The sequence below is a fragment of the Allobosea sp. TBD101 genome, assembly GCF_059817965.1.
This window is the reverse complement of record NZ_CM187543.1, coordinates 5,434,782-5,491,303: the sequence shown is the minus strand read 5'-3', so window position 1 is coordinate 5,491,303 and position 56,522 is coordinate 5,434,782. Positions and strand designations below refer to the sequence as shown.

The 56,522-nt window shown below is 67.6% G+C and carries 51 protein-coding genes and 1 tRNA gene (2 of these 52 cut by a window edge); 25 read left to right on the top strand and 27 right to left on the bottom strand.

Annotated features, from left to right (window positions below; translation table 11 throughout):
• From AC6RIC_RS26540 to AC6RIC_RS26510, 7 genes are all read right to left on the bottom strand, one after another.
• Positions 1–134: the start of a TadA family conjugal transfer-associated ATPase gene (locus tag AC6RIC_RS26540; RefSeq protein WP_454658836.1), read on the bottom strand. 1,315 nt of this gene lie to the left of the window's left edge; only the first 134 of its 1,449 coding nucleotides appear in the window; its start codon is at positions 132–134; the stop codon falls past the left edge of the window.
• A gap of 80 nt (positions 135–214) precedes the next feature.
• Positions 215–1,480 carry a CpaE/TadZ family protein gene (locus tag AC6RIC_RS26535; RefSeq protein WP_499734611.1) on the bottom strand — a complete coding sequence of 422 codons (1,266 nt, stop codon included), beginning with the start codon at positions 1,478–1,480 and terminating at the stop codon, positions 215–217.
• Complete coding sequence (locus AC6RIC_RS26530) at positions 1,480–2,223, bottom strand: CpaD family pilus assembly protein (protein ID WP_499734610.1); 744 nt, start codon at positions 2,221–2,223, stop codon at positions 1,480–1,482. The genes AC6RIC_RS26535 and AC6RIC_RS26530 overlap by 1 nt, the downstream gene beginning before the upstream one ends.
• Before the next feature lie 36 nt (positions 2,224–2,259).
• On the bottom strand, positions 2,260–3,699 hold the full coding sequence (locus AC6RIC_RS26525) for a type II and III secretion system protein family protein (protein WP_454658833.1): 1,440 nt from the start codon (positions 3,697–3,699) through the stop codon (positions 2,260–2,262).
• Positions 3,696–4,457: a Flp pilus assembly protein CpaB gene (gene cpaB, locus AC6RIC_RS26520; protein ID WP_454658832.1), complete on the bottom strand. Its 762-nt coding sequence runs from the start codon at positions 4,455–4,457 to the stop codon at positions 3,696–3,698. Before cpaB ends, AC6RIC_RS26525 begins: the two co-directional genes overlap by 4 nt.
• A gap of 124 nt (positions 4,458–4,581) precedes the next feature.
• Positions 4,582–5,094 carry an A24 family peptidase gene (locus tag AC6RIC_RS26515; protein ID WP_454658831.1) on the bottom strand — a complete coding sequence of 171 codons (513 nt, stop codon included), beginning with the start codon at positions 5,092–5,094 and terminating at the stop codon, positions 4,582–4,584.
• 142 nt (positions 5,095–5,236) lie between these two features.
• Positions 5,237–5,419, bottom strand: coding sequence for a Flp family type IVb pilin (locus AC6RIC_RS26510; protein WP_454658830.1), 183 nt, complete (start codon positions 5,417–5,419; stop codon positions 5,237–5,239).
• 415 nt (positions 5,420–5,834) lie between these two features.
• Between AC6RIC_RS26510 and AC6RIC_RS26505 the strand changes: the two genes are divergently transcribed.
• From AC6RIC_RS26505 to AC6RIC_RS26495, 3 genes are all read left to right on the top strand, one after another.
• Positions 5,835–6,335 (top strand): pilus assembly protein N-terminal domain-containing protein, encoded by a 501-nt coding sequence (locus AC6RIC_RS26505; protein ID WP_454658829.1) that lies wholly within the window; start codon positions 5,835–5,837, stop codon positions 6,333–6,335.
• A 191-nt stretch (positions 6,336–6,526) separates the two neighbouring features.
• Positions 6,527–7,177, top strand: coding sequence for a TadE/TadG family type IV pilus assembly protein (locus AC6RIC_RS26500; RefSeq protein ID WP_454658828.1), 651 nt, complete (start codon positions 6,527–6,529; stop codon positions 7,175–7,177).
• Positions 7,178–7,191: 14 nt separating this feature from the next.
• Positions 7,192–7,788 carry a TadE/TadG family type IV pilus assembly protein gene (locus AC6RIC_RS26495; RefSeq protein WP_499734609.1) on the top strand — a complete coding sequence of 199 codons (597 nt, stop codon included), beginning with the start codon at positions 7,192–7,194 and terminating at the stop codon, positions 7,786–7,788.
• A 236-nt stretch (positions 7,789–8,024) separates the two neighbouring features.
• Here the strand turns inward: AC6RIC_RS26495 and AC6RIC_RS26490 are convergent, their stop codons facing one another.
• The 3 genes from AC6RIC_RS26490 to AC6RIC_RS26480 form a co-directional block, all read right to left on the bottom strand.
• Entirely contained in the window at positions 8,025–8,552 is a 528-nt protein-coding gene (locus tag AC6RIC_RS26490) for a retropepsin-like aspartic protease family protein (protein WP_499734608.1), read from the bottom strand.
• 132 nt (positions 8,553–8,684) lie between these two features.
• A complete protein-coding gene (locus AC6RIC_RS26485) occupies positions 8,685–9,605 on the bottom strand; it encodes a ribokinase (RefSeq protein WP_499734607.1) in 921 nt (306 codons plus the stop codon).
• A complete protein-coding gene (locus tag AC6RIC_RS26480) occupies positions 9,602–10,498 on the bottom strand; it encodes a 2-dehydro-3-deoxygalactonokinase (RefSeq protein ID WP_499734606.1) in 897 nt (298 codons plus the stop codon). Before AC6RIC_RS26480 ends, AC6RIC_RS26485 begins: the two co-directional genes overlap by 4 nt.
• Positions 10,499–10,740: 242 nt before the next feature.
• Here AC6RIC_RS26480 and AC6RIC_RS26475 point away from each other — a divergent pair, with 242 nt between their 5' ends.
• A complete protein-coding gene (locus AC6RIC_RS26475; protein ID WP_499734605.1) occupies positions 10,741–11,625 on the top strand; it encodes an aldose epimerase family protein in 885 nt (294 codons plus the stop codon).
• 158 nt (positions 11,626–11,783) lie between these two features.
• On the opposite strand, the gene AC6RIC_RS26470 is transcribed toward AC6RIC_RS26475, so the two are convergent.
• The 6 genes from AC6RIC_RS26470 to trpA form a co-directional block, all read right to left on the bottom strand.
• Positions 11,784–12,449 (bottom strand): L,D-transpeptidase, encoded by a 666-nt coding sequence (locus tag AC6RIC_RS26470; protein WP_499734604.1) that lies wholly within the window; start codon positions 12,447–12,449, stop codon positions 11,784–11,786.
• A 132-nt stretch (positions 12,450–12,581) separates the two neighbouring features.
• The gene (locus AC6RIC_RS26465; RefSeq protein WP_499734603.1) at positions 12,582–13,424 is read right to left on the bottom strand and encodes an aldo/keto reductase; all 843 of its coding nucleotides are present in this window, start codon (positions 13,422–13,424) and stop codon (positions 12,582–12,584) included.
• Between the two features lie 24 nt (positions 13,425–13,448).
• The gene (locus AC6RIC_RS26460) at positions 13,449–13,871 is read right to left on the bottom strand and encodes a hypothetical protein (RefSeq protein ID WP_454658820.1); all 423 of its coding nucleotides are present in this window, start codon (positions 13,869–13,871) and stop codon (positions 13,449–13,451) included.
• Positions 13,872–14,076: 205 nt separating this feature from the next.
• Positions 14,077–15,399 carry a bifunctional folylpolyglutamate synthase/dihydrofolate synthase gene (locus AC6RIC_RS26455; RefSeq protein WP_499734602.1) on the bottom strand — a complete coding sequence of 441 codons (1,323 nt, stop codon included), beginning with the start codon at positions 15,397–15,399 and terminating at the stop codon, positions 14,077–14,079.
• 29 nt (positions 15,400–15,428) lie between these two features.
• Positions 15,429–16,328 (bottom strand): acetyl-CoA carboxylase, carboxyltransferase subunit beta, encoded by a 900-nt coding sequence (accD, locus tag AC6RIC_RS26450; protein WP_454658818.1) that lies wholly within the window; start codon positions 16,326–16,328, stop codon positions 15,429–15,431.
• A gap of 106 nt (positions 16,329–16,434) precedes the next feature.
• Positions 16,435–17,280: a tryptophan synthase subunit alpha gene (trpA, locus tag AC6RIC_RS26445; RefSeq protein WP_499734601.1), complete on the bottom strand. Its 846-nt coding sequence runs from the start codon at positions 17,278–17,280 to the stop codon at positions 16,435–16,437.
• Positions 17,281–17,358: 78 nt separating this feature from the next.
• On the opposite strand from trpA, the gene hrpB reads away from it, so the two are divergent.
• Positions 17,359–19,863 carry an ATP-dependent helicase HrpB gene (hrpB, locus tag AC6RIC_RS26440; RefSeq protein WP_499734600.1) on the top strand — a complete coding sequence of 835 codons (2,505 nt, stop codon included), beginning with the start codon at positions 17,359–17,361 and terminating at the stop codon, positions 19,861–19,863.
• A 269-nt stretch (positions 19,864–20,132) separates the two neighbouring features.
• Here the strand turns inward: hrpB and AC6RIC_RS26435 are convergent, their stop codons facing one another.
• From AC6RIC_RS26435 to aroA, 3 genes are all read right to left on the bottom strand, one after another.
• The gene (locus AC6RIC_RS26435; protein WP_499734599.1) at positions 20,133–20,939 is read right to left on the bottom strand and encodes a DUF1194 domain-containing protein; all 807 of its coding nucleotides are present in this window, start codon (positions 20,937–20,939) and stop codon (positions 20,133–20,135) included.
• Positions 20,940–21,055: 116 nt separating this feature from the next.
• A complete protein-coding gene (gene cmk / locus AC6RIC_RS26430; RefSeq protein WP_499734598.1) occupies positions 21,056–21,706 on the bottom strand; it encodes a (d)CMP kinase in 651 nt (216 codons plus the stop codon).
• Complete coding sequence (aroA, locus tag AC6RIC_RS26425) at positions 21,703–23,046, bottom strand: 3-phosphoshikimate 1-carboxyvinyltransferase (RefSeq protein WP_454658814.1); 1,344 nt, start codon at positions 23,044–23,046, stop codon at positions 21,703–21,705. Before aroA ends, cmk begins: the two co-directional genes overlap by 4 nt.
• A 215-nt stretch (positions 23,047–23,261) precedes the next feature.
• Between aroA and AC6RIC_RS26420 the strand changes: the two genes are divergently transcribed.
• From AC6RIC_RS26420 to AC6RIC_RS26405, 4 genes are all read left to right on the top strand, one after another.
• Positions 23,262–23,666: a TIGR02300 family protein gene (locus tag AC6RIC_RS26420; RefSeq protein ID WP_454658813.1), complete on the top strand. Its 405-nt coding sequence runs from the start codon at positions 23,262–23,264 to the stop codon at positions 23,664–23,666.
• A gap of 166 nt (positions 23,667–23,832) precedes the next feature.
• Positions 23,833–23,908: transfer RNA gene (locus tag AC6RIC_RS26415), tRNA-Ala, on the top strand.
• Between the two features lie 330 nt (positions 23,909–24,238).
• A complete protein-coding gene (locus AC6RIC_RS26410; RefSeq protein WP_454658812.1) occupies positions 24,239–24,520 on the top strand; it encodes a hypothetical protein in 282 nt (93 codons plus the stop codon).
• Positions 24,521–24,618: 98 nt separating this feature from the next.
• Positions 24,619–25,620: a pyridoxal-phosphate dependent enzyme gene (locus tag AC6RIC_RS26405; RefSeq protein ID WP_499734597.1), complete on the top strand. Its 1,002-nt coding sequence runs from the start codon at positions 24,619–24,621 to the stop codon at positions 25,618–25,620.
• A gap of 21 nt (positions 25,621–25,641) precedes the next feature.
• On the opposite strand, the gene AC6RIC_RS26400 is transcribed toward AC6RIC_RS26405, so the two are convergent.
• The 5 genes from AC6RIC_RS26400 to AC6RIC_RS26380 form a co-directional block, all read right to left on the bottom strand.
• Entirely contained in the window at positions 25,642–26,787 is a 1,146-nt protein-coding gene (locus tag AC6RIC_RS26400; protein ID WP_499734596.1) for a Gfo/Idh/MocA family protein, read from the bottom strand.
• An 85-nt stretch (positions 26,788–26,872) separates the two neighbouring features.
• Positions 26,873–27,853 carry an arginase gene (gene rocF, locus AC6RIC_RS26395; RefSeq protein WP_499734595.1) on the bottom strand — a complete coding sequence of 327 codons (981 nt, stop codon included), beginning with the start codon at positions 27,851–27,853 and terminating at the stop codon, positions 26,873–26,875.
• 89 nt (positions 27,854–27,942) lie between these two features.
• The gene (locus AC6RIC_RS26390) at positions 27,943–29,325 is read right to left on the bottom strand and encodes an aldehyde dehydrogenase family protein (protein WP_499734594.1); all 1,383 of its coding nucleotides are present in this window, start codon (positions 29,323–29,325) and stop codon (positions 27,943–27,945) included.
• Between the two features lie 154 nt (positions 29,326–29,479).
• The gene (locus AC6RIC_RS26385) at positions 29,480–31,135 is read right to left on the bottom strand and encodes an acetolactate synthase large subunit (protein ID WP_499734593.1); all 1,656 of its coding nucleotides are present in this window, start codon (positions 31,133–31,135) and stop codon (positions 29,480–29,482) included.
• Positions 31,136–31,278: 143 nt separating this feature from the next.
• On the bottom strand, positions 31,279–32,067 hold the full coding sequence (locus AC6RIC_RS26380) for a class II glutamine amidotransferase (RefSeq protein WP_499734592.1): 789 nt from the start codon (positions 32,065–32,067) through the stop codon (positions 31,279–31,281).
• Between the two features lie 284 nt (positions 32,068–32,351).
• Here AC6RIC_RS26380 and AC6RIC_RS26375 point away from each other — a divergent pair, with 284 nt between their 5' ends.
• The 3 genes from AC6RIC_RS26375 (at position 32,352) to AC6RIC_RS26365 (ending at position 36,221) form a co-directional block, all read left to right on the top strand.
• Positions 32,352–32,951 carry a TRAP transporter small permease subunit gene (locus AC6RIC_RS26375; RefSeq protein WP_454658805.1) on the top strand — a complete coding sequence of 200 codons (600 nt, stop codon included), beginning with the start codon at positions 32,352–32,354 and terminating at the stop codon, positions 32,949–32,951.
• A gap of 158 nt (positions 32,952–33,109) precedes the next feature.
• On the top strand, positions 33,110–34,783 hold the full coding sequence (locus AC6RIC_RS26370) for a TRAP transporter large permease (RefSeq protein WP_499736664.1): 1,674 nt from the start codon (positions 33,110–33,112) through the stop codon (positions 34,781–34,783).
• Positions 34,784–34,826: 43 nt separating this feature from the next.
• Positions 34,827–36,221, top strand: coding sequence for a sodium:proton antiporter (locus tag AC6RIC_RS26365; protein WP_499734591.1), 1,395 nt, complete (start codon positions 34,827–34,829; stop codon positions 36,219–36,221).
• A gap of 176 nt (positions 36,222–36,397) precedes the next feature.
• On the opposite strand, the gene AC6RIC_RS26360 is transcribed toward AC6RIC_RS26365, so the two are convergent.
• From AC6RIC_RS26360 to AC6RIC_RS26350, 3 genes are all read right to left on the bottom strand, one after another.
• A complete protein-coding gene (locus AC6RIC_RS26360) occupies positions 36,398–37,408 on the bottom strand; it encodes an Lnb N-terminal periplasmic domain-containing protein (protein ID WP_499734590.1) in 1,011 nt (336 codons plus the stop codon).
• Between the two features lie 36 nt (positions 37,409–37,444).
• Positions 37,445–39,055 carry a phosphoenolpyruvate carboxykinase gene (locus tag AC6RIC_RS26355; RefSeq protein WP_454658802.1) on the bottom strand — a complete coding sequence of 537 codons (1,611 nt, stop codon included), beginning with the start codon at positions 39,053–39,055 and terminating at the stop codon, positions 37,445–37,447.
• Between the two features lie 256 nt (positions 39,056–39,311).
• Positions 39,312–40,073: a HugZ family pyridoxamine 5'-phosphate oxidase gene (locus tag AC6RIC_RS26350; protein WP_499734589.1), complete on the bottom strand. Its 762-nt coding sequence runs from the start codon at positions 40,071–40,073 to the stop codon at positions 39,312–39,314.
• A 141-nt stretch (positions 40,074–40,214) separates the two neighbouring features.
• On the opposite strand from AC6RIC_RS26350, the gene AC6RIC_RS26345 reads away from it, so the two are divergent.
• From AC6RIC_RS26345 to addA, 13 genes are all read left to right on the top strand, one after another.
• Complete coding sequence (locus AC6RIC_RS26345) at positions 40,215–40,916, top strand: response regulator (protein WP_499734588.1); 702 nt, start codon at positions 40,215–40,217, stop codon at positions 40,914–40,916.
• 152 nt (positions 40,917–41,068) lie between these two features.
• Positions 41,069–42,868 (top strand): sensor histidine kinase, encoded by a 1,800-nt coding sequence (locus AC6RIC_RS26340; protein ID WP_499734587.1) that lies wholly within the window; start codon positions 41,069–41,071, stop codon positions 42,866–42,868.
• Positions 42,869–42,884: 16 nt separating this feature from the next.
• Positions 42,885–43,343, top strand: coding sequence for an HPr kinase/phosphorylase (locus AC6RIC_RS26335; RefSeq protein ID WP_454658798.1), 459 nt, complete (start codon positions 42,885–42,887; stop codon positions 43,341–43,343).
• A 108-nt stretch (positions 43,344–43,451) separates the two neighbouring features.
• Positions 43,452–43,853: a PTS sugar transporter subunit IIA gene (locus AC6RIC_RS26330; RefSeq protein WP_454658797.1), complete on the top strand. Its 402-nt coding sequence runs from the start codon at positions 43,452–43,454 to the stop codon at positions 43,851–43,853.
• An 18-nt stretch (positions 43,854–43,871) separates the two neighbouring features.
• Positions 43,872–44,186 (top strand): HPr family phosphocarrier protein, encoded by a 315-nt coding sequence (locus AC6RIC_RS26325; protein WP_454658796.1) that lies wholly within the window; start codon positions 43,872–43,874, stop codon positions 44,184–44,186.
• A 100-nt stretch (positions 44,187–44,286) separates the two neighbouring features.
• Entirely contained in the window at positions 44,287–44,547 is a 261-nt protein-coding gene (locus AC6RIC_RS26320; protein WP_499734586.1) for a DUF4258 domain-containing protein, read from the top strand.
• Positions 44,544–44,741, top strand: coding sequence for a DUF2283 domain-containing protein (locus tag AC6RIC_RS26315; RefSeq protein ID WP_499734585.1), 198 nt, complete (start codon positions 44,544–44,546; stop codon positions 44,739–44,741). Before AC6RIC_RS26320 ends, AC6RIC_RS26315 begins: the two co-directional genes overlap by 4 nt.
• A gap of 105 nt (positions 44,742–44,846) precedes the next feature.
• The gene (gene ahcY, locus AC6RIC_RS26310; protein ID WP_499734584.1) at positions 44,847–46,253 is read left to right on the top strand and encodes an adenosylhomocysteinase; all 1,407 of its coding nucleotides are present in this window, start codon (positions 44,847–44,849) and stop codon (positions 46,251–46,253) included.
• 401 nt (positions 46,254–46,654) lie between these two features.
• The gene (locus AC6RIC_RS26305) at positions 46,655–49,135 is read left to right on the top strand and encodes a sensor histidine kinase (protein ID WP_454658793.1); all 2,481 of its coding nucleotides are present in this window, start codon (positions 46,655–46,657) and stop codon (positions 49,133–49,135) included.
• Positions 49,132–50,688 (top strand): tRNA (adenosine(37)-N6)-threonylcarbamoyltransferase complex ATPase subunit type 1 TsaE, encoded by a 1,557-nt coding sequence (gene tsaE / locus AC6RIC_RS26300; protein ID WP_499734583.1) that lies wholly within the window; start codon positions 49,132–49,134, stop codon positions 50,686–50,688. Before AC6RIC_RS26305 ends, tsaE begins: the two co-directional genes overlap by 4 nt.
• 28 nt (positions 50,689–50,716) lie before the next feature.
• Positions 50,717–51,457: a nucleotidyltransferase family protein gene (locus AC6RIC_RS26295; RefSeq protein ID WP_499734582.1), complete on the top strand. Its 741-nt coding sequence runs from the start codon at positions 50,717–50,719 to the stop codon at positions 51,455–51,457.
• A complete protein-coding gene (gene addB, locus AC6RIC_RS26290) occupies positions 51,450–54,557 on the top strand; it encodes a double-strand break repair protein AddB (RefSeq protein ID WP_499734581.1) in 3,108 nt (1,035 codons plus the stop codon). The genes AC6RIC_RS26295 and addB overlap by 8 nt, the downstream gene beginning before the upstream one ends.
• Positions 54,554–56,522, top strand: the 5' portion of a protein-coding gene (addA, locus tag AC6RIC_RS26285) for a double-strand break repair helicase AddA (protein WP_499734580.1). Its footprint extends 1,520 nt past the window's final position; the window shows 1,969 of its 3,489 coding nt (coding positions 1–1,969); it begins with the start codon at positions 54,554–54,556; the stop codon falls past the right edge of the window. The genes addB and addA overlap by 4 nt, the downstream gene beginning before the upstream one ends.

The following is a 56,522-nucleotide window of genomic DNA, read 5'->3' as shown; positions in this document are numbered from 1 at the left end:
ACCGGCGCGACCCTGCGTTCCTCCATGGCGGCCGGAGCGAGCTCGGGTTTGCGCGACGCGGCCTGGGCGGCCACGGGCGCTCTTGCGTTCAGGTTGGGCGCGGTACCGGCGCCTGCGGATCGCTTGCCGAACATCTCAACACTCTCCCGCCCGATCCGGGCCGGTCTCTTGCCTGGCGTGCGGGCGTCTCCCCGTCATCGTCAGTCCCTGTCCCTCACGAAGCCTTGCGGCGCTTCAGCTTCGCGACGAATGGCTCGAGCAGGCTGCGCCGGCCCCGCTTGGCTTCGCCGCGTCCGGTCAGCGCGCTGGCGATCTGGGTGAAGGCCTCGGTCGCCTTGCTGCCCGCCTGCACCTCGGCGATCATCTGGCCGTTATTGGCGGCCGTGCCGAACAATTGCGCGTCGAATGGAACCGTGCTGAGCACGTCGATGCCGAGTGCCTTGGAGAACTCTCCGGCGTTGATCTCCGGCCGCTTGGGGACGCCGACGCGGTTGAGGACGAGCCGGGCGACGGCATCGTTGGGTCGCGTCGCCCGCGACAGGTCGACCAGGTTCTTGGCGTTGCGCAGGGAGGCGAGCTCGGGTTCGGCGACGATGAGGATTTCGTCGGCGCCGAGCACCGTCCGCTTCACCCAGGCGTTCCACTGATGCGGCACGTCGAGGATGATGCAGGGCACGCTGGCGCGCAGCAGGTCGAGGAGCTGTTCGAGCGCGTCCTCGTCGAGATCGACCGTCCGGTCCAGGATCGCCGGAGCGGCCAGCAGCGCGAGATTGTCGCTGCAGCGCGACAGGAGCCTGTCCAGCATGTTGGAATCGAGGCGCTCGGGCGCGAATACCGCTTCCGCGATACCTTGCGGCGGGTCCTGGTTGAAGTTGAGCCCGGCCGTGCCGAAGGCGATGTCGAGGTCGACCACGACGGTCGAGGCATCGAGATTGCGCGCGATCGCCCAGGAGATGTTGTGCGCGACGGTCGAGGCGCCGACGCCGCCCTTGGCCCCCATAACCGCGATGACGCGGCCGAGATTGCGGGCCTCCGGGGAGATGTAGAGCTCCGACAGCGTGCGCAGGATGTCGAGGGGCTCCAGCGGCGCGATCAGATATTCGCTGACGCCGCGGCGGATCAGGTCGCGATAGAGCTGGACGTCGTTGACATGGCCGATCACGACGACCTTGGTGCCGGGGTCACAGCTTTCGGACAGGGATTCGAGATGCGAGACCAGCGTTGCGGGGTCGGCCACGGCTTCGAGCACGATGACGTTGGGCGTGGGCGCGGCGCGGAAGGCCTCGACGGCGGCCGCCGGCCCGCCCATCTGGACGCGGGCATGGGCCTTGTCCATGCGCCGGTCGGCGACCGCGGCCTGCATGGTCGCGGCGACGGCCGGCGTTTCGCAGAAAGCCTGCAGCGTGATGCGCGGCAGCGGCGCGATGATCTCGTCGTTCGGCAGGTCGAGCGCGGGGACGTCGCGGGTTTCGGCGTGCATCAGTTGCCTCCGACCGCCGAGTTGATCTGCGGCGTCTGCTGGCGGTACTGGGTCGAGGGATCCCGGCCCTCGCGAAGCTTGGTGATGGCGCCCATGCGCTTGACGATGTCGGGGCGGCCCTCGTCGCGGGAGCGGACGAGATCGATCGGATCGGCAATCTGCGCCGCCAGCGTCGCCTGCGATGTGCAGCCGAAATTCCAATAGGGTGCGTTCGAGGCCGAGAACCTGAAATCGGAGGCGCCCAGGTCTGTCGGCCATTGTCCGCAAGAATGCGCCACGCTTGCCTGCAGCGAAGCGAAGGTCAGGCGGATCGGCGAGGTCAGGCCGGGATCCCGGACGGAATAGCTGCGGACGCTGAGGACGGCGGGTGAGACGCCTCCGCGCGACAGCGCTGCCCGGATGCCGTTCAGCGTGTCATGGGCCGCTCGGTCGCGGCGATCGCCGGTCGGGACCTCGGCCACCAGGCCGCCTTTGCCGGAGCGGCGAAATTCGCGGGCGAAGCTGGCGACATCCTCGGCCTGCCGGGCATCGAGCGTGCTGCCGCTGCGCCCGACGAAGACGTCGAGCGAGCGTGGAGCGTCGCGCAGCACGATCGGGTGCCGCTCGCGCACGTCTTCCGGTCCGTAGGCGAGCGTGTCGCCCTCGGGCGCGCGCTTGGCGCAGCCGCCGAGGAGGGCACTGAGCGCCAGCACGGCGACGATCAGGCGTGGTCCTGTCGAGTCGATCCGGGAGGAAACCGTCATGGTCGGGCCATCCATCATCGTTGTCGCGGGGGGCGCTCAGTCGGCGATGAAGCCGACGCGGCCCTTGTAAGCCTGCGGAACCGGGCCGCCGCCGCTGCCGTAGATCTTGTTCAGGCGGCCGAGCAGAATCGCCTGGGCGTCGTGGGTCTCGACGAAGCCGTCATCGGGCCGCTGGACCTCGCTCGGCTGCATCGGCTTGGCGATGTAGGGCGTGACGGCGATCATCAGCTCGGTCTCCTCGCGCTGGTAGTCGCGCGACCGGAACAGCACGCCGATGACCGGCAGGTTCATCAGGCCGGGCAGGCCGTTGATCGAGGTCTTGGAGACGCGCTGGATCAGGCCGGCGGTGGCCAGCGTGCCGCCGGACGGCAGCTCGACCGTCGTGTCCGACTTGCGTACGCGGAAGGCGGGGACGGTGACGGTGGGCTGGCCGGATCCGCCCTGGAGCACGATCTGGTTCTCGAAGTCGAGTTCGGTGACCTCGGTCGCGATGCGCATGCTGATCTTGTTCGCCGAGAGCACGATCGGGGTGAAGTTCAGGGCGACGCCGATCGGCTTGTAGGTGACGCCGAGCGTGCAGACGGCCTTGGCTGGGTCGCAGGTGTAGCCGGTCGGGATCGGAACCTCGCCGCCGGCGGTGAATTTCGCGCTCTCGCCCGAGATCGCGGTCACCGTCGGCTCGGCCAGGACGCGCGCCATGCCGGCCCGTTCCAGCGCCCGCAGCGTGAAGTTCTTGGAATTGCCGATGCCGGCACTGATCGCCGAGGCGGACAGGGCCTGCGGCGAAAGCGAGAGGGGGTTGTCGATCGTGGGTGTGATCGAGAAGTTGCCGAGCTTCCATTCGCCGCTGGAATTGATGCCGAGCTGCTTGATCGCCTTGCGCGCGACCTCGGACACCGTGACCTTCACCATCACCTGGTCGCGGTCGCGGATGGTCAGCGAGTTGATCACCGCGCCGGCCCTGAAGGAGGAGGCGCCGCCGACGAAGGCCTTGGCGATGTCGACCGCCTGGGTCGCGTCCGAGGCGTTCGGCACCGTGCCGATGAGCAGGATCGAATCGCCCGCCGGCTTGATCTCGATCTGTGAATTCGGGAGCGCCGTGCGCAGCGTCTGTCTGAGCACGTTGAGATCGCGCCCGACATTGATGTCGAGCGCGGTGATCTGCTGGCCGTCGCCATCCATTACGAACATCGAGGTGTTGCCGTCGGCGATGCCGATGACGAAGAGCTTGCGCGCCGTCCGGACCACCGCGTTGGCGACCTTCGGATTGGCGACGAAGACCTCCTTGGCGTCGCGCGGCAACTCGACGATCAGCGAGCGCCCGATCGAGAGGTCGAGCTTGCGGGAGATCGCGTTCTCGCTCGAGCCGACGTTCAGGACGGGAGCGGGTCCGCTTCCTGTGGACTGGGCGGCGGCGCTGCCTGCGGCCAGAGCGAGCGCGAGGGCCGTCGCGAGGCGGAGAGAAGATCTGATCATGGCTTCACGCTCTTCGAGGTGACACCGTAGCGCACGAGCGTCATGGAGTTGTCGGCTTGGGCGGGCGGGTTCTTTTCGCCGGCATCCTTGAGGCTGCGCAGGGCCAGCGAGAGCGAGCCCGACTTCTGGGCCTGGACCAGCCCTTCGACCTGTCCCGGCTCGATCTCGAGCGTCGCGGTCTCGCCGACCACGACCTTTTCGCCGTTGCGTTCCTGCACGTTCTGGCCGATCGCCAGGACGCGGATATTGCGCAGGATGACTTCGCTGACGTGGCCATCCGATTCGCCGCGCGAGGTTGAGATCACGTCGACACGGTCGTTGGGAAGGATGAAGCCGCCGGCGGTGTTGGCGCCGCGGCTGTCGGTCGAGATCGCGACGGCGCGCATGCCCGCGGGCAGGACCGCCGAGAGGAAGCCGGTTCCGTCGGTCTTGATCAGCTTCTCGCGGCGGATCGGCTCGGCGCCGAGGGTGGCATAGCGCGCCACCTGCCCGATGATCTCTGTTTCGGCTTCGGGCGTTTCGTCCTTGCGGATGATGCCGGCCGGCACGCTGGCCAGCGGCCAGTCGAGCCAGCGCAGGTCGGTGGCCGTCACGGTGTTGCCGACCGGGATGTCGGTCGCCGCGACCAGGACCGGCACGGTCGGCGCCTGTTCGATCTTTGCGACGGGCGCGGGGGCTTTCGGGCTCTGGACGAGCACTGCCGCGCCCAGCCCTGCTACGAGCGCGACCGCGAGAATGATGATGCGTGCGGGACTCATGGACGAACGACCCTCGGCCAAGTGTGATTGGCTCTCGTCCCGGATCGTCGTCGGGAAACGTCAACTTATGGTTAATCGGTCGTATATTTTTTGAGCGCTGCTGACGTTACGGCCGCGCGGCGGGTCAGAGGCCGATCGCGGCGTGCCAGATCCTCGTTTCCGGCAGGACGAGCAGCGCGGCGAAAGCCAGCGCGATGCCGTAAGGTACGCCCTCGTTGGCGGCGTGCAGCCTGCGCAGCCATGGCCATGTCTCCATCAGCGCCGGCAAGGGGCGGGCGCGCAGCATGAGAAGGGCGAAGGTCAGGAGGCCGCCGAATAGGCCGGCGATCGACAGATAGGGCATGAGCTGATCGAAACCGAACCACAGGGCGGTCGCGGCGGCGAGCTTGGCGTCGCCCCCGCCGATCCAGCCGGCAGCGAACAACCCGAAGGAGATGGCGAGAACGAGCGCCCCGGCAGCCAGGTGAGAGCCGAGTTTGCTGAGATCGAAGCCCAGCACGGCCGCGCAGACCGCGAAGCCCGCAATCAGGATCAGGCAGAGCCGGTTCGAGATCGTCATCGAAACAAGATCGCTCGCGGCCGCATAGGCCATGGCGAGCGGAAAAAGACCAAGGACGAGGACAAGGGACAGCGACATGGAAGCGGGCTCCGGATGCGTGTCATCCTGACGTTGGTTTGTCACTGAAAGCTTTACGCGGATGCGGAAAGCTCACCTGAAGAAAGAAAGGCGCTCCGGTTGCCCGGAGCGCCCTGGCGTCACCCTTGCGGGCAACTATGGCTTAGCCGCCGGTGCCGGCGTTCTTCAGCGTGTCCGAGATGGTCGTGAACTTGGCGATCAGCTCGGTGCCGACGGTGGTCATCGCGGTGATGGCGGCGACGGCGATCAGGGCGGCGATCAGGCCGTATTCGATGGCGGTGGCGCCGGACTCGTCCTTGACGAAGCGAGCGAAAAGATTGGTCATGCTGAAACTCCTTTACACCACGGTTTGACGGCTGCCTGTGCTCTGAGGTGGCTTCGGTCAGCGACAGGAACGACACTAGCCCGCTCGTCTTGCCGATCGGTTAAGAGGATCGAAGAATTGGCTTGTTTTCGGTCGTGTTTTTTCTGTGGTTAACGCTCGATTTAGCAGGCATAAATCAAATGGCAGCTTATGAGTAAAGCCAGATTGACGAGTTTTGATCGGTAAACAAGGCGTTTAATCGATCGAATAGCGTCAATTTATTTCGAGTTTGCCTCGATATAAGCGCTCGATCTCTCCGTTATTTCGCTGCGGCACGATCGGTTCAGCCGTATGAGATCGCTGTCCGCGGCGTGCTTAGGGTTTGATTCATCATTTTGGGCTTCATTGAGGAGGTCGCAAAGCTTGAGGCGCCGCCATGTTGATCATTCGTGCTCCTGAAGGGCGCCGTCGGCTGACGCGCTGGGTGGCCGCGACAGCCCTCGCGATCACCATCTGCGGGACCGCTGCCGCCGCGCCGCAGCGTGAAAAATCCGAAAGCGTGGTCGTTCTCGTCGATCACGCCAAGGTCGTGCGCTTGCCCGAGAAGGCTCAGACGGTTGTCGTCGGCAATCCGGCCATCGCTGATGTGGCGGTGCAGCGCAACGGCGTCATGATCGTCACCGGCAAGAGCTTCGGCGTCACCAACCTGATCGCGCTGGACGCCAACGGAACGCTGCTGGCCGAATCGATGGTGCGGGTCGGTGCGGCGTCCGACGAGGTTCTGACGGTTCAGCGGGGCATGGACCGTGAAAGCTATGCCTGCAATCCGAACTGCGAGCCTTCGATCCAGATGGGCGATGCGCAGAGCTTCTTCGGCCGCACCGCAGGGCAGGCGAGCGCGCGCAACGCGCTCGCGGCGGGCGGCGCGCGGAACTAGGGCAGGCCCTGGCAGTCGAAACCCCTTGAAGCCTGTTGCAGGAACGCGCGCGCGGCACGCGCTCGTGCGTGCGGCGATGGTTAGCGAAAGCTTCATGCCGTTTCGCGCTGGCCGGCGGCGCTCCTAACCGATCGGAAATTCTTTTGTCGTAGAGATTTTTGGCCTGGGCCGAAGCTCGATGAGGCAAATGGATGTTCGACCGAACGAAAAATGGGCCGTTGCCGAGTAGAGTGCCGCAGCGCCGCGGCGTTCGCTTCCCGCTGCTTCGGCGCTTCCGTCGCTCCCAGGATGGCGTGGCCGCCGTAGAGTTCGGCTTCGTCGCGGTACCGTTCTTCGCGCTTCTCTTCGCGATCTTCGAGACGGCCCTGATGTTCTGGTCCAACCAGATTCTCGAAGAGTCGCTGTCGCAGGTTTCGCGCTCGTTGGTCACGGGGCAATCGCGGACGCTCTACAATGCGCCCACCGGCGCGGCGAACGCTGTGAAGTTCCGCGACGCCATCTGCGCCCGTGCGCCGATAGGGCTCATCGATTGCTCGAAACTGTATGTCGACGTCCGCGTCTACAACAGTTTCTCCGCCGCGTCGTCCGGGACGGCGGGGAGCAATCCGATTGCCGGCGGGGGCCTCAATACGACCGGCTTCGGCTACACCCAGCCGCAGGGCAACGACATCGTCGTCGTGCGCGCCGTGCTCGACTACAAGCTCTTCCTGACGGGCTGGGCCTCGACGGGGCTGGCCAATATCGGGTCCCCCGGGTCAGGCCGCCGCGGTATCGTCGTGAGCATGGCCTTCCGGGCCGAGCCCTTCGTCGCGTCGGGCGCCACTCCTCCTGCAGGGTCTTGATCGGGATGATGGGCATGCGCAAAAAGACGGGTCCGCGCCTCTGGCGCCGGTTCTGCCGCGATCGGGAAGGCGTGGCGCTGGTCGAGTTCGCCATGCTGATGCCGGTGATGCTCGTCGCCTATGTCGGCATGGTGGAGGTGGTGCAACTCGTGATGGTCAACCGCAAGGTCACGCAGCTGACCTCGGCTCTCAGCGATCTCACGGCGCGCGTCCAGTCGGTTTCGCCCGCGGAAGTCGAGAATATCTTCAATGCCGCGCAGACGATCCTGATGCCGTACGACTACAACAATGCCTCCATGGTGATCGCCAATGTCGTCATCGACGCGACCGGCGTTGCCAAGGTCTGCTGGAGCAACGAGCGCAATGGCGTCGCGCCGGGCCGGGGAACCACGGTCATCGTTCCCGACAGCGTCCGGGTTCCGAATACCTCGGTCATCATGGCGCAGGCGAGCTACAAGTACACGCCAAACCTCGGCTATGTTATCACCGGGACGCTCACGCTCGGCGACAACCCGATCTATGCGCGTCCGCGCAATGGCCTGGCCGGCGGCTCCCCGAGCGTCGAACAGGTGGTGCGGACCGGCACCAACGCCTGCCCGAACTTCAGCTGAAACGCTTCGCGACGCGGCGACCGGTCGGACGGTCCGCGTTCCCGCGAACACAGGCTCGCCTCCAACGCCCCCTGGTTTCGCACTCTTTGCAGTCCCGAGCGCAGAAGCCGCCATGCGCGGTTGCCGGAATGGCTCGAGAGCATTTTCGAGCGAAGTGGACGCCGGTTCGCGTAAAGAAAATGCAACAAAACAAGGACCTGGAGCCATTCAGCGATTCGGAGAATTGCGGAATGGCTCTAGCCGCGCAGCACCATGCGCCCGGTCTGGACCTCGTAGCCCAGGAGTTTGCTGAGGAAGGAGTTGCCCAAGAGGCTCATCGAGAGCGCGCGCTCGGGCAGGACGACGGCATCGACATTGCGGACGACGATCTCGCCGAGCCGGATCTCCCGCAGCACGGTGCGGAAGCCGACGATCGTGCCGTTGGCCGTGCTGAGCATGACCTTGCGCGACGAGGCGTCGTTCCTGATCCCGAGCGCTTGCGCGTCGGCGGATGTCAGCGCCACGAAGCTGGCGCCGGTGTCGACCATCATCTTGATGCGGTAATTGTCGACCGAGGGGTGCACGATGTAGTGCCCGCGATAATCGGCCGCGACCGCAAGCGTCGTGGGCGTGCGTGGTCCGGGCGCTCTCTGCGCTGTCGCGGCGACCGCGGCGGCGGGCGCTTCGTTCGCCATGCGCGGGGCGAGCCAATGCGTATAGGACAAGGCCCCGACGACAGCGGCACCGGCCACGCTCAACGCCCAGATCAATGGTGATGTCGTCACGGTCCCTCCGGTCCCTCCGCCGGTGCTCGCACGATGCGGAAGCGAGCCCTGACGAAGCGTGAACGGGCTGCATGCATTTGCGTGCAACCGGAGGAGGAGACCTGGCGGAGTGCCGAAACGCTTAATCCGGACTTACCGGCGGGGTTCGCCGGCAAGCGTGGCGGCCAGGGCCGCGATCTCGGCCGCAGAGGGGATGCTCGGCTGGGCTCCCCGCTTGGTGCAGGCGAGCGAACCGGCGGCGAGCCCGTCGCGCAGTGCAGCGCCCATCGCCTTCCCGGCGGCGAGCGCTGCAGCGAAGGCACCGGTGAAGCTGTCTCCCGCCGCGACGGTGTCGACGACCGCGACCTGCGGCGCGTCGAGCCGATGGCGGGTGCCGTCGATCCAGGCCACGACTCCGGCTGCTCCCAGCGTCGCGATTGTGGCGATGCGCCGCTCGGCGTCGAGCCGGCGGGTGATCACATCCGGATCGCGATCCGGCCAGCCGAGCGCTTGCGCGAGCACCATCGCCTCGTGCTCGTTGACGATCAGGATATCGAGCTGGTCCAGCAGGGCAGCCGACGGCGCCTCTGCCGGGGCGAGGTTGAGGATCACGCGCCCGCCGGCTTGCTTCATCGCGCGGGCGGCCTCCAGGCAGGCTTCCTCGGGAACCTCGCGTTGCAGCAGCAGGATATCCTCCGCCGCAAGCTCGAGCTGCCGCAAGGCATCCGGCCGCACAACGGCATTGGCGCCGGCTGCGACGATGATCTGATTGGCGCCGTCGCGATCCGTCGCGATGAAGGCGGCGCCGGTCGGCTCGTCAACCAGTGCGACATGATCGAGATCGACGCCGTCGGCGGTGAGCAGCGCCAGCGCGGCATCGCTGAATCTGTCCCGCCCGGTCGCGCCGACGAGCACGACATCCGCGCCGGCACGGCGGGCCGCGAGCGCCTGGTTCGCTCCCTTGCCGCCGGGATGCAGGGCATAGCCCGGGCCGAGCACGGTCTCGCCCGGCCCCGGCAGGCGCTCGACCGGGGTCACGAGATCGATATTGATCGAGCCGAAGACGACGATCATGCCGGGAGATCCGCCGCGAGCCGCCTGACGCCAGCGACGAAGGCCGCCTCGGGGGAGATGAGCTGGAGGTCGTGACCCCTCGCTCGCAAGCCGGCACCATAGCTCTCGGCCAGCGCTCCGTCCGCGACGAGATGGACCGTTTGGCCCTCGCCGAACAAGGCCTCGGCCCCGGCGATCTCCTGTCCGACCAGGAGTGCGGAGAGATAGGGCCCGACCGCGCCGCCCGGCATCCGGCCGGCAAGGACCTCAGTGCGGGCGGCGAAGGCGGTGTTGAGCAAGCCTCCGGGCCGGCCGGCAGCAGCGCGGCCGCGGGCGGCGCCTTCGACGGCGTCCGCGTCCGAGGGAGCTTCGGCCAGTCGGGCGAGAATCGAATCGTTGCGCAACAGCCCATAGATCTCGCCGGTCATGAAGCTGGCGAAGCGGGTGATGCGGCCCTGCCTGATCTCGGCCCATTTCGAATGGGTGCCGGGCAGGCAGGCGATGCCGTCGCTCAGGCCCAGCCCGACGATCAGGGTCTCCTCGCCGCGCATCACGTCGAAGGCGCCGTCGTCGCAGCTCAGGCCGGGCAGGATGGTGGCGTTCGTTCCGGCATCGAGCTCAACCTTGATCGCGGCGGCCGCGATCTCGGCGGGGGAGGCCGGGCAGGCGACATAGCGCGCCTCGATCCAGCCATTGCGGCTGCCGACCATGCCAGCGAGCACGATCGCTGCATCGGGCGCAGCCTTCAGGAAATCGCCGGCAAGCTCGGCGAAAGCTTCCGGATAGCCGCCAGCCGGGACCGACTGGATGCCGCGATCGGCGATGCGCCGCTCCAGCACTGCGCCCGTCTCCGAGATCAGGAAGGCGCGTGCGCGGGTCGTGCCCCAGTCGAGCGCGATCAGAGGTTTGGGCATGGCAGGCTCCGGCAGCAGCATCGGACCGAAAAGTGGAATCCACTTTCCGGAAGAAGCCGATGCGACAATACATGTATGGATCGCCGTTATCGCGTCCGATAGGACGCGCGGCGATCCAAGGCGCGCGACTGTCTCTGCCGTGCCCGGTCCGGTCAAGAGCCGGGACCGAGAAGCCTTGTGCAAGGTATGACTTCCCGGCAACCCTGAGATTCGGGATCACGAGGACGAATCGGACAAGCCGGATGCTCGAACTGCAAGCAGGCGGCCTCGACGCCGTCATTCATCCCGAGATGGGCGGCATCGTCTCCTCCCTGAGCTGGCGCGGACCGGACGGGCGGCGCCATGACGTGCTCTACCCGCCTGCCGGACGGCAGCCGGGCACGACCTCGCCGAATTTCTTCGGGACATGGGCGCTGCTGCCTTTCGCCAACCGCGCCTTCGGCTGCGTCGTCGACGATGGCGAGCAGCGCTTTCTCGTCCCGCAGAACGATCCGGGCGGGGCGATCCACGGTTTCGGCTGGCAGGCCGCATGGGACGTTCTGGAGTATGACCGCGGTCATACCGTCCTTGAACATCTGCGAACCGAGGGAATTGATCCCTATCGCTACCGGGCGCGGCAGGAAGTCATCCTCGATGACACCGGTATGACCATCCGGATGACGATCACCAACGAGGCAGCGACGGCACTACCGTTCGGCATGGGGCACCATCCCTGGTTTCCCTGCGCTGCCGACACGCGCCTCGTCATGCGCAGCGACGGCGCGCTGGTCTTCGGCGAGGCCTTCCGCGCGACCGGCCAGCAGGCCTTCGCCGATGGCGGCCCCTATGCCGAGGCGCAGCCCTTCCGCGCGGAGACCGTGACCGCCTGGAGCTTCCTCGGCTGGGACGGCACGGCCCGGATCGAGACGCCCTCGACCGGCCTCGCGATTACCTTGACCGCGAGCGATAATCTCGACTGCCCGGTGGTCTGGGCACCGGCCAGCGCTGATTTCCTCTGCGTCGAGCCGCAGAGCCACGCCATCGGCGCGCCGAGCGAACCGCCGGCGCGTGCCGCCGCACCGCTCCAGCGTCTGGCGCCGGGCGAGATGCTGGAAGGCTGGCTCAGGATCGTGCCCGAGGCGATCTAGCGCTTGAAAGCTTGTGCGGAAACCCGTCGGTCATCCCGGGCTTGACCCGGGATCCATCGTAGAGTGCCGAGCCCTCCGATGGATTCCGGATCGGCGCTGCTTCGCAGCTTGTCCGGAATGACGACGCATTTTTCCGTCAAGCGGGGCGCTTTCGCCCGTCAGCGCCAGCCGTAGCCACGCGGGTAATAGGGCTGGTAGCCATAGGCGCCGGCCGGCAGCGTGGGCCGCAGCAGGATCTGGCCGCGCGCTGTTTCCCAGTCGCCGCCGCGGCGCTGCTGGGCGACGCTCGTCGCCTGATGGTGCTGCTTCGCCTTGGCGATTGTCTGCTTGGACGACTGAGCCTTCGCGAGCTTGGTCTTCGACGGCGATGAGGCCTTGGCGAAGCGCGAGAGATTGTCGGGCGCGGCGCCGTGCAACGCGATCTTGGTCTGGCTGGAGCCATGCTTCTTCACCAGCGCAAAGAGCTTGGCGGCGTTGGCGGGGTGCAGGCGGATGCAGCCATGCGAGGCCGGGCGGCCGAGCGCGCCGACGGCCGTGGTGCCGTGGATCGCGTAGCCGCCACGGAAGAACACGGAATGGGGCATCGCCCCGCCGTACTTGCGCGAGTACCAGTTCTTCTCGAGCCGGGTCGGTCGATAGACGCCGTTAGGCGAGCGGAAGCCCTTGCGGCCGGATGAAATCTTCCAGTCGTAGATCTCGCCGTCGGTGGTGGTCACCGACATGCGCTGGGCAACGATATCGACCCTGACATCGACGCCGGCATGGGCGGCGCCGGCGAAAGCCGACAGGATGAGGGCGGCCAGGATGCCGAGAACGCGACGCATCACACTCACTCCGAAAAACGCTACTGCTGGATGAGGCGTTATCGAGCTCTGACGGCTGCCGCCCTTGACTCTAGGAAAGCGCCGACGCCGCCGGCTTGTAAAGCCGGAAGGCGGAACGTGGTTTCCGGCGACTCAGATCATCGGCAGCGAGGCAGGCTTGCGGCCGCGCGGGAAGGCAGCGTCGATCCGGGCGATCTCTGCCTCCGACAACGCGAGGTTCAACGCGCCGGCATTGTCCTCGAGATGGGCGACCCGGCCGGCCTTGGGGATAGCAAACACGCTGTCGCGCCGGGTCAGGAAGGTGAGCGCGACCTGCCGGGGCGTCGCACCATGGCCCGCCGCGATCTCGGCCAGGACCTTGCCTTGAGGGGTGCCGGCGGCCGGAAAATCGTCATGGCCGAAGGGGCTGTAGGCGACGACGGCGACGCCGTTCCGCTCGCACCATGGGATCACCGCATGCTCGATCGCGCGCTCGCGCAGATGGTAGAGCACCTGATTGCAGGCGATCCTGCCCTTGCCGGCGGCGGCGAGCGCCTCGTCGAGATCGTCCTCGTCGAAATTGCTGACGCCCCAGGACAGGATCTTGCCCTCCTGCTGCAGCGCCTCGAAGGCGGCGAAGGTCTCTTCAAGGGGATGCGGGCCGCGCCAGTGCAGCAGGTAGCAGTCGAGCCGGTCGGTCTTCAGCTGCTTGAGCGAGCGCTCGCAGGCGGCCTGAACGCCGCGTCGCGAGGCGTTGTGCGGCAGCACCTTCGATACGAGGAAAACCGCGTCGCGCCGGCCTGCGATGGCTTCACCGATCAGCGCCTCGGCGCGGCCGTCGCCATACATCTCGGCCGTGTCGATATGGGTCAGGCCAAGATCGAGCCCGCGCCGGAAGGCCGCGATGGCCTCGCGCCGGTCACCTTGCTCGCTGTACCAGCTACCCTGGCCGATGGCCGGGACGAGCGGGCCCGAGGCTCCGAAGCTGCGCTGCATGACGCTGTCCTATGGTGTCCAGCCTCAGTCGACCGCGATCTCGAAACGCTCGTGGCGGATCTCGCCATCATTGTAGCGGATGCGCACGAGGAAGCTGTCGGGGCCGCGATAGCCGCGCTTCGAGGCATATTCGAAGGCGAGCGACGGCCCGACCTTGCCGTCGCAATGCCGCATCGGCCCCGGACCGTATTCGGCCGCGGCCTTGCGGGTCGCCAGCCGGACCTTGCCGTGCCGGGGCGGCTCGGTCAGCACGCCCTTGGGGCGCGGAACCGGCCGGCAGCGCTCGTCCATCGTCATGAAGGTCTTCTGCAGGAAGGTCCGCTTGCCGGATGCGACCCGCTCCGTGCTGTCGGCTTGCCCCGGCGCTGTTCCCTCGGTCGTGACGCATCCGCCGAGCATGCCGCAGAGCAGGGTGGCGCCGACGACGATCAATCCGGGAACGGGCATGGCTTCCCTCTCTACGGTTCGGCAGGAGATTCGGAACCTGCCGTTCCTCTGAAAAATACCTCGTCATCCCGGGCGACCGTAGGGAGACCCGGGATCCATGCCGGAACGCCAACCGGAGAGGCTCCGGAATGAATCCCGGATCTCCGCTTCGCTCCGTCCGGGATGACCCGCGCTTCCTAAACACGGCGCTGCACACATCCGACAATTAGGTCGGCGGCGTGCCGTTATCCGAGAGTACCTCGCCCGCGAGATAGAGCGAGCCGCAGATCAGGATGCGCGGCGGCACCGGCCAGTCGCGCGCAGCGATCGTCCGCAGCGCCTGCTCGACCGAGCTGGCGACTTCGGCGACGAGCCCGGCGCTGCGGGCAGCCTCCGCGACCTCCTCGGCCGGGCGCGCGGCCAGCGAATTATGGATTGGCACGGCGTAGAGCACCTGCGCCAGCCCCTTGAAGTGGCGCAGCGTCGCGGCCGCATCCTTGGTCGAGAGCAGCCCGGCGATCATCACCAGCGGCGCCGGATTGCGATCGGCGAGATCGGCCATGGCCTGGGCGAGCACGCGCCCGCCATCGGGGTTATGGCCGCCGTCGAGCCAGAGCTCAGCCCGTTCGGGCACGATTTCTGCGAGGGCGCCGCGCGACAGGCGCTGCAATCGCGCCGGCCAGTCGGCTTGGCGCATCCCGTCCTCGAAGGCGCGGGTCGGCAGGGCGCCGTAGCCGGCTGCCCGCAGCGCGGCGATCGCCGTCCCGGCATTGATGTGCTGGTGCCGGCCGGACAAGCGCGGCAGCGGCAGGTCGAGCAGCCCGTCCTGATCCTCGTAGACCAGCCGCCCGCCGGCTTCGTGGACGTTGAAATCCTGCGCGCCGATCAGGATTTTCGAGGCGCCCGCGCGTTCGGCCGCGGCTTCAAGAACGGCGGTCGGTTCGGGCTCCTGCGGCGCGATCACGGCCGGGGCACCGCGCTTGAAGATGCCGGCCTTCTCGCCCGCTATCTTGGTGACGGTGTCGCCGAGATATTCGGAATGGTCGAGCGAGACCGGCGTCACCACCGTGCAGGCCGGGTGCGCGATGACATTGGTCGCGTCGAAGCGCCCGCCGAGCCCGACCTCCAGCAAGAGCACATCCGCCGGATGCTCGGCGAAGAGCAGGATCCCGGCGGCTGTCGTCATCTCGAAGAAGGTGATGGGCTCGCCGGCATTGATCGCCTCGCAGCGCTCCAGTGCCTCGACCAGCTTGTCCTCGGCGACGAAGCGCCCGCCGCCGGGCGCGCCCAGCCGGATGCGTTCATGGAAGCGCACCAGATGCGGCGAGATATAGACATGGACGGAGAGGCCGGCCGCCTCGAGGATCGCCCGCATGAAGGCGATGGTCGAGCCCTTGCCGTTGGTGCCGGCGACATGGATCACCGGCGGCAGCTTCTTCTGGGGATCGCCGAGCCGCTCCAGCAAGGTGAGGATGCGGCCGAGCGAGAGGTCGATCAGCTTGGGATGCAGCGCCATGAAGCGCGCGAGCAAGGCGTCGGAAGACCCCATGACGTGACGGCCCCCAGCCGCAGAATTCCTTAGACGGCCTCGGCCACCGGACGCGCGGGCGCAGCAACCTCTTCCTTCACGGCCGGCTGCTTCGTCAGCAGGCGGCCGAGCCGGGCCAGCGTCTCCGGCAGGTCGCGGCGATGCACGACCATGTCGACCATGCCGTGATCCTTGAGATACTCCGAGCGCTGGAAGCCGTCCGGCAGTTTCTCGCGGATCGTCTGCTCGATCACGCGCGGGCCGGCGAAGCCGATCAGCGCGCCGGGCTCGGCGATATGGATGTCACCCAACATGGCATAGGAGGCGGTGACGCCACCGGTCGTCGGATTGGTCAGAACCACGAAATAGGGCAGGCCCGCCGCGCGCAGGCGCCGCACCGCGACCGTCGTGCGCGGCAACTGCATCAGCGAGAGGATGCCTTCCTGCATGCGTGCGCCGCCGGACGCCGCGAAGACGACATAGGGCGTCTTCTTGTCGAGCGCGGTTTCTGCGCCCTTCACGAAGGCTTCGCCCGCGGCCATGCCGAGCGAGCCGCCCATGAAGTGGAAATCCTGCACGGCCAGCGTCATCGGCAGGCCCTTGACCCGGCCATAGCCGATCTTGAAGGCGTCCTGCATGCCGGTCTTGGCGCGGGCGTCCTTCAGCCGGTCGACATAGCGCTTCTCGTCGCGGAATTTCAGCGGGTCGGTCGCGACTTCGGGCAGCGCGACATCGAGCCATTTGCCGTCGTCGAAGGTCAGCCGCAGGCGCTCCGGCGCGGTGACGCGCATATGGTGCTCGGAGCCGGGGATGACGTAGCCATTGGCCTCGACATCCTTGTGGAACACCATCTGCCCGGAATCGGGGCACTTGATCCAGAGGTTCTCGGGGCTCTCGCGCTTGAACAGCGTCTTGATGCGCGGCCGGACGACTTCGGAAATCCAGTTCATCGGATGAATCCCTGATGGGCTTGTCAGCGCTTGCGCGCCGTCACGCCGAAAATGGGGTCGCGCCTGCCGGCGGGCAAGCGACGCGACCATGAACGAAACTTGGGCCTCAGGCCGCCTTGGCGACGGAGCGGATGCCCTGGGCGAGCTCGCTGACCAGCGAGGTGACAGCCGAAACCGTCTTTTCCGTGGCCTTGCCTTCGCTGTCGAGCGAAAGGCGGACGCGCTCGACAAGCGCCGAGCCGACGACGACGCCGTCCGCCCGCTTGGCGATGGTGGCGGCATCCTCGGCGGTCTTCACGCCGAAGCCGACCGCGACGGGCAGATCGGTATGGCGCTTGATCCGCGCGACGGCGTCGCCGACCGCGCCGTAATCGGCGATGGCGCCGCCGGTCACACCGGTCACCGAGACGTAATAGACGAAGCCGGAGGTGTTCTGCAGCACCTTGGGCAGGCGCTTGTCGTCGGTTGTCGGCGTCGCCAGGCGGATGAAGGAGACGCCGGCCTTCAGCGCCGGCAGGCAGAGCTCCTCGTCCTCTTCCGGCGGCAGATCGACGACGATGAGCCCGTCGATGCCGACGCGGCGGGCATCGCTCAGGAAGGCTTCGACGCCATAGGCCCAGATCGGGTTGTAATAGCCCATCAGCACGATCGGCGTGTCATGGCCGGCCTTGCGGAAGCTCTCGACCATCGCGAGCGTCTTGCGCAGCGTCTGGCCGGCCTTGAGCGCGCGCTGGCCGGCGAGCTGGACGGGAATGCCGTCCGCCATCGGGTCGGTGAAGGGCACGCCGAGCTCGATCACGTCTGCGCCGGCTCCAGGCAGGGCTGCAAGGATCGCGCTCGAGGTCTCGAAATCGGGGTCGCCGGCCGTGACGAAGGTCACGAGCGCCGCCCGGCCCTCGCGGGCGCAGGCCTGGAAACGGTTCTGGATGCGGGTCTGGCCGGTCTCAGTCATGCCGCAGCGGTTAGCATGACACGCGCCGGCTGGCGAGTGGCTTGCGTGCGGCACGCGCCTGCGCCACATCGGCCGGGCATGCGCGCCTTCGACACAGCCCTTCCGATCGACGCCGTCCTCGGTGATCTCGCCGCCGCCCTGCAGGCGCGGCCGAATGCCGTGCTGGTCGCCCCGCCCGGCGCCGGCAAGACCACGCGCGTGCCGCTTGCCCTGCTCGACGAGCCCTGGGCCAAGGGCGGCAAGCTGATCGTGCTGGAGCCGCGCCGTCTGGCAGCGCGCGGCGCGGCGAACCGGATGGCGCAGACGCTGGCCGAGCGCGTCGGCGACACCGTGGGCCTGCGCGTGCGCCTCGGCTCGAAGATCGGCCCGAGGACGCGCATCGAGGTCGTCACCGAGGGCGTCTTCGCCCGGATGATCCTCGACGATCCCGCGCTGGACGGCGTCGCCGCTGTGCTCTTCGATGAATTCCACGAGCGCTCGCTCGATGCCGATTTCGGCCTGGCGCTGGCGCTCGACGCGCAGGGCGGCCTGCGCGAGGATCTGCGCATCCTCGTGATGTCCGCGACGCTGGATGGTGCCCGCGTCGCAAGACTGCTCGGCGATGCTCCGGTGATCGAGAGCGAGGGGCGCGCTTATCCTATCGAGACGCGCTATCGCAGTCGCGACCCGCTGAAGCGCATCGAGGATCAGGTCACCGAGACGGTTCTGCTGGCGCTCAACGAGCAGCCGGGCTCGCAGCTCGTCTTCCTGCCCGGCCAGGGCGAAATCCGTCGCGTTGAGGAGCGTCTGCGCGAAAGATTGCGCGATCCGGCCGTCGAGATCGCGCCGCTCTATGGCGCGCTCGACCAGCGCGAGCAGGACCGTGCCGTGCTGCCGGCCCCGGCGGGCAGGCGCAAGATCGTGCTCGCGACCGCCATCGCCGAGACCTCGCTGACCATCGAGGGCGTTCGCGTCGTCATCGATTCCGGCCTCGCCCGCGTTCCGGTTTACGAGCCCGATATCGGCGTGACCCGGCTGGAGACCCGCCGCGTCAGCCGCGCCGCTGCCGATCAGCGCCGGGGCCGCGCCGGGCGCACCGAGCCCGGTGTCTGCTACCGGCTCTGGGAGGAGGCCGCGACCGGCGCGCTCGAAGCCTTCGCCCGGCCGGAAATCCTATCGGCCGATCTCAGCCCGTTGCTGCTCGATTGCGCCGCCTGGGGCGTGGGCGATCCATTGAGCCTGGCCTTCCTCGATCCACCGCCGACACCCGCCCTCAAGGAAGCCCGTACGCTCCTCGGCAATATCGGCGCGCTCGATGCCGATGGCCGTATCACGCCGGATGGGCGCGCCTTGCAGGCGCTGCCGCTGCCGCCGCGCCTCGCCCGCATGGTCGTGGCGGCCGCGCGCTTCGGGCAGGCGGAAGCCGCTGCCGATCTCGCTGCCGTGCTGGTCGAGCGCGGTCTTGGCGGCGATGCCATCGATCTGGCCGAACGGCTGGAACGCTACGGTCGCGAGCGCGGCGGCCGGGCCGGTGACATGCGCCGCCTCGCCGAGGGCTGGGCCCGCACCGCCGAGCGCAGCATCGGCAAGGGGCAGGCTTCGGCCACCGATCCGCTTTCACCCGGCCTCCTGCTCGCCTTCGCCTACCCGGATCGCGTTGCCAAGGCCCGCGCACCGGGCTCCGGCCAGTATCTTCTCGCCAATGGCCGCGGCGGCGCGCTGGAGCCGTCGCAGCGCCTCGCGCGCGAGCCCTATATCGTCGTTGCGGAGATGACCGGCGCAGCCCAGCAGGCCCGTATCATGGCCGCCGCCGCGATCAGCGAAGCCGAGATCGCGACGCTCGCCTCCCACGGCCTCGCCCCCTTCGCCATCGCGGAGCGCGAGGAGGCGAGCTTCGACCGCACGGCGCGTGCGCTGCGCGTCCGGGCGTTGCGTCGCTACGGGGCGCTTTCGTTGTCGGAGCGACCGCTCTCGGTTGCGAATACGCCCGAGAATGCCGAGGCCTTGGCCAAAGGCATCGCGGCGCTCGGCATCAATCTCCTGCCCTGGAGCAAGGGGCAGAACCAGTTGCGTGAGCGCGCCGCCTTCCTGCGCAAGGCAGAGCCGGAGGCCGGTTGGCCCGACCTTTCCGATGAAGGCTTGTCGCTGGAGCCGGAACTCTGGCTGGCGCCGCATCTCCTCGGCCGCGCGTCCCTCGCTGCGATCCAGCCCAGCGATCTCGATTCAGCGCTGGCGGGCCTTCTGCCCTGGGAGATGAAACGCCGGCTCGACCAGGAGGCGCCGACCCATTTCACTGCCCCGACCGGCTCCTCGCTTGCGGTCGACTACGCCGCCGAGGCTGGCCCGACCATTTCGGTGCGTGTGCAGGAATTGTACGGTCTTGCGACGCATCCGGCGCTGGCAGGTGGGCGCGTGCCACTCGTGCTGGAGCTGCTTTCTCCGGCCCATCGGCCGATCCAGGTCACGCGTGATCTGCCCGGCTTCTGGCGCGGTTCCTGGGCTGCGGTGAAATCCGAGATGAAGGGCCGCTATCCCCGCCATCTCTGGCCGGACGATCCGGCAGCAGCGCTGCCGACGACACGGGCGAAGCCAAGGGGGACGTAGGGGCAGTATGCGCGCCGGTATTCGCTGTCTGGCCTTCTCCCCTTGCGGGAGAAGGTGCCGGCAGGCGGATGAGGGGTCGCGCTGCGCTTTCCGTCATTGCGAGCGCAGCGAAGCAATCCAGGGGGATGGGCTGAACCGTTCAACCCAGTCCTCCTCGATTGCTTCGTCGCTTCCGCTCCTCGCAACGACGGGCAGGTCGAGAGACCCCTCATCCGTCTCGGCTTCGCCGAGCCACCTTCTCCCGCAAGGGGAGAAGGGAGAAGCTTCCCTCAATTCCCCATCCGGTCGCGCCATTGTCGTTCGCCGGCGAGGCAAGTCGCGATATTGCCCGACTGTGCCTTGTGGAAGGTCGCGTCGGCCGGCGCCTCCGCGATCTCGCGCAGCAGCTTCGACTTCGTTGCCTCGACGAACTGGCTCTTTTCCCGGATCGGGATGACGAAGGCGCCGATGCCGGTGATGACGCAGTCTGTGTAATAGGTGTCGAGATTGTCGATGTCGAAATAGCCGGCCTGCTTCAGCATCACCGGCAGGCCATTGATGGCGATGCCCTTGGCGCCGGCCTCGTCGCGCGCCACGGTGACCGGGCGCCCGTCATTGTTGGCGCCGTCGCCGGAGATGTCGATGACGCGCCGCATCGCCGTCACGTTCGACTGTTCGAGCAATTGCACGCCGAGGTCGATCGCGCCCGAGATCGAGGTGCGCCGGCCGCGCCGCGTCGGCGCCTCGCCCAGCTCCTCGGCGAAAGCGATGGCCGCGGCGGGGCCGTCGATCACCTTCCACGGCCGGACGATGTACTGGAAGCTGCCGCCGGCCCATTCGAAATAGGTCACGGCGATCTTGCCGATCGCGCCCTTGTTGATGGCGTCGTGCAGCTGCTTGGAGCGGAAGGCCTCGATATAGCCGTTGCGCTGCAAGGCGAGCTCGTCGAGATCCATCGAATAGGAGACATCGACCGCGAGCACGAGCGCGACATCGACCTCCTCGGGCGGGGCTGCCGCCGTCTGAGCCCAAGGCAGGGCGGGCTGCCACAGCGCCGCCGCTGCCAGACATGAGAGACCGTACAGCCAACGCCGCATCGCCACCTCCGTCGCCGATTTGCGAGGAGAAGTGTGCGCTTGGGGGAGACGCGCGCCAAGCCGGAAAAGCCGGCTGACGGCGCCTGTTTCGATAGCAAATTCGCGAGCAGAACAGCTCAGGCGGCGCGGCGGCCTTCGACGATGCTGATCGCGGCGGCAGCGGCCTCCTCGACGGTGAGCGCCGAGGTGTCGAGCACGACCGCATCCTCGGCCGCCTTGAGCGGCGCGTCGCTGCGGCCGGAATCGCGGGCATCGCGCCGGCGGATATCGGCGAGGATACCGTCGAAGGTGACGGCTTCGCCACGCCCGACCAGTTCCTTGTGCCGGCGCGCAGCGCGCACCTCCGGCGTTGCGGTGACGAAGAGCTTGGCCGGGGCCTCCGGGCAGATCACCGTGCCGATATCGCGTCCGTCGAGCACCGCCCCACCGGCTTGCGCCGCGAAGCGCCGCTGCCGGGTCAGCAGGCCCGCACGCACGGCCGGCATCGCCGCGACCACGGAAGCCGCCTCGCCGATCTCGCGGCCGCGCAATCGTTCCTCGGGGAAGGCAGTCTCGTCGAAGCTGCCGACGATGGCCTCGGCCGCGACGGCATCATGGATGTCGTGGCCGGCATCGAGCATGGCGCGCGCCACCATCCGGTAGAGCAGGCCGGTATCGAGATAGGGCAGGCCGTAATGCGCGGCGAGCCGGCGCGCGAGCGTGCCCTTGCCGGAGGCGGCAGGGCCGTCCACGGCGATGACGAGCCGGCCGGACCGGGCCGGACTCATCCGATCTGGCCTCCGAGCCCGTTCATCAGCGAAACGAAGCTCGGGAAGCTCGTCGCGATCATCAGCCCGTCATCGACCACGACAGGATTCTGGGTGGCCAGCCCCATGACGAGGAAGCTCATCGCAATACGATGGTCGAGATGGGTCGCGATCGGCCCGCCGCCACGCACCGGCCCGCCGCCCGAACCCTCGACGACGAGGTCGTCGCCCTCGATCCGGCAGGTCACGCCGGCAGCCTTCAGCCCGGCCTCGACCGCGGCGAGACGGTCGGATTCCTTGACGCGCAGCTCCTGCAGGCCGCGCATCCGTGTCGTGCCCGTGGCGAAGGAGGCGGCCACCGCGAGAACCGGATACTCGTCGATCATCGCCGGCGCCCGCTCCGGCGGCACCGTCACGCCCTTGAGGCTGGAGGCGCGCACGCGCAGGTCGCAGACCGTCTCGCCGCCCTCGTTGGCCTCGCGCTCGATCGTGATGTCGGCGCCCATCTCGCGCAGCGTGGTCAGCAGCCCCGAGCGCAGCGGATTGGTCATCACGCTCTCGATCAGGATGTCCGAGCCCGGCACGATCAGCCCCGCCACCAGCGGGAAGGCGGCCGAGGACGGGTCCGCCGGCACGACGATCGGCGCCGCCTTCAGTTCCGGCTGGCCCTTCAGCACGATGCGCCGGCCATGTTCGCCCTCTTGCGTCACCGTGATCTCGGCGCCGAAATGCGCGAGCATCTTCTCGGTGTGGTCGCGGGTGGCTTCGGTCTCGATCACGGTGGTCTCGCCGGGCGCGGCGAGCGCGGCCAGCAGCACGGCCGACTTGATCTGCGCCGAGGCGACCGGCGGGCGATAGGTGATCGGGATCGCCTCCTTCGGGCCGCGCAGGGTCAGCGGCACGCGGCCGCCCTCCTGCTGCGAGACGACGACCGTGCCCATCTGCTCGAGCGGGTCGAGGATGCGCCGCATCGGCCGCTTGCGCAGCGAGGCGTCGCCATCGAAGGTCGTGGTGATCGGATGCGAGCCGCAGACGCCCATCATCAGGCGCGAGCCGGTGCCGGCATTGCCGAAATCGAGAACCTCGGATGGTTCGCGCAGGCCGCCGACGCCGACGCCCTGCACGCGCCAGGCGCCGGGCCCGTCATGATGGACGATGGCGCCGAGCGCGCGGGCCGCTGCGGCCGTGCGCATCACGTCCTCGCCTTCGAGCAGGCCGGTGACCTTGGTCTCGCCGATCGCCAGGAGGCCGAAGATCATCGCCCGGTGCGAGATCGACTTGTCGCCGGGCACGCGGACGCGGCCCTTCAGCGGCCCCCCGGCGCGGGCGGTGACGGGAACGGGGTCATGGTCGTGGGACACGGTGGGCGGTCTCTGCGGGCTGGCCGAAAGGAATGCAGAAAGGGCCGTAGCATGCCCGCGCGCGGCGCGCCAAGGCGCGGCCACGGCGGCTTGGCGAAAGGTCGCTTTCGGGCGCTCGCGGGGCGCGCCTTGAAAATCAACATTTGACAGCGCCGCCTACCCCGACTAACGGACGCGCCTGCTTTTCAAAACATGATAGTTGAAGGTCCGACGCAGTGGCGAAACCGGAACTCGGAACGAAGCGCGTTTGCCCGGTCACGGGCCGCAAATTCTATGACCTGAACAAGGACCCGATCGTCTCGCCCTATACGGGGCAGGCTTATCCGCGGGCCGTGTTCGAGCCGCAGGCTAAAGCTGCTGCCGCTGCAGTGGCGAAGCCCGAAGCCGATGAGGAAGACGAGACCGAGGCCGCCGATGGCGCCGTCGAGCTCGTTTCGCTCGACGAGGCCGATGCCGAGGCTTCGGAGAAGGAGGCCGTCGTCACCAGCGAGGACGATATCGAGGTCGAGGATGTCGGCGGCGATGACGAGGACGACACCTTCCTGGAAGAGGATGAGGAAGGCGACGACGACGTCTCCGACCTGATCGATGGCGACATCGAAGGCGACGAGGACAACTGATCCACAGCCTCGAAAAAAGATGACGACACGGCGACATTAAGCGCTTGTGTCTTCAGCCCGGGCCGCCTATAGAGCGCTTCGTCGCCGGCAGGGCGGCCCGGACGGAACCGCCGAGGCGGTACCAAAATCCGGTTGGTGATCGGTCCCCAAGCCGATCATCGCGAGTGGGGCCATAGCTCAGTTGGGAGAGCGCTTGAATGGCATTCAAGAGGTCGGCGGTTCGATTCCGCCTGGCTCCACCAAATCTCTTCCGAGACCCTGACAGGCTGGTGTTTCGGATCACGCTTCGGCGCTGCCCTGACATGTCGAACGCTTCCGGCCGATCTGGAACCTGATGGCATGATCCTTTGTCGCGCGTCACCTGATTCGCTCAAGGCTCGTCACGTATCGCAGGTCGGCCGCGCCTGGATGGCGGAAACGGGTAGGCACTTCTTCGCTCCCGCGTCATTCCTGCCGACACGTCCGTTCTGCTCCGCCGGAGGCCGCGAATCACCCAGCGGCTTGCCGCGCAAGCAATCGCGAAGATCGGTGTGAAAGCCGCCGCGTCGCACGCTCCATAGAAGGAGGCAGGAATGGCCAAACGCACCAAATCCAAAGCCCTGGATACCGAGTTCACCATGTTCGATGTCGTCTACGAGGACGGCTCGAGGACGTCGAACCGACGCGTTCTGACGTCGTTGCTCGGCGGCCTGGATGGCGATGAGCCCGCCCGGACCGCGATCGAGGAGCAGGACCAGGCCATCTCGGAGAAGTCGGGCAAGCCCCCCCTGGCGATTGCCACGCTCGTGCGGTCGTCCAAATCGGCGGTCGCGCCGGATGAGCGCAAGGATGGTCGGAAGAAGCGGTCGGCGTGAAAGCCTGCAACGACGGGGCTTGTCTTTCCTGAGGCGATGAGCGAGCACGCGGCCATGCCGCGCCGCTTGCAGGCGCGATCTGGAGGGCGTTTGGCCTGATGTCGGACCTGCAGACCATCCTGCGCGAGCCGCGCTACGATCTCGTCAAGACGCCGACGCCGCTCCAGCGTCTCTCAGGCTTCGAACGGAAGCTCGGCCGTCCCTGCCTCTACATGAAGCGCGACGACCTGATGGAGATCGGGCTCGGCGGCAACAAGCTGCGCAGCCTCGAATTCTGGTTGGGCGCCGCGCTCCGGGAGCGTGCCGACATCGTCCTCGTCGCCGGCGGGGCGGCGTCCAATCTCTGCCGCCTCACCGCAGCGGCAGCGACGATGGCCGGATTGGACTGCGTGATCATCCACAACGCCGAGGACAGCCCCGCAAATCGCGAGCGCTCCTTCCTGAACCGGCTGTTCGGCGCGGAAACCCGCTTCATCGGTCCGGTCGGCGAGGACGAGCGCGGAGCGGCGATGACGGTGGCGGCCGAAGAGCTGAATCGGCAGGGGCGCACGCCCTACATCGTCGGCGACGCCGTGCTCGGCGCGCTCGGTTATGTGCTGGCTGCTTTCGAACTGCACGAGCAGTCGCAGCGCGAAGCGGCACCTCTGCGCCACGTCTTCCTCGCGGGCTCGATGGGGCCGACCGAGGCCGGCTTCATCTTCGGCAACGCCATGCTCGGCCACCCTTTCCAGGTCCATCTCGTCAGCGTCGAGTACGAGCAGGCCGAACTGGAGGCGCGCATCCGCCGTATCTACGATGGCATTGCCGAGCGAACGGGTTTGGCGGTCGGCGGGCTCGACGAGGCGCCGCTGCACTACCACATGGCCCATCTCGGCGGCGGCTGGGGCGTTCCCACGCCGGAATCGGAAGCGGCCATCCTCGCCTTCGCCCGCACCGAGGGCATCCTGGTCGAGCATGTCTACACGGCGAAGACCTGCGCCGGTTTCCTCGATTTCGTCGCAAGCAACGCCATTCCGCAGAGCGAGCCGGCCTGCATCCTTCATACCGGCGGGACGGCCTCGCTGTTTGCCCAGCGCGAGCAGTTCCGCACCGTGAGCTGAAAGCGCTGGCTTCGGCTGCGATCAGAAGCGCGAGCGCGGCCGATAGGGTTGGGCCAGGTCGCGGGCATTGTTGAGCGCGAGCGCAAGCTCGGTGATATGCAGGGCAAGCGCGCCCGAGAAGCGCGGCGCCTCGCCGCGCCTGATCGCCTCGGCCTGATCCGCCACGCCGCGCATGAAGTCGATCTGTGAGGGAAAGCCGGGCAGGGCCTTGCTCGCCGGCTGAGCGGGATAGGGCAGCTTGCGCCCTGGAGTAGGCTTCCACGGCAGCACGCGCCCGAGCTTGGCTTCCGCCCGCGTCAGAAGCCGCCCGAGCAGTGGCCGGGGGGCATCGGTCTCCTCGACATGCACCGCGGAACGATTGTCCCAGAGATCGCGCACCGTCAGCGAGCCCTTCTCGGCGAAGATTTGCAGCGAACGGTCGCGCGGCGCGGCGAGCCCGTTGGTCAATCGCGCGACGACCCCGGAGCGGAAAGTCAGGCAGCCCACCGAGAAATCCGGCGCCATAGCGATATGCCCGGTGCCCGGCCCCTTGTCGGGGAAGCTCACGGCCGAGAAGGCGGTCAGGCTCTCGACCGGGCCGAACAGCGTCACCAGCCAGGACAGCGCGTAGCCGGCATGCTCCAGCGTGCAGCCGATCTCGAATTCGTGCAGTCCCGGCCAGGGCGCACCCGAGCGCGAGCGCCAGCTGGCCCATTTGTCTCGGAAGACCGGGCCGTCCTCCATCGCCGCATAGACCAGCCGCGGCGCACCGATCCGCCCGGAGCGCAAGGCCTCCTCGACGAGGCGATGCGTGTCGCTGAGCCCGTTGGCGGGGGCGGTCGCCAGCGTCAAACCGGCGGCCTCGGCCTGTGCGACCAGCGCCTCGGCCTGCGCCAGCTCCATTGCCAGCGGCTTCTCGCAATAGACATGCTTGCCGGCGACAAGCGCGCGGCTGGTGATCTCGTAATGGCTCTCCGGCGTCGTCAGATTGACGACGATCTGCACCACGGGATCAGCGAGCAGAACATCGAGATCGGGGTAGGCGGGGACATTGTGGAAGGCGCGGAAGGCTTCGAGCCGCGCCGCATCGCGATCCCACACGCCGGCGAGCGTGAGTGCCGGATGGTTCGCCAGCGTCGTCATGTAGTAGTCGGCGACGAAACCCGTGCCGACGATCGCGATCTTCATGCTTGAACCCGTTCCATCGACCCACAAGCCGATGGAACGGCCTCTATCAGGCAAGAATGAAGATCGGCTTTCGCGGAAGTACGATTTACGCCGCGCCGATGGCGTTCGACGGCGTCTGCCGGTCGGTGATCTGCTGGCCGAAGAGGCTCCCGGCGAGCTCGACCGCGAGACGGGCGGTCTGGCCGCGATCATCGAGGAACGGGTTGAGCTCGACGATATCCATCGACCGCACCAGCCCGGAATCGTGCAGCAGCTCCATCACGAGATGCGCCTCGCGATAGGTCGCGCCGCCCGGCACGGTGGTGCCGACGCCCGGCGCCAGCGGCGGGTCGAGGAAATCGACGTCGAAGGAGACATGCAGCACGCCGTTCGCGGCGCGCACCTTCTCGATGACCTGGCGGATCAGGACGCCGACGCCGTGCTCGTCGATGGCGCGCATGTCGGCGATATCGACGCCGCGTGCCTTCACGGCAGCCTTCTCCAGCGGATCGATCGAGCGGATGCCGAACAGGCTGAGCTGCTCATAGGCGATCGAGGCACGCGGCTCGGTGCCGAGCAGGTCGTCGAGCCCGGCCTCGCCGCAGAGGAAGGCCGAGGACATGCCGTGCATGTTCCCGGAGGGCGAGATCGCCGGCATGTTGAAATCGGCATGGGCGTCGAGCCAGAGCACGAAGAGCTTGCGGCCCTGCTCCTGCCAGTGGCGGGCAACGCCGTTGACCGAGCCCATCGACAGGCTGTGGTCGCCGCCGAGGAAGATCGGTGTGTCGCCGGAGCGGGCGAGTTCGTAGGCGCGGGCGCTGAGTGCGCGCATCCAGGCGGCGATCTCGTTGTAGAAGCGGGCATTGGCAGGTGCCGGGCCGTCGACCGGGGTCAGGTCGCGCGGCAGGATGTCACCGTGGTCGCTGACCGTGTAGCCGAGGTCTTCCAGCACGCGTGCGAGGCCGGCGGTGCGCAGGCCGGCCGGGCCCATCAGCGCGCCACGGCGCGAGGCGCCGACCTCGATGGGCGCGCCGAGCAGGGCGATGCGGCCCTGGGAAACGGGAGCGTTGGCTGAAGAGGCGGTCATTCCAGTGGTCCGTCTATGCGATTTCGGTAGGCGTCATGCGCCGACGCGCCGTCCATGGCCCATCGGCCTGCCCCTGTCGAGTGTTGTGGTCAGCGGCGCTTGAGCAGGATCATCTTCTCCTGCGTCATGTCGCGCATCGTGTAGGGGATGCCGCCGGTGCCATAGCCGGACACCCGTCGGCCGGCGAAGGGCATCCAGTCGGTGCGGAAGGTCGTGGGGTCGTTGACCATCACGGCGGAGGCGTCGAGCCGGTTCGCGGCGCGCAGGGCCACGTCGATGTCCTGTGCGAAGATACTGGCCTGGAAGGCGACGGGCAGGGCGTTGGCGCGCGCGATCGCGTCGTCGAGCTTGCTGTAGCGGTAGATCGCGACGACCGGGCCGAAGACCTCCTCGCTGGAGATGCGCGCTTCCGGATCGGGATCGATCAGTACGGTCGGCTCCAGCGTCGTCTCCGACAGGCGCTTGCCGCCGGTGGCGAGCCGCGCGCCGCCCTTCACAGCCTCGTCGATCCAGGAGGCGACGCGGTCGGCTTCCTTCGGGATGATCAGCGGCCCCACTTCGGTATCGGCCAAAGTGGGATCGCCGGTGCGCAGCTTCTTCACGCGGGCGACGAGCCGCTCGGTGAAGTCGTTGATAACAGCGTCATGGACATAGATCCGCTGCGTCGACACGCAGACCTGTCCGGCATGGTAGTAGCCGCCCTTCACGATAGGCTCGATGATCCCGTCGAGGTCGGCGCTCCTGTCGACGATCGCCGGCGCGACGCCGCCATGCTCCAGCGCCGAGCGGGCGCCATGGGCGAGCTTCGAATGCAGGTACCAGCCGACCTTGGCGGAGCCGATGAAGCTCAGGAAGGCGATGCGCGGATCGGTCGCGAACTTTTCCGCCAGCGCCGTCTCCTCGGGCACGAATGTCTGGCACCAGGCTTCCGGCAGGCCGGCCTCATGCACCAGCTTGACGAAATCGATGCAGGAGAGCGGCGTCGTGCCGGCGGGCTTGACGATGACCGGGCAGCCGACCGCGATCGCCGGCGCGACCTGATGCACGATCAGGTTGAGCGGGTGGTTGAAGGCCGAGATCGCCGCGACGATGCCGATCGGCTCCTTGGTGGTGAAGGCCCAGCGATCGGCGGCCGCCGCCGAGAGCCCCATCGGAATCTCGCGCCCGGCGAAGTTCCGCAGCTCTTCGGCCGCGTTGTAGACGCCGTCGACGGCGCGGTTCGCCTCGACGATCGCGTCCGGCAGCGGCTTGCCGCCCTCGCGCGCGATCTGCATGGCGAAATGGTCGCGCCTTGCTTCGAGGAGGCCGGCGAGCTTGCGCAGGATCGCGATGCGCTGATGCGGCTTCAGCCAATTGTCGCGATCCTTGAAGACGGCCTGCGCCGTCTGCAGCTTGCGTTCGAGCGCGGCCTCGTCATCGGTCTCGATCTCGGTGATCGGGGCGCGGTCATAGGCCTGAACAACCTGGAGCATGGTTTTTCTCCAAAGAGTGTCGCGGGTCATCCCGGACGGAGCGAAGCGAAGATCCGGAATCCATTCCTGAACCGTTTTTGGAAGCGCTCCGGCATGGATCCCGGGTCTCCCTTCGGTCGCCCGGGATGACCCGTGGTGAGCGATGAAGCGCGGCTTAAGCCAGATCGACGTCCGGCACCTTGTTCCTGAGTTCCTCCACGAGGACGCGGGTGTTCTCGGAGTAATCGATCGGGCAATCGACGAGATGGACGCCACCGCCCTTGAAGGCGGCTTCCAGCGTCGGCACCAGCGCCTCGGCCGAAGTCACGCGCGAGCCCTTGGCGCCATAGGCCTCGGCATAGCGCACGAAGTCCGGGTTGCCGAAGGTCATGCCGTAATCGGGGAACTGATCGACGGCCTGCTTCCAGCGGATCATGCCATAGGCGCCGTCATTGAGGACGAGCACGACGAGGTTGAGCCCGAGCCGGACCGCCGTCTCCATCTCCTGCGAGTTCATCATGAAGCCGCCATCGCCGCAGACGGCCATGACGCGCCGCTCGGGATGGAGCATCGCCGCCATCATCGCCGAGGGCAGGCCGGCCCCCATCGTCGCCAGCGCATTGTCGAGCAGCAGCGTGTTGGCGACATGGGTGCGGTAGTTCCGCGCGAACCAGATCTTGTACATGCCGTTGTCGAGACAGACCATGCCGTCCTCCGGCATCACCGCGCGCACGTCATGGACGAGCCGCTGCGGCGTCACCGGGAAGCGGTCCTCCTCGGCGCGGGCGTTGATCTTGGCCAGGATTTTCTGGCGCCGCTCCAGCATCTGCGTCTGTTCGGGCAGCTTGCCTTCCAGCCGGTCGGCGAGCCCTGTCATGGTGACGCCGATATCGCCGATCACCTCCGCGTCGGGATGGTAGACCTGCTCGACATTGGCGGACTGGAAGCCGAGATGGATCACCTTCGGCCCGCCGGCATTGCGCATCAGGAAGGGCGGCTTCTCGATCGTGTCGTGCCCGACCGCGATGATGAGGTCGGCCGCGGCGATGGCCTCATGGACATAGTCGCCCTCGGAGAGCGCGGCCGTGCCGAGATAGAGGTTTGAGCCGCCGGTGACGGCGCCCTTGCCCATCTGGGTGTTGAAGAAGGGCAGGCCGATGCGGCGTACCGCGGCCGAGAGCGGCTCGACCAGCCGCGGCCGGTTGCCGGCGGCGCCGATCATCACCAGCGGCCGCTTGGCGGCGAGGATCATCGCAGCCGCGCGATCGAGCGGAGCCGCCGGCGCGACCGGCCGGTCGAGCGGGTGGACCGGGATCAGCGGGGCATCCTCGACCTCCTCGGCCGCGACATCCTCTGGCAATTCGAGATGGACCGGGCCCGGCCGCTCCTCCATCGCGACGCGGAAGGCATCGCGCACCACGGAGGGAATGCTGGCGGGGCTGACGATCTGGCGCGTCATCTTGGTCAGCGGGCGCATCGAGGCGACGACATCGACGATCTGGAAGCGCGCCTGCTTGGCGGTCATGATCGCCTTCTGCCCGGTGAGCAGGATCATCGGCATCGCCCCGAGATGGGCATAGGCTGCGCCGGTCGAGAAATTCAGCGCGCCCGGTCCGAGCGTCGCGATGCAGACGCCGGGGCGGCCGGTGAGGCGTCCATGCGTCGCGGCCATGAAGGCTGCGGCCTGCTCGTGCCGCGTCAACACCAGCTCGATCTTCGACTTGCGCAGGGATTCGACGACGTCGAGATTTTCCTCGCCGGGAACGCCGAAGACGCGGTCGACGCCCTCGTTCTCAAGCGCCTCGACCAGAAGATCGGAACCCTTCTTCATCGCCCGTGCCTTTCGCGGAGACAGCCTCGTCGAACGGCAAGGCTAGGCCTTCGACGTAGGAAGGCAACCGGGGGCGTGTCAGGGCGCGCAGCACATGGCAGTCCTGCCCGGCCGCGACTTGAAGCGCATGTTCCGATACCGGCTCAGGCCGCCTGCTTCAGCGCGATCTCGAAGGGCGAGAAGGTCACCGCGCCGCCCTGCACCGCGACCAGCGTGTTGCAGGGCAGGGCCTGCCAGCATTCGCGGGCGGCATCGACCGGCTCCGAGGCGACGACGACGCTGTCGGGCCGCTCGCAGACATAGAGGCTCGGCGGCTTCGTATCGGAGGACCAGCGGATTGCATGGATGCTGTCGCCATCGGCGAGGGCGGCGGCGCAGCGCAAGGGTTCGCGGATGCCGGCCTGCTGCATCAGCGCGAGCGCGTCCGACAGGGCGGCGGCGAGCGCCTGCCCCGGGGCCATGCCTTCCGCGAGATGGGATAGCGCGAGCAGGAAGATGGCTTCGGAGTCGGTCGTGCCGGCGCGGGCGCTGTAGAGCGAATCCGGAATCAGCGCCTCGAGCCGGCGGCGGATCGTGCCGTAGCCGCCGATCTGGCCGTTATGCATGAAGAGATAGCGGCCATGGACGAAGGGGTGGCAGTTCGCCCGCGTCGTCGCCGTGCCGGTGGCGGCGCGGACATGGGCGAAGAACAGATGCGAGCGCACCTGCCGCGCGATCGAAAGCAGATTCTCGTCGGACCAGGCGGGCCTGACCTCGCGATAATGGCCCGGCTCCGGCCGCTCGCCATACCAGCCGACGCCGAACCCGTCGCCATTGGTGCCGGTCTTGGCCTCTTCGGCATGGAGCGACTGATGGATCAGCGAGTGGCAGGGCGAGGCGACGAAATCCTCGAGGAAGACGGGAACGCCGGAATAGGCGAGGAAACGGCACATCGGCGCCTCGAATCGACGGTTGGAAGCGAGCCGGAGAATAATGTTCTCCGAAGATGAACGCGAACATAACGTTTCTTCGCCGAGGCGGCGAGGTCGGTCCCGGCACGCAATCTGCTGCTGCGAAAACAGGCAGTCGCGCACTTCGCCTTTGGTCCAATGGATAAGGCCCGCACAGTCTTGCGTGCAGCGCATCCCTCCTATACCGATCCAGCGCATAAACTGCGCATAAACACGAACCGGCCTGACATATCCGGTCCATGGCGCCTCTCGACGGGAGCGGGAATGTGAAGGGTCTCCTTGGCATCAGCCGGGTCATCGACGTGGTCAACGGCTTCATCGGCAGGAAAGTCGCCTGGCTGATCCTGATTGCGGTTATCGTCGCGGCCGGCAACGCGATCATCCGCAAGACCTTCAACTGGTCATCCAATTCTCTGCTCGAGCTGCAATGGATGCTGTTCGGCGCGGTCTTCCTGATGTGCGCGTCATGGACGATGCAGGTGAAGGAGCACATCCGCATCGACATCGTGAATGCCACGCTGCCGAAGCGCGTCCGCCAATGGATCGAACTGCTGGGTCATACGCTCTTCCTGATGCCGTTCTGCCTGCTGATCGTCTACCATTCCTGGCCGTTCTTCATGCGCTCCTACGCCATCAACGAGCAGTCGCTCTCGGCTGGCGGCCTGCCGCAATGGCCGGCCAAGGGCCTCGTCGTCATCGGCTTCGTGATGCTGACCTTCCAGGGCATCTCCGAGATCATCAAGACGATCGCGATCATGCGCGGCGATCTCGAGGACGATGAGGCGGCGCTCGGCCATGCCGCGGCGGCCGAGGCGGAAGCCCAGCGCCTGCTCGACCAAGCCAAGGAACAGGGCCTCGCCTCGTGAGCGGCCCGCAAGAAGTCCGGAACCGTCCCATGCACGCTCATCGCCTTCCGCGCGTCGCCGGCCTGCTGCTCGCGCTCACGCTCCTCGCCTTCTTCGGCCTCCATACCGGCGACGCCTTCGCGGCGGGCGGCGGCATCGGAGACTTCCTGCGCGTCAACATGGCGCCGGTTATGTTTGCCGCCCTCGTCGTCTTCCTGCTGCTCGGCTATCCCGTGGCCTTCGCGCTCGCCGCCAACGGCCTGCTCTTCGCGCTGATCGGCATCGAGCTCGGCATGTTCCAGGAGAACTTCCTCCAGGCCCTGCCCGAACGCATCTACGGCACGATGAACAACGACGTGCTGCTGGCCGTGCCGTTCTTCACATTCATGGGCCTGGTCCTCGAGCGTTCCGGCATGGCCGAGGACCTGCTCGACACCATCGGCCAGCTCTTCGGGCCGATCCGCGGCGGCCTCGCCTATGCCGTGATCTTCGTCGGCGCGCTTCTTGCCGCGACCACCGGCGTCGTCGCGGCCTCGGTGATCTCGATGGGCCTGATCTCGCTGCCGATCATGCTGCGCTACGGCTATGATCGGCGCCTCGCCTCGGGTGTCATCGCGGCCTCTGGCACGCTCGCGCAGATCATCCCGCCCTCGCTCGTCCTGATCGTGCTCGCCGACCAGCTCGGCCGCTCGGTCGGCGACATGTACGAGGGCGCCTTCCTCCCCGGCCTCGTGCTCTCGGCGATGTATGCCGGCTACGTCTTCCTCGTCACCATGGTCTATCCCAATCGCGCGCCCGGCCTGCCGCCGGAAGCGCAGACCCTGCGCGATGCCGACGGCAAGACGCGGCGCCTGTCGCTGCTGGTTGTGGCACTGCTCTCGCTCGCGCTGGCCTATGGCTACATGAAGCTCTTCACCAAGCTGACGGCGGGCGCCGATTTCGTCATCCTGACGATGTCGCTGATGGTGGCGATCTCCTTCGTCATCGCGCTGGTCAACAAGCTCCTGGGTCTTGGCCTGCTCTCGCGCATGACCGAGCAGGTCGTCTTCGTGATGGTGCCGCCGCTGGCGCTGATCTTCCTGGTGCTGGGCACGATCTTCATCGGTGTCGCCACGCCGACGGAAGGCGGCGCGATGGGCGCCGCCGGCGCGATCCTGCTCGCCTATGGCAAGAAGCGCATGACCTTCGACCTGCTCCGGCAGGCCACGGAATCCACGGCCAAGCTCTCGGCCTTCGTGCTCTTCATCCTGGTCGGCGCGCGCGTATTCTCGCTGACCTTCTACGGCGTCAACGGCCATCTCTGGGTCGAGCATCTGCTGGTCGGGCTGCCCGGCGGCGCGACGGGCTTCCTGATCGTCGTCAACGTGATGGTCTTCCTGCTCGCCTTCTTCCTCGACTTCTTCGAGCTGGCCTTCATCGTCGTGCCGCTGCTCGGACCGGCCGCGGAGAAGCTCGGCATCGACCTGATCTGGTTCGGCGTCATCCTCGGCGTGAACATGCAGACCTCGTTCATGCACCCGCCCTTCGGCTTCGCCCTGTTCTTCCTGCGCTCGGTCGCGCCGAAGAACGCCTACAAGGATCGTGTCACCGGCCGGATGATGGAGCCGGTCACCACCGGCCAGATCTACTGGGGCGCGGTGCCCTTCGTGGTGATCCAGTGCATCATGGTCGCGCTCGTCGTGATCTTCCCGAGCATGGTGATGCACTACAAGGCCTCGGCCGTGCAGCTCGACCAGAAGGCGATCGACAAGCAGTTCGACTCGATCCAGATCCCCGGCCTCGGCAGCACGGGCCTGCCGGGCGGCTTCGACCTGAACGCGCCGCCGGTCATCGGCACGCCGCCCAAGCCATAAGGCGGGTCGTGTCGTGACGAGAGCGGCCGGCAGGCTCATTGCAATGGCGTCACTCGCGTTCATGGCGACGCCGGGTTCAGCCTTCGCGGCGGGCGATATCGGCGGTGCCGGCATGGGGGGCGGCTGGGCCTTGCCCTTCGCCGGCATGCTGCTCTCGATCGCGCTGGGGCCCGTGCTGTTCCCGCATCTCTGGGAGCATCATTACGGCAAGTTCGCAGCCTTCTGGGCCGCGCTGACGCTGGTGCCGCTCGTCCTGCTGCGCGGCGTCGATCCGGCGCTGGGCGCGCTGCTGCACACGGCGCTGCTCGACTACATCCCCTTCATCATCCTGCTCTTCGCGCTCTTCACCATCGCGGGCGGCATCCTGATCTCGGGCAACCTGCACGGAACGCCGGCGACCAACACGGTGCTGCTGGCGATCGGTACGGCACTGGCGAGCTTCGTCGGCACGACCGGCGCCTCGATCATCATGATCCGGCCCGTGCTGCGCGCCAATGACGACCGGCGCTTCAACGTCCATGTCGTCGTCTTCTTCATCTTCCTGGTCTCGAATATCGGCGGCTCGCTGACGCCGCTCGGCGACCCCCCGCTCTTCCTCGGCTTCCTGCGCGGCGTCGACTTCTTCTGGACCACGACGCATCTGCTGCCCGAGACGGCTTTTGCGGTCGCCGTACTGCTCGCCCTGTTCTACGCGCTCGACAGTTGGTTCTTCCGCAAGGAGGAGGGCTTTCCGAAGCTCAAGGACCCGACGCCGGATCGTGCCATCAAGCTCTGGGGCAAGGTCAATATCCTGCTGCTGGCCGGCGTCATCGCCGCGATCCTGATGTCGGCGAACTGGAAGCCGGGCGTGGCCTTCACCGTCCATGGCGTTCCCGTCGAGGGCCAGAACCTGTTACGCGACGTCGCCCTGCTCGTTCTCGCCGGCCTCTCGCTCAAGCTGACGCCCGGCCCGATCCGCGCCGGCAACGAATTCTCCTGGGGGCCGATCAAGGAGGTCGCCAAGCTCTTCGCCGGCATCTTCATCTGCATCATCCCGGTGCTGGCGATGCTGCAGGCGGGCAAGAACGGCGCCTTCGCTTCGCTGGTTGCGCTGGTCAGCAATGCCGATGGCAGCGCCAATACGGTCGCCTATTTCTGGCTGACCGGCATGCTCTCGTCCTTCCTCGACAACGCGCCGACCTATCTCGTCTTCTTCGAGCTGGCGGGCGGCGATCCCAGGGCGCTGATGACGACGGGGGCGCTGACGCTGGCGGCGATCTCGGCGGGCGCGGTCTTCATGGGCGCCAACAGCTATATCGGCAACGCCCCGAACTTCATGGTCTACGCCATCGCCAAGGACCGGAAGGTGAAGATGCCGAGCTTCTTCGGCTACATGCTCTGGTCCGGCGCGATCCTGATCCCGCTCTTCGTGGTGCAGACGCTGCTGTTCTTCCGGTAAAGGAAGGGTGTCTCCCGTGCGCGCCGCAGCATGCAATGCTGCTGCGCAGACACGGGACCGTCCGACGAAAGAGGCGCTTCCTCTGCGCGCTCGGAAAAGGTGCCCTATCCTGCCGCCGGTCCCGTGTCTGCGCAGCGGCACTTCGCGCCGCAGCGCGCACGGGATGACAGCGGTGGTCACTGCCGCCCAGTCGGCACGCCCTCCCGGATCTTCTCGGAGAAATGCGGATCGTCAGGCGAGATGCTGCGGGCGCGTTCGCTGATGCTGCCGAGGCGGGTGAGTTCCGCGAGCGGGATGTCCTGCCGGATCGCGCCGGTATCCCGGAGATAGCCCGGCAGATAGCCGGAGAGCAGCACGCGCGGATCGGTCGGCAGCGGAAACCGCCAGCCCGGCGTCACCGTCCCCGCGAGATGATAGACCACCGTCGTGCAATTGGTCGTCAGCGTGTTGTACCAGCGCGGCTTGGCGGCGAGCGCGTTGATGTCGTCGACATAGGCGAGGAACAGGCCGCGCGCCTGCGCCGCTCCGGCGCTGAGCCGGTAGAGGCGGACGTCCTCCCGCCGCGCATGGGTCCGCAGCGCCACGATGTCGCGCTCGTCGGCGGCGACATAGGCCATCTCGTACCTGCGGAAGAAGCCGGCCAGCGCCGACCACTCCTCGCCCTTCTCGCGCCGGACCTCGATCGAGAAGGTCAGTGGCACGGCATCCGTGAAGGTGAAGCTCACCAGCAGATGTGCGATCGCCTCGCCCGACCAGTAGCTCAGGAAGATGTCGGCGCCGCTGAGCTTCGACAGGTCATAGCGCCGGGTCTCCCAGCGCTGGTCGTAATCCGTCTCCGAGCGCCAGCGGAAATCGCGAAGATTGGAGACGGTGATCGCCTCGCCTTCGCGCGCGATGATGGGCAGCCGCGCGAGTTCGGGAATCCAGTCGCGGTCATGCGAGGGCTGGAGGCTGCTCCACCAACCGAGCAGGCCGACGAAGACCATGGCGAAGCCGAGCGACAGGCGCGCATCGCTGGTCCAGATGCCAACCAGCCCAGCGAGCGCGGCGATGCCAAAGCCGATCGCCGCGACGATTCCCGTCGTGCCCGTCAGGCGGAACAGCAGGAAGCCCACGCTCCAGGCGGCGGCGCCGAGAATAACGAGGGTGAGGAGAAGTTTCAGCACAATGAAAAAGAGGCGGCTCATGGCCGCCTCTCGTAGCATAGTCTGGAGAGTTTGACCTCAGGCGGCGAGCGAGCTCGTCGGTGCGGCGGCCTTCACGGCGTCATCGACATGGTCCTCGAACTTGGCGAAGTTCTTGGCGAACATCTCGACGAGGTTCTTGGCTGTCTCGGCGAAGGCGGCCTTATCGGCCCAGGTCTTGACCGGGTACAGGATATGCGGCTCGACGCCGGGCACCGAAGTGGGGACGGCGAAACCGAAATAGGGATCGCGGCGGAAGTCGGCGCGGTTGAGCGAGCCGTCGAGCGCCGAGGAGAGCAGGCGGCGCGTCACGCGGATCGGCATGCGCCGGCCGGTGCCGTATTTGCCGCCGGTCCAGCCGGTATTCACCAGCCAGCAATCGACATGATGCTTGGCGATGAAGTCACGCAGCAGGTTGGCGTATTCCGACGGATGCCGCGGCAGGAAGGGCGAGCCGAAGCAGGTCGAGAACTCGGGTTCGACGCCGGTCAGCCCGCGCTCCGTTCCGGCGACCTTGGCGGTGTAGCCGGAGAGGAAGTGGTACATCGCCTCGGCCGGGGTCAGCTTGGCGATCGGCGGCATCACGCCGAAGGCGTCGGCGGTCAGCATCACGATGTTCTTCGGGATGCCGGCGCGGCCGGTGCGCGAAGCGTTGGGAATGAAGTCGAGCGGATAGGCCGAGCGGGTGTTCTCGGTCTTGGTCTGGTCGTCGAAATCGACCTCGCGCGTCAGCGGGTCCATGACGATGTTCTCGAGCACCGTGCCGAAGCGCAGCGAGGCCGCGTGGATCATCGGCTCGGCCTCGGCCGAGAGACGGATCGTCTTGGCGTAGCAGCCGCCCTCGAAATTGAAGATGCCGTCCTTCGACCAGCCATGCTCGTCGTCGCCGATCAGCGTGCGCTCGGGATCGGCCGAAAGCGTGGTCTTGCCGGTGCCGGACAGGCCGAAGAAGATCGCGGAATCGTCCTTGGAGCCGACATTGGCCGAGCAGTGCATCGGCACCACGCCCTTGGTCGGCAGGACGTAGTTCAGATAGGTGAAGACCGACTTCTTCATCTCGCCGGCATAGGCCGAGCCGCCGATCAGCACGATCTTGCGGGTGAAGTCGATGGCGACGACGGTCTCGCTGCGGCAGCCATGGCGCTTCGGATCGGCCTTGAAGCTCGGCAGATCGACGATCGTCATCTCCGGCACATAGGCGTTGATCTCGTCGCGCGGCGGGCGGATCAGCAGGTTGCGGATGAACAGCGAGTGCCAGGCCATCTCGGTGAAGACGCGGGCCTTGACGCGATGGACGGGGTCGGCGCCGCCATAAAGATCCTGCGCGAAGAGCTCCTTGCCCTCGGCATGGGCGAGGAAGTCGCCGAGCAGCGTCTCGAAATGCTCCGGGCTCATCGCCTGGTTGTTCTCCCACCAGACGGTGTTCTCGGTCAGCGCGTCGCGCACCGTGAACTTGTCCTTCGGCGAGCGGCCGGTATGGGTGCCGGTATCGGCGCAGAGCGCGCCGCCGCGGGCGAGCCGGGATTCGCCGCGGTCCAGCGATTCCTCGTAGAGCTGCGGCGCATCCAGGTTCCAGTGCACGGCCTTCAGCTTGCGGAAGCCGAAGCCCTCGGCGCCTTGGGCGGCGTTGAACTGACCGATATTGTCCACTGAATTCCTCCGGAGGCCGCCATGCTCTCGGCGGCCCGTTGTCTTCACGAATGCGCATGGGCCGGTGGCAGGGCCCGGGCGTCGAAGGCGAGGCCGTGAGGCCACGATGGGTCTTTACGGCGATGCGGCCTTTCGCTCAAGTCATTGAAAAGACCTGATGACCTTGCGTCGGCTCCTAAATCGATTGAATTTCAACCTGTGGTAAATGGCCGCGCGGTCCCGCGGCCGTTCTGTTTCCAAGGCGATTTTCGGGGTGTCACGCGGCCTGGGTGCGCGCTTTCGTGGCAAGTTCCGCCAGGACGCGCCTGAGGCCGCCGGGGCCGTCCACCGAGGCCGGGAACGGCAGGCGCAGCGTCGCGCTGCCCAGTGCCATATCGAGTCCGTCTGGGTCGAGCCCGATGGCACGCCAGTCTCCGGCCTTGGCGCCGAGCAGCCCCGTCGCATAGAGGCCGACCGCGTCGGCATGGTCCTCGTTCATATGCGCGACGGCGCCGGCCTCGACCTCCGCAAGCGCCGCGGCATGGGCAGGGTCGCTCATCAGGTCGGCCGGTGTCGGCGCAAAGGCGCGGGCGAAGCCGCCATTGAGGCTGGCCCCTTCGATGTCGAGGGCGAAGAAGGCGAAATCCGGGAAATCGGCATAGAGCGCCGATTTCGGCTGGCGCGCGAGATAGCGGCGGCGGATGCGGGCGCCGTCCTCGCTCTCGCGCTCTATCCTGCGCGCGCGGACCTTCAACGTGATCCGGGCATGGGCGAGCGGATCACCCTTGCCGCCGGGCGAGATCAAGAGCGAGGCGCGCGGATCGCCTGCGATGTTGGCGGTGTGGGCGGCGAGGCTCGAGATCAGGATGACCGGCGTGCCGTCGATGTCGGTGGCGAGCCCGACGAGACTCGCGGAGGGATGGCCATCGGGGCCGAGCGTGGCCAGAGCGGCGGAGCGGGCTTCGCGCAGCAGGCCCTTGGCTTCCGCGCGGACCGCCTCGTCCATCGGCTGAATCACGTCTTTGGCGGCCTTCGCCATGGAACCTCACTCCGATTTCCGGCCTGTGATACGGGGTCATAGGCAAATCGCCACGCCCCGGCTAGATTGCCGCCATGCTTTGGCCCCTCTCGCGCGGGAGGGGAACCCTGTATTGCAACGAGAACAAGAGACGAAAGCCTTATGCCAACGATTGCGCTGGTCGACGACGACCGCAACATCCTGACATCGGTTTCGATCGCCCTCGAGGCCGAGGGCTATCGCATCATGACCTATACGGACGGTGCCTCGGCCCTCGACGGCCTCAAGCAGAACCCGCCCGACCTCGCGATCTTCGATATCAAGATGCCGCGCATGGACGGCATGGAGCTGCTGCGACGGCTGCGCCAGAAATCCGATCTGCCGGTCATCTTCCTGACCTCGAAGGACGAGGAGATCGACGAGCTCTTTGGTCTCAAGATGGGCGCCGACGACTTCATCCGGAAGCCGTTCTCGCAGCGCCTGCTGGTCGAGCGCGTCAAGGCGATCCTGCGCCGTGCCGGAGCCAAGGACGTGACCGCCGCCCCCCGCCCCGAGGATGCCAAGGCGCTTGAGCGCGGCCTGCTGCGCATGGACCCCGAGCGCCATACCTGCACCTGGCGCGGCGAGCCGGTGACGCTGACCGTCACCGAGTTCCTGATCCTGCAGTCGCTGGCGCAGCGCCCGGGCGTGGTGAAGAGCCGCAATGCCCTGATGGACGCCGCCTATGACGACGAGGTCTATGTCGACGACCGCACCATCGACAGCCACATCAAGCGCCTGCGCAAGAAGTTCAATCAGGTCGATGCCGAGTTCGACATGATCGAGACGCTCTACGGCGTGGGCTATCGCTTCAAGGAAGTCTGAGGCTAAAGCATTTTCGAGCGAAGCGGGTGCCGGTACGCGTGAAGAACCGAAGGTCCGCGTCAGCGAATATGCGATAAGGCCGAAGAGTTCTAAGGCGAGCGCGCGCCGGATTCGCCGCCGCCGTCATCCCGAGCGGAAAGCAAGCCGCAGCCATGGCAACCGTCGACAACGAGGCTAGAGCGTCCGCGCCGCCTGCCGGCTGGCGCGCCGTGCTGCGCCGCCGCATTGGCATTGCCTGGCGGCGCCTGGCGCGCGCGGTCTCGTTGCGTGCCGCCTCCAGCCTGACGCGGCGCATCCTCGTCCTCAATCTCGGCGGGCTCGTCGCGCTGCTGATCGGCTTCCTCTACCTCAACCAGTTCCGCGAGGGGCTGATCGAGGCCCGCGTCCAGAGCCTTCTCACCCAGGGTGAGATCATCGCCGGTGCGATCGCCTCCTCGGCCACGGTCGAGATCGACACGATCACCATCGATCCCGACAAGCTCCTGCAGCTTCAGGCCGGCGAGAGCGCGGGCATTGCCGAGGATCCGCTCGATTTCTCGATCAATCCCGAGAAGGTGGCGCCGCTCCTGCGCCGCCTGGTGACGCCGACCAAGACCCGCGCGCGGGTCTACGACAAGGACGGCATGCTCACCATCGACTCGCGCAGCCTCTATTCGCGCGGCGACGTGTTGCGCCTGGATCTGCCGCGCGTCGGCGAGCCCGACGAGCCGCCGCTGCTGGAGCGTACCTGGAACATGCTCCGCAACCGGCTCGGCAAGGCGGATGTCCCGGCCTATGACGATTTCGAGAACGCCAACGGCAAGTCCTATCCGGAGGTCGCTCGCGCTCTGAACGGTGCGCCGGCGAGCGTCGTGCGTGTCAACACCCGCGGCCAGACCATCGTCTCGGTCGCTGTGCCCGTGCAGCGTTTCCGCACCGTGAAGGGCGCCCTGCTGCTGTCGACCCAAGGCGGCGACATCGATGCGGTCATCGCCGCCGAACGCTTTGCGATCTTCCAGGTTTTCGCTGTCGCGGCCGGCGTGATGATCGTGCTCTCGATCCTGCTCGCTGGCACCATCGCCGAGCCGATCCGCAAGCTCGCAGACGCCGCCCAGCGCGTGCGCCGCGGCGTCAAGTCGCGCGAGCAGATCCCGGATTTCAGCAGCCGGCATGACGAGATCGGCCATTTGTCCGGCACGCTGCGCGATATGACCAAGGCGCTCTACAGCCGCATCGAGGCGATCGAGAGCTTCGCGGCCGACGTCGCGCATGAACTGAAGAACCCGCTGACCTCGCTGCGCAGCGCCGTCGAGACCCTGCCGCGCGCCAAGACGGACGATGCCCGCGGTCGGCTGATGGCGGTGATCCAGCACGATGTCCGCCGGCTCGACCGGCTGATCTCGGATATCTCCGACGCCTCGCGGCTCGATGCCGAGCTTGCCCGCGACGATTCCGCCCCGGTCGATGTCGCGCAAGTGCTCGGCGCCGTCGTGACGATCCAGAACGAGACGCGGCGCGAGGGCCAGCCCAAGATCGAGCTGAGCAGCGACCGGCGCAGCCAGCGCCTCGGCGACGACGCCTTCTTCGTGCTCGGCCACGATTCCCGCCTCGGCCAGGTCCTGGTTAATCTGATCGACAACGCCCGCTCCTTCTCGCCGCCCGACAAGCCGGTGAAGGTCATGCTCTCGCGCGTCGCCAACGACGTGCTGGTCACCGTCGAGGACGAGGGGCCGGGCATCGAGCCGCACGCGCTGGAGCGCATCTTCGAGCGCTTCTATACCGACCGCCCGAACGAGGGCTTCGGCCAGAATTCCGGCCTGGGCCTTTCGATTTCGCGCCAGATCGTCGAGGCGCATCGCGGCACGATCCGGGCCGAGAACCGCCTGGGGCCGATCGGCCCGGATGGCGAGGCACAGCGCCTCGGCGCCCGCTTCATCGTCTGCCTGCCGGCAGCCTATACCCATGCGGCCTGAGGCCGGGATGGCCGCGATGCCCATGCGAGAGCGAACCCGTATCCACGCGACCGTCATCGCTGTCGGCGAAGCCGGCATCCTGATCCGCGGCGCTTCGGGCACCGGCAAGTCCACGCTCGCGCTTGCGCTGATCGCTTTGGCCTCGCAGGCGGGCCGCTTCGCCCGGCTTGTCGCCGACGACCGCGTTGAGCTTGTGGCAAAAGGTGGGCGGCTGCTGGCGCGGCCCGTCGCGCCGCTGGAGGGGATCGTCGAGCGGCGTGGGCTCGGCCTCACGCCCGAGCCGCATACGGGCGCGATCGTGGTCCGGCTCATCGTTGATCTGGCGGCCGAGGAGCCGGCGCGGATGCCGGAGCCGGAGGATCTCGTCGACAACCTCGCCGGCATCGACCTCCCGCGCCTGCGCATGACAGGGCGCGCCGGCGACGAGAGACTTGCGTTGAACGCGCTGGACTTATTCACAGAGGCCGAACGCTAACCACGATTTCGACAAGTTTGACGGTCGACGGCTTGCGTATACCGCGCTCCTGACGCATAAACCGCGACCTTGTCCGGGCGCTTGTGGCGCTCTCCGGTGCTGGATTGAATGATCGGACTGGTCCTCGTGACGCATGGGCATTTGGCGACGGAGTTCCGCGCTGCGCTCGAACACGTCGTCGGCCCCCAGAATAACCTCGCCACCATCGCCATCGCTCCCGATGACGACATGGAGAGCCGCCGCCGCGACATCATCGCGGCCGTCGAGCAGGTCGAGACCGACCGCGGCGTCATCATCCTCACCGACATGTTCGGCGGCACGCCCTCGAACCTGGCGATCTCGGTGATGGAGCCGGGCCGTATCGACGTCGTCGCCGGCGTCAACCTGCCGATGCTCATCAAGCTCGCCAGCGTGCGCGAGGAGAAGACCCTCGACGAAGCCGTCACCAGCGCGCAGGATGCGGGACGGAAATACATCACGGTCGCCAGCCGCGTGCTGGCCGGCAAGTAACGACGCCGAGAGGGGCGGATGGACGAAGACTGCGACTGCCCCGAAGTCGAAATCCCCAACGGCGCGCTCTACGGCGAGTTCGAGATCGTCAACAAGAAGGGGCTGCACGCCCGCGCCACGGCGAAATTCGTGCAATGCGCCGCGCGCTACGAGGCCGACATCACGGTCAGCCGCTGTGGCGAGACGGTGGGTGCGACCTCGATCATGGGCGTCCTGACGCTCGGCGCCGGCATCGGTTCGACCATCACCATCGTCGCCAAGGGCGCCGAGGCGAAGCCCGCGCTCGATGCGCTCGCGGCCCTGATCGCCGACAAGTTCGGCGAGGGGGAATAGGCCTGATACGGTTGACCGGTCGGCTCTGACCTTAAAGTTCGATGCCTCAACCTTTGCTGTGCAGGGTGCGAGCTAAGGCGGTTCGAATGAGGGGGTATCGGTGGCCGAGCAGGTGGAGCGATTTGTTTATTCCGACCACGCCAAAGAGATGCTGCGCGAACGCAGCATCGAGAGCGAATGGGTCGAACGGACGATTCTCGGCCCGGACGCGGTCGAAAGAGATCCAAAGCATGCCGACCGGGTCAGGGCATACAAGGCCTTGCCGGAGCGCGACGGGAGAGTTCTGCGTGTGGTATATGTCGAGTTGGGGGAAGCGTATCGCGTGATCACGCTCTTTCTCGACCGGAGTCGCAGACGATGAAGACCCACTACGATACCGAGGTGGACGCCCTCTATCTTCGGTTCGCCGATGTGCCGGTGAGCGATAGCGAGGAAGTGCGTCCCGGCATCATCTTCGACTATGACGCTGATGGCAGGATCGTCGCGGTCGAAATTCTGGATGCGACCGAGCATCTCGCGAGCGGCGCGGATCTGTCGAAGTTGGTTGCAGCCTGATCTATCCGGGCTAGTCACGGTCCGCATATAAAGACATCTTTATATCTTTGATTGCTATCCGCTCCGTGCGCTGCTAGAGAGCGCGCCATCATTCAGGCTGAGCGATTGGAGCCCCCCGTGTCGGATTACATCGTCAAGGACATCTCGCTTGCGGATTACGGCCGCAAGGAAATCAACATGGCCCAGGACGAGATGCCGGGCCTGATGGCGATCCGCGCCGAGCACAAGGGCAAGGCCCCGCTCAAGGGCGCCCGCATCGCCGGCTGCCTGCACATGACCATCCAGACCGCCGTGCTGATCGAGACCCTGAAGGAACTCGGCGCCGACGTGCGCTGGTCGTCCTGCAACATCTTCTCGACCCAGGACCATGCCGCCGCCGCGATCGCAGCGTCCGGCACCCCGGTCTTCGCCATCAAGGGCGAGACGCTGGAGGAATACTGGGAGTACGTGCTGAAGACCGCGACCTGGGGCGACGGCGGCACGCCGAACATGATCCTCGACGACGGCGGCGACCTGACCATGCTGATCATCCTCGGCGCCGAGGCCGAGGCCGGCAAGGCCGAGTTCCTGGACAAGCCGGGCAATGAGGAAGAGACGATCTTCTTCAAGCTGATCAAGCGCGAGCTCAAGGCCAATCCGGGCTGGTTCACCAAGACCCGCGCTGCGATCAAGGGCGTCTCCGAGGAGACCACGACGGGCGTGCACCGCCTGTACGAGTTGGCCAAGGCCGGCCGCATGCCCTTCCCGGCGATCAACGTCAACGACAGCGTCACCAAGTCGAAGTTCGACAACCTCTATGGCTGCCGCGAGTCGCTCGTCGACGCCATCCGCCGCGGCACCGACGTCATGATGTCGGGCAAGGTCGCGGCCGTCGCCGGCTATGGCGACGTCGGCAAGGGCTCGGCCGCCTCGCTGCGTCAGGCCGGCTGCCGCGTGCTCGTCACCGAGATCGACCCGATCTGCGCCCTGCAGGCGGCGATGGAGGGCTATGAGGTCGTCACCATGGAGGACGCCGCTCCGCGCGCCGACATCTTCGTGACCGCCACCGGCAACCTCGACGTCATCACCGTCGAGCACATGCGCGCGATGAAGCACCGCGCCATCGTCTGCAACATCGGCCATTTCGACTCGGAGATTCAGGTCGCCGGCCTGAAGAACTTCAAGTGGGATAACGTCAAGCCGCAGGTCGACGAAATCGAGTTCCCCGACGGCAAGCGCATCATCCTGCTCTCGGAAGGCCGCCTGGTGAACCTCGGTAACGCGACTGGCCATCCGTCCTTCGTGATGTCCTGCTCGTTCTCGAACCAGACGCTCGCCCAGATCGAGCTGTGGAACCACCACGCCAATTACGAGAACAAGGTCTACACGCTGCCGAAGCATCTCGACGAGAAGGTCGCGGCACTGCATCTGGCCAAGGTCGGCGCCAAGCTGACCGTGCTCAACGATGCGCAGGCCAAGTATCTCGGCCTGCCCGTGACCGGTCCGTTCAAGCCGGAACTCTACCGCTACTGACACGCGCTCAAGCGCTGACCATCGCAAGGCCCGGCGTCAGCCGGGCCTTTTTTCATGGTTGTGCCTTCCAGGAATCACTGCCGGTGGCACTACAAATTGTGTTGCTGTGGCCGGAAGCATCTACTGGTTGACGATCGCGGGCTTAAGCTCCGCTCGTCCGGAAAAACGGACGATTTACCTGGCATTAAGCACTTCCTGACGGAGTCCGGCGATGATTAGAGTGGGGCTGATTCGGTCGCCGCGATGCGCGGGCCGGATCGAAAGCTCTGATGTGATTGGCGTGGTGGCGAGCGTGGATCGGCCCCTCCGGAGATGGCAGCCCTGCCAGCTCCCCCGGCCGATTCCGACGGACCCGATGGACAGGGCGGCCTGAGGTCGCCGGAGAGACGACGGACGTAAGAATGGCACGGGCGAGGCGACAGGGGCGAGATGGCGGCTGGCGGCCGCGCGCATTGCTGCCCGCGCTGGCGGCGGCGTCAGTCACCGTTCCGACCATGGCCCACAGCGAATGGCTGGCTCCGGTTCCCGTCGACGCCATGAGTTCCGGTGGTTTGTCGCTGGTCCTGGTGGGCTTGACCGCCTTCGCCACGACGACATCGCTGATCTATGTGCGCGAGCGCACGCGCTGGCAGAAGCGCGAGGCCAAGCTTGCGGCCGACCTCGAGGCGGCGCGCAGCCACCAGGAACGGCTTTCCATCCTGCTTGCGGCCGATCCGCAGGTGGTGGTGAGCTGGAAGGGGCGTAATGCCGAGCCCGTCTTCGAGGGTGACAGCGGCTTCCTCGGGGCTCCCGGTGCGACGCTCGCTCTCGCCTATGGCAGCTGGGCGCCGCCGGCCGATGCCAAGCGCCTGGAACTGGCGACAGACGCGCTGAAGCAGCGCGGCGAGGCCTTCAACGTCACGCTGCGCAGCAAGGCGGGGCCCTTCATCGATGTCGAGGGGCGCCCCGTCGCCGGCCGCGCGGTGATCCGCTTCCGCGAGGTGACGGGCGAGCGGGCGGAGGTCATGACGCTCCGCGGCGAGCTCGAACGCGTGACGGCCGGTCATGCGGCCTTGTCCAGCCTGCTCGCCGGGCTGCCGCACCCGGCCTGGATGCGCAACGCCGATGGCCGCCTGACCTGGGTCAACGCCGCCTATGGCCGCGCCGTCGAGGCTGCCGACACGGCTGCCGTCGTCAAGAGCGGGCTCGAATTGCTCGACCGTACCGAGCGCGACGCCGCCGCACGGGCGCGGCGCGAAGGCGCGACCTTCGCCCTGCGGGCGCCGGCCGTGGTCTCCGGGCAGCGGCGCACGCTCGACATCATGGAATTGCCGACCGCGACCGGCTATGCCGGCTTCGCCATCGACATGAGCGAACTCGAGGCGATCCGGGCCGATCTTCAGCGCCAGATGGACGCCCATGTCCGTACGCTCGACCGGCTCAAGACGGCGGTTGCCGTCTTCGACGGCGCCCAGCGCCTCGTCTATCGCAATTCCGGCTTCGATGCGCTCTGGTCTCTGGAAGCCGGTTTCCTCGACGGCCAGCCGACCGATGGCGAGATCCTCGACCGGCTGCGCGCCGAGCGGCGCCTGCCCGAGCTTGGCGACTACCGCAGCTGGAAGGCCGCGGCGCAGGCGGCCTACACCGCGACCCGCGCCAGCGAGGACTGGTGGTATCTGCCCGACGGGCGCACCATCCATGTCGTCGCCAGCCCCAATCCGCAGGGTGGCGTCACCTATCTCTATGACGACGTGACCGAGCGCTTCACGCTGGAATCGCGCTTCAACGCCCTCTCGCGCACCCAGCGCGAGACGCTGGACTCGCTGCGCGAAGGCGTTGCGGTGTTCGGCTCGGACGGGCGGCTCAAGCTCTCCAACCCGGCCTTCGCCCAGTCCTGGCGCATCCAGGGCGGCGATCTCGCGGCGAGCGCCCCGCATATCGACGAGGTCATCCGGCTCTGCCGGCCACTCTTCCCGCAGGACGAGGTCTGGAGCGAATTGCACAGCGTCGTCACCGGCGTGCGCGATGCCCGCGAGGACTACAGCAGCCGCATCGAGCGGCGCGACGGCACCGTGCTCGACATGGCCGCGGCGCCGTTGCCGGACGGCGCGACGCTGATCTCCTTCGCCGACGTCACCGCCAGCGTGAATGTCGAGCGGGCGCTGACCGAGAAGAACGAGGCGCTGGAGACGATTTCGCGGCTGCGCGAGGATTTCGTCCACCATGTCTCCTACGAGCTGCGCTCGCCGCTCACCAACATTATCGGCTTCGCGCAATTGCTGGGCACCGAGACGGTCGGCGCGCTCAACGAGAAGCAGCGCGACTACACCTCCCATATCGTCCGCTCGTCGGGCGCGCTGCTCGCCATCATCAACGACATCCTCGATCTCGCTACGATCGACAACGGCGCACTGACGCTCGAGATCCAGGATGTCGACGTCGCCGAGGCCATCGCGCAGGCCACCTCGGGACTGCAGGACCGGCTGACCGACAGCAAGGTCGAGCTGAAGGTCGAGATCGATGCGCGCACCGGCCCGCTGCGGGCCGACGGCAAGCGCCTGCGTCAGGTGCTGTTCAACCTCCTCTCCAACGCCATCGGCTTCTCTTCGGCCGGCCAGACCATCACGGTGAACGCGACGCGCACGGGCGGGGACATCCGCATCACCGTCGCCGACCAGGGCCGCGGCATCCCGGCCGAGGTGATGGAGAAGGTGTTCGAGCGCTTCGAGAGCCATTCGTTCGGCTCCAGCCATCGCGGCGTCGGCCTGGGTCTGTCGATCGTCCGTTCGATCGTCGAGCTCCATGGCGGCCATGTCGAGCTTGATTCCGCGCCGGGCCGCGGCACTCGGGTGACCGCCGTCTTCCCGGCACAGGGCGTACCGCTCTCGGATGCCGCCGAATGACGGAAGAAGCCCGCAAGGCCGGCACGCACCGGCTTCTGCTGGCGGACGAGGCGGCGACGCTGCGCCTCGCCGCCGATATCGCCGCCATCCTCAAGCCCGGCGACATCGTCGCGCTCTCCGGCCATCTCGGCTCCGGCAAGTCGCTGCTGGCCCGCGCCATCCTGCGCGAGCTTGCCCGCGATCCCACACTGGAGGCACCGAGCCCGACCTTCACGCTGGTTCAGAGCTACGAGACGGGACACGGCACGGTGCTGCATGCCGATCTCTACCGCGTGCGCTCGCCCGACGAACTCGACGATATCGGGCTGGTCGAGGATATCGATCGCCTGATCATGCTGGTCGAGTGGCCGGACCGGGCCGGCTCTCGCCTGCCTGCCGGACGCCGCCTCGACATCGTGCTCGACGTCGACCCCGACAATCCCGAGACCGGCCGCATCGCCGATCTCTCGGGCGGCGTCCTCTGGAAGCAGCGCGTGGCGATTGCCGTTGCCTCGCGTCGGCTCCTCGACGCTGCCGGCTGGGGCGAGGCCCGTCGCGACTTCATGCTCGGCGATGCCTCGACGCGCGCCTATGAGCGCCTGACCCGGCCGAATGGCGAGACATCCGTGTTGATGATCTCGCCACCGCGTCCGGACGGCCCGCCGATCCGCCTCGGCAAGCCCTATAGCGCGCTCGCCCATCTCGCCGAGAATGTCGAGGCCTTCGTCGCGATGGATCGCGGCCTGCGCTCGCTCGGCTATTCCGCGCCGGACATCCTGGCCGAGGACCTGACCGCCGGCCTGCTCGTCATCGAGAATCTCGGCAACGAGGGCGTGATCGATGCCGAGCGCCGGCCGATCGCCGAGCGCTACGAGGCCGCTGCCAGGCTGCTCGCCGATCTCCACCGCCACACCCTGCCCGCGATCCTGCCGGTCGCGGAGGGGCGCGATCACGCCATCCCCGAATACGACCGACAGGCCATGGCGATCGAGGCCGAGCTGATCCTGGAATGGTATGCGCCACATATCGCCGGTGTGACGCTGCCCGCCGTGACGCAGGCCGAGTTCGCGCGGATCTGGGGCAAGCTCTTCGACGAGATCCTCGCCCAGCCCGCGACCTGGACGCTGCGCGATTACCATTCGCCCAACCTGATCTGGCTGGAAGGCCGCGAGGGCCATGCCAAGCTCGGCCTGATCGACTTTCAGGACGCGGTGCTCGGCCACCCTGCCTATGACCTCGCCTCGCTCGGGCAGGATGCGCGCGTCGATGTCCCGGCTTCGCTGGAACTGCGGCTGCTTGCGGCTTATGGCGCGGCGCGCCGGGCCGATACGCCGGATTTCGACCTCGCCGATTTCGCCCGCGCCTATGCGATCCTTGGCGCGCAGCGCAACACCAAGATCGCCGGCATCTTCGCCCGTCTCGACAGGCGCGACGGCAAGCCGGATTACCTGAAGCACCTGCCACGCATCGAGGGCTATCTGCGCCGCAATCTCGATCACCCCGCTCTCGCAGAGCTGAAGGCCTGGTATCAGGCGCATATGCCGAAGCTGTTCGAGATCGAAGCGGCGGATTAAGCTCAGACAGATCGACACGGAGATTCGCGTGACCACAACCGCTTCGCCGCCGATCCGCCGGGCGATCGTGCTGGCGGCCGGCCTCGGGCAGCGCATGCGCCCGATCACCGACACGCTGCCCAAGCCGCTGGTGAAGATCGGCGGCAAGGCGATGCTCGACCATGCGCTCGACCGGCTGGCCGATGCCGGCGTCGAGGAAGCAGTCGTCAACGTCCATCACCTCGCCGGGCAGGTCGAGGCGCATCTCGCCGGCCGGGTGCGCCCGCGTATCACAATCTCGGACGAGCGCGGTGAATTGCTCGAAACCGGCGGCGGCGCCAAGAAGGCCTTGCCGCTGCTCGGCGACGGCCCGTTCTTCAGCGTCAATTCGGATTCGCTCTGGAGCGAGCGCGGCATCTCCAATTTCGGCGCGATGGCCGCCGCCTGGAACGGCGAGACGATGGACATGCTGCTGCTGCTGGCGGAGCGCGAGAGCAGCGTCGGCTTCAACGGCCCCGGCGATTTCTTCCGTGACGACGAAGGCCGTCTGACGCGACGCGGCGCGGCGGCGACCGCGCCTTACGTCTATGCCGGCATCGGGATCGTGACGCCGGAGTTCTTCGTGGATACGCCGGCCTCGTTCTCGTTCAACCTGCTCTATGACCGGGCCATCGCGCGCGGGCGGCTTTCCGGCCATGTCCTCGAAGGCCGCTGGCTGCATGTCGACCGGCCGGAGGCGATCGCGCCGGCCGAGGCCGCCTTCGCCGCCGACCAGCCGGTCGATGCCTGAGCTCAACCTGCTCAGCATCCCGGCCGGCGCGCCCTTCCTGGAGGTGCTGGCGCAGGCGATGCTGGATGGCCGGCTCGGCCCGGTCCATGACCCCGCCGATCCCGCCGCGATGGCGCGCGCGACGCTCTACCTGCCGACGCGCCGCGCCGCCCGCGCCTTCGCCGCGATCCTCGCGGGAAAGCTCGGTGGCAGGCCGTTGCTGCTCCCGCGTATCGTCCCGCTCGGCGATGTCGACGAGGCCGAGACCGCGCTGATCGGCGCGGGCGCCTGGGCGCAGGAACGCCTCGCCCCGATCGCGCCGCTCGAACGCCGCATGCTGCTGACGCGGCTGGTCGATGCCTGGGGCCGCACGGCCAACCGCAACCATCTCCGGCTCGATCCGAGCGAGCCCGCACTGGTGCCGGCGACGCTGGCCGAAGCCTATGGGCTTGCCGGCGACCTCGCTGCCCTGCTCGACCAGATGCAGACGGAAGGCATATCGGTCGAGCGGCTGGCCTCGCTCGATGCCGCCCGCTTCGACCGGGTCTGGCAGCTCAATGCTGGCTTCCTCGCCATTCTCGGCGAGGCCTGGCCGGACATCCTCGCCGAGCGCGGCGCTTGCGATCCGGCCGCCTTCCGCAACCGCATGCTCGCCGCCGAGCGCGACAGGCTCATCTGCGGCGGCGCGACGGGGCCGATCATCGCCGCCGGCTCGACCGGTACAGTCCCGGCCACGGCCCGCTTGCTCGCTGCCATCGCCCGCCTGCCGAATGGCGCCGTGGTCCTGCCGGGCATCGATCTCGGGCTGGAGCAGCGCGCCTGGGACGCGATCGCCAGGGAGCCCGCGTCGTCGCATCCGCAGGCGGCCCTGCATCACCTGATGGACACGCTCGGAGCTGAGCGCGACGATGTCCGCGAACTCTCGCAGCCCGATGCCGTGCGCGGGGCTCGCGCCGCGCTGCTGCGCGAGGCAATGCTGCCCGCTTCGGTCACGGAACTCTGGTCCGATGTCGGCGCCCGCATCCCGGAAGCCATGGCGGCGGAAGGCTTCGCGGGTCTGCGCGTGGTCGAGGCGGCCGACGAGCGCGAAGAGGCGCTGATCGTCGCCATCGCCTTGCGCGAGACGCTGGAACAGCCGGGTGCCCATGCGGCTTTGGTGACACCGGATCGCGGCCTCGCCGAGCGCGTCGCCGTGGAGCTGAAGCGCTGGGGCGTCGAGGTCGACGATTCCGCTGGCCTGCCGCTCGGACGTTGGCCGGCGGGTTCGCTACTGCGGCTGATCCTCGAGGCGGTGCTGGCCGAGATGGCGCCGGTCACCCTCGTGCCGTTGCTCGCCCACCCGCTCTGCCGGTTGGGGCTCGGCCGGGATGCGTTGGTGCGGGGCGCTGCTGCGCTCGAGATCGGGACCTGGCGAGGCCAGGCCGTGGGCCGCGGAATGCCGGGTCTGGAGGCTGCTCTCGGTAACTGGGAGGCGATCCGCGAGGGCGGGCATGTCCCGCGCCCGCGCAGGCGATTGACAGCGGAGGACCGTGCCGCCGCCGTCGAAGTGTTGCATGCGCTCGGCGCAGCAAGCGCCGCCTTGCGCGAGGCGTTCGCGGCTGAGAAGCTGGCCTTGGCCGCGCTTGTCACGGCGGCCCGCGAAGCCGTCACTGCCCTCAGCCTGAGCAGGGCCGGCGCGCCGCTCGCCTTCGTGGGGCCGGATGGCGAGGCGCTGGCCGGGCTGTTCGACGAGCTTGCCGGCGCCGAGGCCGTGATGCCGCCGGGCGGTACGGCGCGCGACTGCGTCGCCATCCTCGATGGTCTGCTGGCGGAGACCGTGGTCAAGCGTGCGGCGCCGGGCTATCCGCGCGTCGCGATCTGGGGCCTGCTCGAAGCGCGCCTGCTGGAGGCCGACCATGTCGTGCTCGGCGGCCTGAACGAGACCGTCTGGCCGCCGCAGACCACGACCGATTCCTTCATCAACCGGCCGATGCGCGCCGAACTCGGCCTGTCGCCGCCCGAGCGACGCGTCGGCCAGACCGCGCATGATTTCGTCCTGGCCGCGCTGGCGCCTGAGGTCACGCTGACGCGCCCGCGCAAGGCCGGTGAGGCCGAGACCATCGCCTCGCGCTTCTGGCAGCGCCTGCAGGCGGTGACGCCGCAATCGATCTGGACGAAGGCCGTCGACGAGGGCGCCAAGCTGCGGGCCTTGGCCGGCGTCCTCAGTGCGCCTGCGGATGCGAAACCGATCGGCCGCCCGGCGCCGCGCCCGCCGCGCGATCTTCAGCCGCTGTCGCTCAGCGTCACCGAGGTCGAGACGCTCTATCGCGACCCCTACCAGATCCACGCCCGCAAGATCCTGAAGCTCGATGCGCTCGACGACCTCGTGGCGGACCCGACCGCGCAGGATCGCGGCAAGCTGCTGCACGGCATCGTCGAGGAATTCACCACGACCTATCCCGAGGGGCTGCCGGCCGATGCGCTCGGTCAACTGGTCGGCATCGGCGCCCGGCTCTTCCGCGCCTATGACGACGTGCCGGAGGTCAAGGCGTTCTGGTGGCCACGCTTCCTGCTCACGGCCGGGCATTTCATCCGCTGGGAGGAGCGTCGCCGCGATGACATCGCCCAGATCGGCGTCGAACTCTTCACCGGCGCGAGCTTCCCGCTCGCCGATGGCAGCAGCTTCCGCCTGAGCGGCCGGGCCGACCGCATCGAACTGACGCGCGAGCCGGCTTTGCGCATCGTCGATTTCAAGACCGGTGCGCCGCCGAGCAAGGCGCAGGTCGAGAAGGGCTTTGCCCCGCAATTGACGCTGGAAGCGGAGCTTGCGGCCCGCGCCGGCTTCGAGGGATTGGCGGGGCCAACGCCGGTCGCGGCAGTGCTCTACATGAAGCTCCATCACGATCCCAGGGGCTGGGCCAAGGACAAGCCGCTCGATTTCGACGGCGAGCCGCTGGCCGATGTCGCCGCGCGCCATCTCGAACGCCTGCTCGAATATCTGGACGCCTTGCGGTCAGGCCGCGAACCTTTCGTTTCGCGCCGCGCGCCCGACTATATCCGCTATGCCAGTCCCTTTGACCATCTCGCCCGCGTCAAGGAATGGTCGGCCGCGCCGGGTGGTGACGAGGGGGGCGAGGCATGAAGCCGGGCTGGATCGTCCCGCCGCTGACCAATCAGCGCCAGGCACAGGCTGCCGATCCCGGCCTCTCCGCCTGGGTCTCGGCCAATGCCGGCTCGGGCAAGACCCATGTGCTGGTCAACCGCGTGCTCAGGCTGCTGCTCGACGACGTCGCGCCCGGCCGGATGCTCTGTATCACCTATACCAAGGCCGCGGCCGCCAATATGGCGAACCGCATCTTCAAGGCGCTGAGCGCCTGGGCGACGCTCTCCGACGAGGCGCTGGGTCGCGAACTCACGAAGCTCACCGGCCGGGTGCCGGCGATGGCCGAGCGAGCCAAGGCGCGCCGCCTCTTCGCGCAGGCGCTGGAGACGCCGGGCGGGCTGCGCATCGAGACGATCCACGCCTTCTGTACCCGCGTGCTGCAGGCGGCGCCCTTCGAGGCTAATGTGCCGCCGCGCTTCGAGGTCGCCGACGATCTGGCCCAGGCCGAGATGCTGCGCGCGGCGCGCCGGGAATTGCTCGCCCTCGTCGCGGCCGAGCCGAACGGGCCGGAAGCCCGCGCGCTCGATCTCCTTGCCCGGCTCGCGGCGCAGGACTCTTTCGAGACCATGTTCCAGGAGGCGCTGCGCCAGCGCGCCCTGTTCAGCGGGGCGGATGGCCGCGCCCGCAATCCTGAAGCGGTGACGGCCGGCATCGCCGCCTTTCTCGGCATTGCGCCCGATCTGTCGCCCGATGCGATCAGAACGTGCTTCCGCAACCATCTGGCGGCGCTGCCGGGGCTGCATGCCCTGATCGAGGCCCTCCAGGCCGGCAGTGCCACGCGCCAGAATTTCGCGGGGAACCTGCGCACGCTTCTCGCCGGGCAGGATGACGGCGATCCCGTCGCCTTCTGCCGGCGCGGCTTCATCACCGAGGCCGGCACGATCAACGCCAATATCCGCGGCAAGGGCAAATCCGAGTTCGACGGCGCCTTGCTGGCGACGCTGGAGGCACTCGCCGCCTGCCTGCTCGGCGCCGCCGAGCAGTTGAACGCCGTCGCCATCCGCGATCGCAGCGCGGCGCTTGCCCTGCTGGTCACGCGCATGCTCGCCTCCTACCAGCGCCAGAAGAGCCTGCGCTCACTGCTCGACTATGACGACCTGATCGCGCGCACGCGCTCGCTTCTGGAGCGGGTCGAGGCCGCCTGGGTGCTCTACAAGCTCGATGCCGGCATCGACCACATCCTGCTCGACGAGGCGCAGGACACCGGCGAGGCGCAATGGGCGATCCTGCGCAAGCTGGCGGAAGAGTTCACCAGCGGCGGCGACCTCCGGGCCAAGCCGCGCACCATCTTCGTCGTCGGCGACGAGAAGCAGTCGATCTACGGCTTCCAGGGTGCGGCGCCCGCCGCCTTCGGCGAGGAGCGCCGCGCGCTCGGCCAACGCATCCGGTCGGCCAAGCGGGATTTCGAGGCGATCAGCCTCAACACCTCCTTCCGCTCGGCGCCGGACATCATGCAGGCGGTCGATGCCGTCTTCGCCCTGCCCGACCATGCCCGCGGTCTCGTCTTCGACGGGGCGGCGCGGCCGGAAATCCACGACACGGTCCGCCGTAACGCACCAGGCACCGTCGATATCTGGCCGCTCGCCGCCAATGACACCGGCGAGCCGCCCGACGCCTGGACGACGCCGGTCGACGCGCCGGAGCGGCGCAGCGGCACGGTGAAGCTCGCCGAGCGCATCGCGCGGACCTTGCAGCGCTGGCACCGCGACCGACGCGACGATCTCGGCCATCCCTTTGCGGCCGGTGACGTCATGATCCTGCTGCGCCAGCGCGGGGCGCTGTTCGAGGCGATCGTCAAGGCGCTGAAGGATGCCGAGGTTCCCGTCGCCGGCCGTGATCGACTGACGCTCGCCGAGCACCCGGCGGTGGAGGACCTCGTGGTGCTCGGCCGCGCGCTGCTCCTGCCCGACGACGATCTGACGCTCGCCACCGCGCTCAAGACCC

Excerpts from the sequence above, each read along its gene's own strand:
- AC6RIC_RS26535 (WP_499734611.1), bottom strand. The coding sequence starts at position 1,480 with ATGCACGCCGAAACCCGCGACGTCCCCGCGCTCGACCTGCCGAACGAC.
- AC6RIC_RS26530 (WP_499734610.1), bottom strand. The coding sequence starts at position 2,223 with ATGACGGTTTCCTCCCGGATCGACTCGACAGGACCACGCCTGATCGTC.
- AC6RIC_RS26525 (WP_454658833.1), bottom strand. The coding sequence starts at position 3,699 with ATGATCAGATCTTCTCTCCGCCTCGCGACGGCCCTCGCGCTCGCTCTG.
- cpaB (WP_454658832.1), bottom strand. The coding sequence starts at position 4,457 with ATGAGTCCCGCACGCATCATCATTCTCGCGGTCGCGCTCGTAGCAGGG.
- AC6RIC_RS26515 (WP_454658831.1), bottom strand. The coding sequence starts at position 5,094 with ATGTCGCTGTCCCTTGTCCTCGTCCTTGGTCTTTTTCCGCTCGCCATG.
- AC6RIC_RS26510 (WP_454658830.1), bottom strand. The coding sequence starts at position 5,419 with ATGACCAATCTTTTCGCTCGCTTCGTCAAGGACGAGTCCGGCGCCACC.
- AC6RIC_RS26505 (WP_454658829.1), top strand. The coding sequence starts at position 5,835 with ATGTTGATCATTCGTGCTCCTGAAGGGCGCCGTCGGCTGACGCGCTGG.
- AC6RIC_RS26500 (WP_454658828.1), top strand. The coding sequence starts at position 6,527 with ATGTTCGACCGAACGAAAAATGGGCCGTTGCCGAGTAGAGTGCCGCAG.
- AC6RIC_RS26495 (WP_499734609.1), top strand. The coding sequence starts at position 7,192 with ATGCGCAAAAAGACGGGTCCGCGCCTCTGGCGCCGGTTCTGCCGCGAT.
- AC6RIC_RS26485 (WP_499734607.1), bottom strand. The coding sequence starts at position 9,605 with ATGATCGTCGTCTTCGGCTCGATCAATATCGATCTCGTGACCCCGGTC.
- AC6RIC_RS26480 (WP_499734606.1), bottom strand. The coding sequence starts at position 10,498 with ATGCCCAAACCTCTGATCGCGCTCGACTGGGGCACGACCCGCGCACGC.
- AC6RIC_RS26475 (WP_499734605.1), top strand. The coding sequence starts at position 10,741 with ATGCTCGAACTGCAAGCAGGCGGCCTCGACGCCGTCATTCATCCCGAG.
- AC6RIC_RS26470 (WP_499734604.1), bottom strand. The coding sequence starts at position 12,449 with ATGCGTCGCGTTCTCGGCATCCTGGCCGCCCTCATCCTGTCGGCTTTC.
- AC6RIC_RS26465 (WP_499734603.1), bottom strand. The coding sequence starts at position 13,424 with ATGCAGCGCAGCTTCGGAGCCTCGGGCCCGCTCGTCCCGGCCATCGGC.
- AC6RIC_RS26460 (WP_454658820.1), bottom strand. The coding sequence starts at position 13,871 with ATGCCCGTTCCCGGATTGATCGTCGTCGGCGCCACCCTGCTCTGCGGC.
- AC6RIC_RS26455 (WP_499734602.1), bottom strand. The coding sequence starts at position 15,399 with ATGGGGTCTTCCGACGCCTTGCTCGCGCGCTTCATGGCGCTGCATCCC.
- accD (WP_454658818.1), bottom strand. The coding sequence starts at position 16,328 with ATGAACTGGATTTCCGAAGTCGTCCGGCCGCGCATCAAGACGCTGTTC.
- trpA (WP_499734601.1), bottom strand. The coding sequence starts at position 17,280 with ATGACTGAGACCGGCCAGACCCGCATCCAGAACCGTTTCCAGGCCTGC.
- hrpB (WP_499734600.1), top strand. The coding sequence starts at position 17,359 with ATGCGCGCCTTCGACACAGCCCTTCCGATCGACGCCGTCCTCGGTGAT.
- AC6RIC_RS26435 (WP_499734599.1), bottom strand. The coding sequence starts at position 20,939 with ATGCGGCGTTGGCTGTACGGTCTCTCATGTCTGGCAGCGGCGGCGCTG.
- cmk (WP_499734598.1), bottom strand. The coding sequence starts at position 21,706 with ATGAGTCCGGCCCGGTCCGGCCGGCTCGTCATCGCCGTGGACGGCCCT.
- AC6RIC_RS26410 (WP_454658812.1), top strand. The coding sequence starts at position 24,239 with ATGGCCAAACGCACCAAATCCAAAGCCCTGGATACCGAGTTCACCATG.
- AC6RIC_RS26405 (WP_499734597.1), top strand. The coding sequence starts at position 24,619 with ATGTCGGACCTGCAGACCATCCTGCGCGAGCCGCGCTACGATCTCGTC.
- AC6RIC_RS26400 (WP_499734596.1), bottom strand. The coding sequence starts at position 26,787 with ATGAAGATCGCGATCGTCGGCACGGGTTTCGTCGCCGACTACTACATG.
- rocF (WP_499734595.1), bottom strand. The coding sequence starts at position 27,853 with ATGACCGCCTCTTCAGCCAACGCTCCCGTTTCCCAGGGCCGCATCGCC.
- AC6RIC_RS26390 (WP_499734594.1), bottom strand. The coding sequence starts at position 29,325 with ATGCTCCAGGTTGTTCAGGCCTATGACCGCGCCCCGATCACCGAGATC.
- AC6RIC_RS26385 (WP_499734593.1), bottom strand. The coding sequence starts at position 31,135 with ATGAAGAAGGGTTCCGATCTTCTGGTCGAGGCGCTTGAGAACGAGGGC.
- AC6RIC_RS26380 (WP_499734592.1), bottom strand. The coding sequence starts at position 32,067 with ATGTGCCGTTTCCTCGCCTATTCCGGCGTTCCCGTCTTCCTCGAGGAT.
- AC6RIC_RS26370 (WP_499736664.1), top strand. The coding sequence starts at position 33,110 with ATGGCGCCGGTTATGTTTGCCGCCCTCGTCGTCTTCCTGCTGCTCGGC.
- AC6RIC_RS26365 (WP_499734591.1), top strand. The coding sequence starts at position 34,827 with ATGGCGTCACTCGCGTTCATGGCGACGCCGGGTTCAGCCTTCGCGGCG.
- AC6RIC_RS26360 (WP_499734590.1), bottom strand. The coding sequence starts at position 37,408 with ATGAGCCGCCTCTTTTTCATTGTGCTGAAACTTCTCCTCACCCTCGTT.
- AC6RIC_RS26350 (WP_499734589.1), bottom strand. The coding sequence starts at position 40,073 with ATGGCGAAGGCCGCCAAAGACGTGATTCAGCCGATGGACGAGGCGGTC.
- AC6RIC_RS26345 (WP_499734588.1), top strand. The coding sequence starts at position 40,215 with ATGCCAACGATTGCGCTGGTCGACGACGACCGCAACATCCTGACATCG.
- AC6RIC_RS26340 (WP_499734587.1), top strand. The coding sequence starts at position 41,069 with ATGGCAACCGTCGACAACGAGGCTAGAGCGTCCGCGCCGCCTGCCGGC.
- AC6RIC_RS26335 (WP_454658798.1), top strand. The coding sequence starts at position 42,885 with ATGCCCATGCGAGAGCGAACCCGTATCCACGCGACCGTCATCGCTGTC.
- AC6RIC_RS26330 (WP_454658797.1), top strand. The coding sequence starts at position 43,452 with ATGATCGGACTGGTCCTCGTGACGCATGGGCATTTGGCGACGGAGTTC.
- AC6RIC_RS26325 (WP_454658796.1), top strand. The coding sequence starts at position 43,872 with ATGGACGAAGACTGCGACTGCCCCGAAGTCGAAATCCCCAACGGCGCG.
- AC6RIC_RS26315 (WP_499734585.1), top strand. The coding sequence starts at position 44,544 with ATGAAGACCCACTACGATACCGAGGTGGACGCCCTCTATCTTCGGTTC.
- AC6RIC_RS26305 (WP_454658793.1), top strand. The coding sequence starts at position 46,655 with ATGGCACGGGCGAGGCGACAGGGGCGAGATGGCGGCTGGCGGCCGCGC.
- tsaE (WP_499734583.1), top strand. The coding sequence starts at position 49,132 with ATGACGGAAGAAGCCCGCAAGGCCGGCACGCACCGGCTTCTGCTGGCG.
- addB (WP_499734581.1), top strand. The coding sequence starts at position 51,450 with ATGCCTGAGCTCAACCTGCTCAGCATCCCGGCCGGCGCGCCCTTCCTG.